Source organism: Microvirga mediterraneensis, from assembly GCF_013520865.1.
In the GTDB taxonomy this organism is placed as follows: Bacteria; Pseudomonadota; Alphaproteobacteria; order Rhizobiales; family Beijerinckiaceae; genus Microvirga; species Microvirga mediterraneensis.
Genome location: NZ_JACDXJ010000001.1, coordinates 3,270,001 through 3,327,113 on the forward strand (window position 1 = coordinate 3,270,001; position 57,113 = coordinate 3,327,113).

The 57,113-nt window shown below is 63.8% G+C and carries 49 protein-coding genes, 2 tRNA genes and 2 rRNA genes (2 of these 53 only partly in view); 26 read left to right on the top strand and 27 right to left on the bottom strand.

All coding sequences use genetic code 11. From position 1 onward, the window contains the following. The 6 genes from H0S73_RS15430 to H0S73_RS15455 all read right to left on the bottom strand — a co-directional run. Positions 1 to 919: ribosomal RNA gene (locus H0S73_RS15430) — 23S ribosomal RNA — on the bottom strand (it extends 1,893 nt beyond the left edge of the window). A gap of 290 nt (positions 920 to 1,209) precedes the next feature. Next, positions 1,210 to 1,285 (bottom strand) — tRNA-Ala (locus tag H0S73_RS15435). Between the two features lie 204 nt (positions 1,286 to 1,489). After that, positions 1,490 to 1,566: transfer RNA gene (locus tag H0S73_RS15440), tRNA-Ile, on the bottom strand. A 170-nt stretch (positions 1,567 to 1,736) separates the two neighbouring features. After that, positions 1,737 to 3,224 (bottom strand): 16S ribosomal RNA (locus H0S73_RS15445). Together the 16S and 23S rRNA genes with 2 tRNA genes alongside form the textbook arrangement of a ribosomal RNA operon. A gap of 795 nt (positions 3,225 to 4,019) precedes the next feature. Then, positions 4,020 to 4,478 (bottom strand): GNAT family N-acetyltransferase, encoded by a 459-nt coding sequence (locus H0S73_RS15450; protein ID WP_181052979.1) that lies wholly within the window; start codon positions 4,476 to 4,478, stop codon positions 4,020 to 4,022. Continuing rightward, complete coding sequence (locus tag H0S73_RS15455) at positions 4,475 to 5,116, bottom strand: glutathione S-transferase family protein (protein ID WP_181052980.1); 642 nt, start codon at positions 5,114 to 5,116, stop codon at positions 4,475 to 4,477. The genes H0S73_RS15450 and H0S73_RS15455 overlap by 4 nt, the downstream gene beginning before the upstream one ends. A gap of 105 nt (positions 5,117 to 5,221) precedes the next feature. Between H0S73_RS15455 and H0S73_RS15460 the strand changes: the two genes are divergently transcribed. Next, positions 5,222 to 5,632, top strand: a complete 411-nt coding sequence (locus H0S73_RS15460; RefSeq protein ID WP_181054358.1) for a DUF4345 domain-containing protein — start codon at positions 5,222 to 5,224, stop codon at positions 5,630 to 5,632. Between the two features lie 157 nt (positions 5,633 to 5,789). On the opposite strand, the gene H0S73_RS15465 is transcribed toward H0S73_RS15460, so the two are convergent. The 4 genes from H0S73_RS15465 to H0S73_RS15480 all read right to left on the bottom strand — a co-directional run bounded on the left by H0S73_RS15465 (position 5,790) and on the right by H0S73_RS15480 (position 10,281). After that, entirely contained in the window at positions 5,790 to 6,506 is a 717-nt protein-coding gene (locus H0S73_RS15465) for an amino acid ABC transporter ATP-binding protein (protein WP_425488226.1), read from the bottom strand. Positions 6,507 to 6,584: 78 nt separating this feature from the next. After that, positions 6,585 to 7,904, bottom strand: a complete 1,320-nt coding sequence (locus tag H0S73_RS15470) for an amino acid ABC transporter permease (RefSeq protein WP_181052982.1) — start codon at positions 7,902 to 7,904, stop codon at positions 6,585 to 6,587. Between the two features lie 8 nt (positions 7,905 to 7,912). Beyond that, a complete protein-coding gene (locus tag H0S73_RS15475; RefSeq protein WP_181052983.1) occupies positions 7,913 to 9,124 on the bottom strand; it encodes an amino acid ABC transporter permease in 1,212 nt (403 codons plus the stop codon). Positions 9,125 to 9,261: 137 nt separating this feature from the next. Next, entirely contained in the window at positions 9,262 to 10,281 is a 1,020-nt protein-coding gene (locus H0S73_RS15480; protein WP_181052984.1) for an amino acid ABC transporter substrate-binding protein, read from the bottom strand. A gap of 230 nt (positions 10,282 to 10,511) precedes the next feature. Between H0S73_RS15480 and metC the strand changes: the two genes are divergently transcribed. Beyond that, entirely contained in the window at positions 10,512 to 11,708 is a 1,197-nt protein-coding gene (gene metC, locus H0S73_RS15485) for a cystathionine beta-lyase (protein ID WP_181052985.1), read from the top strand. Between the two features lie 20 nt (positions 11,709 to 11,728). Here the strand turns inward: metC and H0S73_RS15490 are convergent, their stop codons facing one another. From H0S73_RS15490 to H0S73_RS15520, 7 genes are all read right to left on the bottom strand, one after another. After that, positions 11,729 to 12,088, bottom strand: a complete 360-nt coding sequence (locus tag H0S73_RS15490) for a lipid-A-disaccharide synthase N-terminal domain-containing protein (protein ID WP_181052986.1) — start codon at positions 12,086 to 12,088, stop codon at positions 11,729 to 11,731. After that, positions 12,088 to 12,822: a glycosyltransferase family 2 protein gene (locus tag H0S73_RS15495; protein ID WP_181052987.1), complete on the bottom strand. Its 735-nt coding sequence runs from the start codon at positions 12,820 to 12,822 to the stop codon at positions 12,088 to 12,090. Before H0S73_RS15495 ends, H0S73_RS15490 begins: the two co-directional genes overlap by 1 nt. Positions 12,823 to 12,870: 48 nt before the next feature. Beyond that, positions 12,871 to 14,580: an ArnT family glycosyltransferase gene (locus H0S73_RS15500; RefSeq protein ID WP_181052988.1), complete on the bottom strand. Its 1,710-nt coding sequence runs from the start codon at positions 14,578 to 14,580 to the stop codon at positions 12,871 to 12,873. 220 nt (positions 14,581 to 14,800) lie between these two features. After that, positions 14,801 to 16,210 carry a M10 family metallopeptidase C-terminal domain-containing protein gene (locus tag H0S73_RS15505; RefSeq protein ID WP_181052989.1) on the bottom strand — a complete coding sequence of 470 codons (1,410 nt, stop codon included), beginning with the start codon at positions 16,208 to 16,210 and terminating at the stop codon, positions 14,801 to 14,803. Positions 16,211 to 16,493: 283 nt separating this feature from the next. Further along, positions 16,494 to 16,925, bottom strand: a complete 432-nt coding sequence (locus H0S73_RS15510) for a hypothetical protein (protein ID WP_181052990.1) — start codon at positions 16,923 to 16,925, stop codon at positions 16,494 to 16,496. 125 nt (positions 16,926 to 17,050) lie between these two features. Beyond that, on the bottom strand, positions 17,051 to 17,818 hold the full coding sequence (locus H0S73_RS15515) for a sulfite exporter TauE/SafE family protein (RefSeq protein WP_181052991.1): 768 nt from the start codon (positions 17,816 to 17,818) through the stop codon (positions 17,051 to 17,053). A gap of 214 nt (positions 17,819 to 18,032) precedes the next feature. After that, on the bottom strand, positions 18,033 to 18,749 hold the full coding sequence (locus tag H0S73_RS15520; protein WP_181052992.1) for a sigma-70 family RNA polymerase sigma factor: 717 nt from the start codon (positions 18,747 to 18,749) through the stop codon (positions 18,033 to 18,035). 183 nt (positions 18,750 to 18,932) lie between these two features. On the opposite strand from H0S73_RS15520, the gene xylB reads away from it, so the two are divergent. The 8 genes from xylB to H0S73_RS15560 all read left to right on the top strand — a co-directional run bounded on the left by xylB (position 18,933) and on the right by H0S73_RS15560 (position 29,077). Then, positions 18,933 to 20,402, top strand: coding sequence for a xylulokinase (gene xylB, locus H0S73_RS15525; protein WP_181052993.1), 1,470 nt, complete (start codon positions 18,933 to 18,935; stop codon positions 20,400 to 20,402). Between the two features lie 248 nt (positions 20,403 to 20,650). After that, entirely contained in the window at positions 20,651 to 22,180 is a 1,530-nt protein-coding gene (locus tag H0S73_RS15530; RefSeq protein ID WP_181052994.1) for a sugar ABC transporter ATP-binding protein, read from the top strand. After that, complete coding sequence (locus H0S73_RS15535; RefSeq protein ID WP_181052995.1) at positions 22,177 to 23,208, top strand: ABC transporter permease subunit; 1,032 nt, start codon at positions 22,177 to 22,179, stop codon at positions 23,206 to 23,208. Before H0S73_RS15530 ends, H0S73_RS15535 begins: the two co-directional genes overlap by 4 nt. Positions 23,209 to 23,338: 130 nt before the next feature. Continuing rightward, positions 23,339 to 24,274, top strand: coding sequence for an ABC transporter substrate-binding protein (locus H0S73_RS15540; RefSeq protein ID WP_181052996.1), 936 nt, complete (start codon positions 23,339 to 23,341; stop codon positions 24,272 to 24,274). Between the two features lie 168 nt (positions 24,275 to 24,442). Next, positions 24,443 to 25,138, top strand: a complete 696-nt coding sequence (locus H0S73_RS15545) for an L-ribulose-5-phosphate 4-epimerase (RefSeq protein WP_246388951.1) — start codon at positions 24,443 to 24,445, stop codon at positions 25,136 to 25,138. Between the two features lie 48 nt (positions 25,139 to 25,186). Continuing rightward, positions 25,187 to 26,788, top strand: a complete 1,602-nt coding sequence (locus H0S73_RS15550; RefSeq protein WP_181052997.1) for a ribulokinase — start codon at positions 25,187 to 25,189, stop codon at positions 26,786 to 26,788. Between the two features lie 64 nt (positions 26,789 to 26,852). After that, positions 26,853 to 27,803 carry a carbohydrate kinase family protein gene (locus H0S73_RS15555; RefSeq protein ID WP_181052998.1) on the top strand — a complete coding sequence of 317 codons (951 nt, stop codon included), beginning with the start codon at positions 26,853 to 26,855 and terminating at the stop codon, positions 27,801 to 27,803. Between the two features lie 20 nt (positions 27,804 to 27,823). Continuing rightward, complete coding sequence (locus tag H0S73_RS15560) at positions 27,824 to 29,077, top strand: AGE family epimerase/isomerase (protein ID WP_425488227.1); 1,254 nt, start codon at positions 27,824 to 27,826, stop codon at positions 29,075 to 29,077. Here H0S73_RS15560 and H0S73_RS15565 read toward each other — a convergent pair. Further along, entirely contained in the window at positions 29,068 to 30,003 is a 936-nt protein-coding gene (locus H0S73_RS15565; RefSeq protein WP_181053000.1) for a ribokinase, read from the bottom strand. The two genes, H0S73_RS15560 and H0S73_RS15565, sit on opposite strands and share 10 nt — an antisense overlap. A gap of 415 nt (positions 30,004 to 30,418) precedes the next feature. Here H0S73_RS15565 and H0S73_RS15570 point away from each other — a divergent pair, with 415 nt between their 5' ends. Beyond that, entirely contained in the window at positions 30,419 to 31,153 is a 735-nt protein-coding gene (locus H0S73_RS15570) for a PhoH family protein (RefSeq protein ID WP_202049816.1), read from the top strand. A 234-nt stretch (positions 31,154 to 31,387) separates the two neighbouring features. On the opposite strand, the gene H0S73_RS15575 is transcribed toward H0S73_RS15570, so the two are convergent. Together H0S73_RS15575 and H0S73_RS15580 are read right to left on the bottom strand one after the other, a co-directional pair. Further along, on the bottom strand, positions 31,388 to 31,975 hold the full coding sequence (locus H0S73_RS15575) for a cold-shock protein (protein WP_181053001.1): 588 nt from the start codon (positions 31,973 to 31,975) through the stop codon (positions 31,388 to 31,390). Between the two features lie 224 nt (positions 31,976 to 32,199). After that, on the bottom strand, positions 32,200 to 33,354 hold the full coding sequence (locus tag H0S73_RS15580) for a zinc-binding metallopeptidase family protein (RefSeq protein ID WP_181053002.1): 1,155 nt from the start codon (positions 33,352 to 33,354) through the stop codon (positions 32,200 to 32,202). A 202-nt stretch (positions 33,355 to 33,556) separates the two neighbouring features. Between H0S73_RS15580 and H0S73_RS26110 the strand changes: the two genes are divergently transcribed. From H0S73_RS26110 to H0S73_RS15590, 3 genes are all read left to right on the top strand, one after another. After that, the gene (locus H0S73_RS26110) at positions 33,557 to 33,685 is read left to right on the top strand and encodes a hypothetical protein (RefSeq protein WP_281369174.1); all 129 of its coding nucleotides are present in this window, start codon (positions 33,557 to 33,559) and stop codon (positions 33,683 to 33,685) included. A 500-nt stretch (positions 33,686 to 34,185) separates the two neighbouring features. Then, positions 34,186 to 34,572 (top strand): response regulator, encoded by a 387-nt coding sequence (locus H0S73_RS15585; RefSeq protein ID WP_181053003.1) that lies wholly within the window; start codon positions 34,186 to 34,188, stop codon positions 34,570 to 34,572. Between the two features lie 184 nt (positions 34,573 to 34,756). Continuing rightward, positions 34,757 to 35,179: an SET domain-containing protein gene (locus H0S73_RS15590; RefSeq protein ID WP_181053004.1), complete on the top strand. Its 423-nt coding sequence runs from the start codon at positions 34,757 to 34,759 to the stop codon at positions 35,177 to 35,179. A gap of 184 nt (positions 35,180 to 35,363) precedes the next feature. On the opposite strand, the gene H0S73_RS15595 is transcribed toward H0S73_RS15590, so the two are convergent. The 6 genes from H0S73_RS15595 to uxaC all read right to left on the bottom strand — a co-directional run bounded on the left by H0S73_RS15595 (position 35,364) and on the right by uxaC (position 42,459). Further along, a complete protein-coding gene (locus H0S73_RS15595; protein ID WP_181053005.1) occupies positions 35,364 to 36,842 on the bottom strand; it encodes a mannitol dehydrogenase family protein in 1,479 nt (492 codons plus the stop codon). Between the two features lie 92 nt (positions 36,843 to 36,934). Further along, positions 36,935 to 37,777 (bottom strand): ABC transporter permease, encoded by an 843-nt coding sequence (locus H0S73_RS15600; RefSeq protein WP_181053006.1) that lies wholly within the window; start codon positions 37,775 to 37,777, stop codon positions 36,935 to 36,937. Between the two features lie 5 nt (positions 37,778 to 37,782). Beyond that, positions 37,783 to 38,694: an ABC transporter permease gene (locus H0S73_RS15605; protein WP_181053007.1), complete on the bottom strand. Its 912-nt coding sequence runs from the start codon at positions 38,692 to 38,694 to the stop codon at positions 37,783 to 37,785. Then, positions 38,694 to 39,779, bottom strand: a complete 1,086-nt coding sequence (locus H0S73_RS15610; protein ID WP_181053008.1) for an ABC transporter ATP-binding protein — start codon at positions 39,777 to 39,779, stop codon at positions 38,694 to 38,696. The genes H0S73_RS15605 and H0S73_RS15610 overlap by 1 nt, the downstream gene beginning before the upstream one ends. Positions 39,780 to 39,814: 35 nt before the next feature. Beyond that, positions 39,815 to 41,002: an ABC transporter substrate-binding protein gene (locus H0S73_RS15615; protein ID WP_181053009.1), complete on the bottom strand. Its 1,188-nt coding sequence runs from the start codon at positions 41,000 to 41,002 to the stop codon at positions 39,815 to 39,817. 53 nt (positions 41,003 to 41,055) lie between these two features. Next, positions 41,056 to 42,459, bottom strand: a complete 1,404-nt coding sequence (gene uxaC / locus H0S73_RS15620; RefSeq protein ID WP_181053010.1) for a glucuronate isomerase — start codon at positions 42,457 to 42,459, stop codon at positions 41,056 to 41,058. Between the two features lie 125 nt (positions 42,460 to 42,584). On the opposite strand from uxaC, the gene H0S73_RS15625 reads away from it, so the two are divergent. Then, on the top strand, positions 42,585 to 43,313 hold the full coding sequence (locus H0S73_RS15625) for a GntR family transcriptional regulator (protein WP_181053011.1): 729 nt from the start codon (positions 42,585 to 42,587) through the stop codon (positions 43,311 to 43,313). A 68-nt stretch (positions 43,314 to 43,381) separates the two neighbouring features. Next, positions 43,382 to 44,578 carry a mannonate dehydratase gene (gene uxuA / locus H0S73_RS15630; protein WP_181053012.1) on the top strand — a complete coding sequence of 399 codons (1,197 nt, stop codon included), beginning with the start codon at positions 43,382 to 43,384 and terminating at the stop codon, positions 44,576 to 44,578. A 228-nt stretch (positions 44,579 to 44,806) separates the two neighbouring features. On the opposite strand, the gene H0S73_RS15635 is transcribed toward uxuA, so the two are convergent. Then, positions 44,807 to 45,955: an amidohydrolase gene (locus H0S73_RS15635; RefSeq protein WP_181053013.1), complete on the bottom strand. Its 1,149-nt coding sequence runs from the start codon at positions 45,953 to 45,955 to the stop codon at positions 44,807 to 44,809. A gap of 390 nt (positions 45,956 to 46,345) precedes the next feature. Here H0S73_RS15635 and H0S73_RS15640 point away from each other — a divergent pair, with 390 nt between their 5' ends. The 10 genes from H0S73_RS15640 to H0S73_RS15685 all read left to right on the top strand — a co-directional run. Further along, on the top strand, positions 46,346 to 47,248 hold the full coding sequence (locus H0S73_RS15640; RefSeq protein ID WP_181053014.1) for an SDR family oxidoreductase: 903 nt from the start codon (positions 46,346 to 46,348) through the stop codon (positions 47,246 to 47,248). Between the two features lie 299 nt (positions 47,249 to 47,547). Continuing rightward, positions 47,548 to 48,315, top strand: a complete 768-nt coding sequence (locus tag H0S73_RS15645) for a FadR/GntR family transcriptional regulator (RefSeq protein WP_181054362.1) — start codon at positions 47,548 to 47,550, stop codon at positions 48,313 to 48,315. Next, complete coding sequence (locus tag H0S73_RS15650; RefSeq protein ID WP_246388954.1) at positions 48,305 to 49,366, top strand: ABC transporter ATP-binding protein; 1,062 nt, start codon at positions 48,305 to 48,307, stop codon at positions 49,364 to 49,366. Before H0S73_RS15645 ends, H0S73_RS15650 begins: the two co-directional genes overlap by 11 nt. Further along, the gene (locus tag H0S73_RS15655; RefSeq protein WP_181053015.1) at positions 49,363 to 50,463 is read left to right on the top strand and encodes an ABC transporter ATP-binding protein; all 1,101 of its coding nucleotides are present in this window, start codon (positions 49,363 to 49,365) and stop codon (positions 50,461 to 50,463) included. The genes H0S73_RS15650 and H0S73_RS15655 overlap by 4 nt, the downstream gene beginning before the upstream one ends. A 41-nt stretch (positions 50,464 to 50,504) precedes the next feature. Beyond that, positions 50,505 to 52,004 (top strand): ABC transporter substrate-binding protein, encoded by a 1,500-nt coding sequence (locus H0S73_RS15660; protein ID WP_181053016.1) that lies wholly within the window; start codon positions 50,505 to 50,507, stop codon positions 52,002 to 52,004. Positions 52,005 to 52,081: 77 nt separating this feature from the next. Further along, positions 52,082 to 53,101, top strand: coding sequence for an ABC transporter permease (locus tag H0S73_RS15665; protein ID WP_246389295.1), 1,020 nt, complete (start codon positions 52,082 to 52,084; stop codon positions 53,099 to 53,101). After that, positions 53,026 to 53,901: an ABC transporter permease gene (locus tag H0S73_RS15670; RefSeq protein WP_181053017.1), complete on the top strand. Its 876-nt coding sequence runs from the start codon at positions 53,026 to 53,028 to the stop codon at positions 53,899 to 53,901. Before H0S73_RS15665 ends, H0S73_RS15670 begins: the two co-directional genes overlap by 76 nt. A 27-nt stretch (positions 53,902 to 53,928) precedes the next feature. Continuing rightward, entirely contained in the window at positions 53,929 to 55,722 is a 1,794-nt protein-coding gene (locus H0S73_RS15675) for a gamma-glutamyltransferase family protein (RefSeq protein WP_181053018.1), read from the top strand. Between the two features lie 12 nt (positions 55,723 to 55,734). Next, the gene (locus tag H0S73_RS15680) at positions 55,735 to 56,460 is read left to right on the top strand and encodes a DUF1028 domain-containing protein (RefSeq protein WP_181053019.1); all 726 of its coding nucleotides are present in this window, start codon (positions 55,735 to 55,737) and stop codon (positions 56,458 to 56,460) included. 174 nt (positions 56,461 to 56,634) lie between these two features. Continuing rightward, on the top strand, positions 56,635 to 57,113 hold the 5' portion of the coding sequence (locus H0S73_RS15685; protein WP_181053020.1) for a sulfite exporter TauE/SafE family protein. It continues 373 nt past the right edge of the window; the window shows 479 of its 852 coding nt (coding positions 1-479); the start codon lies at positions 56,635 to 56,637; its stop codon lies off the right edge, out of view.

Here is a 57,113-nt window from a genome sequence, read left to right on the forward strand (position 1 = left end):
TCCAGTGCTCTACCCCCTGGAGGATTCACGCGAGGCGCTACCTAAATAGCTTTCGCGGAGAACCAGCTATTTCCGAGTTTGATTGGCCTTTCACCCCTAGCCACAAGTCATCCGAGACTTTTTCAACAGGCACCGGTTCGGTCCTCCAGTGCGTGTTACCGCACCTTCAACCTGCTCATGGCTAGATCACCCGGTTTCGGGTCTAAAGCAACGAACTCAAAACGCCCTGTTCAGACTCGCTTTCGCTGCGCCTCCACCTATCGGCTTAAGCTTGCTCGTTACTTTAAGTCGCTGACCCATTATACAAAAGGTACGCCGTCACCCAGGACAAACCTTGGGCTCCGACTGTTTGTAAGCATCCGGTTTCAGGAACTGTTTCACTCCCCTCGTCGGGGTGCTTTTCACCTTTCCCTCACGGTACTGGTTCACTATCGGTCGCTGAGGAGTACTTAGGCTTGGAGGGTGGTCCCCCCATGTTCAGACAGGATTTCACGTGTCCCGCCCTACTCATATCCAACCATCACCCTTATCCGTACGGGGCTATCACCCGTTGGTGCCTGCTTTTCCAAACAGTTCCGGTGAAGATCAGGTCGGCATTGGCCTGGTCCGCGTTCGCTCGCCACTACTAACGGAGTCTCGTTTGATGTCCTTTCCTCCGGGTACTTAGATGTTTCAGTTCCCCGGGTTCGCCTTAAACCCCTATGTATTCAGGATCTAATCCCTTCATCTGACCCTCCGTAGTGCCAGAACAGGATCGCTCCTGCCCTGACAATACAAAGGGTCGAAGGGGGGTTTCCCCATTCGGAGATCCTTGGATCAAAGCTCGTTCGCAGCTCCCCAAGGCTTATCGCAGCGTACCACGTCCTTCATCGCCTCTCAGCGCCAAGGCATCCACCAGATGCTCTTACGACACTTGATTACTCTCATGATCCATGTCCGCCCGGCAAAAGCCGAACACGGATCTTCAAGAAAGACCTGTCTTCAACGCGTCAAACGTTGAAGACGATTTTGCTTGCCAAGCATCTCCGACGCTCCCGGCTGCGGGCCGGGGCTGGTGCGCGGAACTAGGTCGTCCGCTGGTCGAAGATGCTGCCTCTTTACGATTTCAAACATCCGCGCCGCTCACCCCCAAGGGGAGGGCACGAATTCCTTTGACGATCCACGGCCATGAACAAGGTCATGGCCTATGGACTTCCAGAACACAAAAAATGGTGGAGCCTGTCGGGATCGAACCGACGACCTGAAGCTTGCAAAGCTACCGCTCTCCCAGCTGAGCTAAGGCCCCGTTTTGGCTTTGGCCTCAGACGCCGGCGAAAGCGTCCGCTTTCTTGGCTTCCCGCGCCATGGGGCGCGGCGGCCGGTCGGCCTTCGCAAGAGCTGGCGCCAGGACCGACGCGCGAGCGTCGCAAGCCCGACCGGGCGCCGCCGACGTTTCGGCGGACAGCCAAAGGGACGGACGTCCCTGCCGGCGCTTGAGGCTTCCCCAAAATGGTGGGCCTGGGACGACTCGAACGTCCGACCTCACCCTTATCAGGGGTGCGCTCTAACCACCTGAGCTACAGGCCCCAATCGAAGCAAGGCGCGGCATCCGCGCCAACCCCGACCGATGTGTTCCGGAATTGAGAAGAGAAGCGAAGACGGCAGCGTCCCGCAGAATGAGCTTCTGACTGAAGCTCTTTGTTCCAAGCGATCCGATAGAGCAGGCGAGAAGCCTTCTCATAAGAGATCGTCCTTAGAAAGGAGGTGATCCAGCCGCAGGTTCCCCTACGGCTACCTTGTTACGACTTCACCCCAGTCGCTGACCCTACCGTGGTCGCCTGCCTCCTTGCGGTTGGCGCAGCGCCGTCGGGTAAGACCAACTCCCATGGTGTGACGGGCGGTGTGTACAAGGCCCGGGAACGTATTCACCGTGGCGTTCTGATCCACGATTACTAGCGATTCCGCCTTCATGCACTCGAGTTGCAGAGTGCAATCCGAACTGAGACGGCTTTTGAGGATTAGCTCCCCCTCGCGGGTTCGCTGCCCTTTGTCACCGCCATTGTAGCACGTGTGTAGCCCAGCCCGTAAGGGCCATGAGGACTTGACGTCATCCCCACCTTCCTCGCGGCTTATCACCGGCAGTCCCCCTAGAGTGCCCACCTTAAATGCTGGCAACTAGGGGCGAGGGTTGCGCTCGTTGCGGGACTTAACCCAACATCTCACGACACGAGCTGACGACAGCCATGCAGCACCTGTGTTCCCGCCAGCCGAACTGAAGAGGTGTGTCTCCACTCCTCATACGGGACATGTCAAAGGCTGGTAAGGTTCTGCGCGTTGCTTCGAATTAAACCACATGCTCCACCGCTTGTGCGGGCCCCCGTCAATTCCTTTGAGTTTTAATCTTGCGACCGTACTCCCCAGGCGGAATGCTTAAAGCGTTAGCTGCGCCACTGACGAGCAAGCTCGCCAACGGCTGGCATTCATCGTTTACGGCGTGGACTACCAGGGTATCTAATCCTGTTTGCTCCCCACGCTTTCGCGCCTCAGCGTCAGATCCGGACCAGTCAGCCGCCTTCGCCACTGGTGTTCTTGCGAATATCTACGAATTTCACCTCTACACTCGCAGTTCCACTAACCTCTTCCGGTCTCAAGCCTCGCAGTATCGAAGGCAATTCTGTGGTTGAGCCACAGGCTTTCACCCCCGACTTACAAAGCCGCCTACGCGCCCTTTACGCCCAGTGATTCCGAACAACGCTAGCCCCCTTCGTATTACCGCGGCTGCTGGCACGAAGTTAGCCGGGGCTTCTTCTCACGCTACCGTCATTATCGTCGCGTGCGAAAGAGCTTTACAACCCTAAGGCCGTCATCACTCACGCGGCATGGCTGGATCAGGCTTGCGCCCATTGTCCAATATTCCCCACTGCTGCCTCCCGTAGGAGTTTGGGCCGTGTCTCAGTCCCAATGTGGCTGATCATCCTCTCAGACCAGCTACTGATCGTCGCCTTGGTGAGCCATTACCTCACCAACCAGCTAATCAGACGCGGGCCGATCCTTCAGCGATAAATCTTTCCCCCAAAGGGCGTATCCGGTATTAGCCCAAGTTTCCCTGGGTTATTCCAAACTGAAGGGCACGTTCCCACGCGTTACTCACCCGTCTGCCACTGACCCCGAAGGGCCCGTTCGACTTGCATGTGTTAAGCCTGCCGCCAGCGTTCGTTCTGAGCCAGGATCAAACTCTCAAGTTGAAGAATTTGATCTCGACTGTCGTCACTACGCAAATTGACAGAGTCCATCTCACTCCAGGTCGCCCTGAAGCGGTGTACTCACCAATCAAAGCATAGAACGGGTCGATGTCTATTCACCCGAACCAAAAGGTCCGGCGCAAGGACACCGCCGCCTACGCTTCTCTTCCCTCTCAACAATGTCAAAGAACAACAAACCTCAAAGACCCCAACCGCCCTTCACCAGAGCAATCAGGCCCCGAAGCCCGTGGCCGCCAGATCCCGAAGAACCCCGCCGCCGATGAAGAGGTTCTAGCCGAACCCTTTCCCCAGGTCAACACCTTTTTCGAAAAAACCAGCTCGAAATCGGCGCCCCGCCCCTCCCCTCAAGTATTCGGGCAAGCTTCATCGCCCGCACAAGCGTATTCGCTCGTGCGCTGCGCTCATCCGAACCGGCCGAAACCTTCCGGATGCTTCTCTCTGTCGTCAGAGGAGCCGTGAAGACTGCCAGAACCTGGCGTCCAGGGCTCGTGCCGCCGACCCGGACCTCGCAAGGCCCCGGTCGCAGACCAGCCCCGCCGCGGAACCCAAGGATCCCGGCCAGGCCGGCGCCGTCAAAATGTGAAGCTCGCCCGGCCCAAGGCCCGGCGGGGCTGCGGATATGTCCCCTCCAAAACACTTTGTCAACTCCCAGCCAATCCAAAACGGGGAGGAACACCGGAGAACCTGGAAGACGGGATGATTTCAAGAGGAGGTATGATGTTCCGGCCCGCCTGCCCTGCTGGCCTCGAATCCGCTGCGTGACGGGAGAGGCCCGGATCAAAGCTTCTTCTTAAAACCCTCATGGCTGCGCGCGAAGCCGAGCCGCTCATAGAAACGGTGCGCGTCTTTCCGGGTCTTGTTGGAGGTGAGCTCCATCGCGGAAGCTCCGTGGGTACGGGCATGATCCTCGGCGAAGGCAATCATCCGGGCGCCGATGCCGCCGGAGCGCCGGGCCGACCTCACCTTCACGCTCTCCACCTTCACGCGGGTGGCGCCACGCCCCGTGAGATTAGGGATGAAGGTAAGCTGGAACGTGCCCACGATCTCGTCGCCGTCGAGCGCGACGAAAAGCCTGTTATCGGGACTTTTCTGAATGGCCGCGAAAGCGGCCTCATAGGCCGGCCTCGTCTCGTCCGACCAGACATCGCCATGCGAACCCAACTCGTCCTCCTCGTGCAGGCGGATGATCGCTTCGAGATCGCCGGCCTGCGCCTCACGGATCGAGAGACTGCTCATGCGGCCACCTGTGATTTCATCGGCAGCAGGTCGGCCCGGGCCTTGAAAGCAGGCAATACCTCGACGCGCTTTGCCCATGCGTCCACTTGGGGATAATCGGCCATGTCGATCCCTGCCTCGCCGGCGCAGGAGACGGCACCATAGATGTCGATATCGGCGATGGTTGCGCCCTCCCCGACCAGCCACGCGCGACCTGCGAGATGGTCGTTCAGAACGCCGAGGGCATTCCTGGCCGCATTGACGCAGTCTTCGACCACCTCGGGAGGAGCCTGTCGGAAGCCCGCCTTGACCACGCGGGCCTTGTACAGCGGCGCCGAGAGCCGGTCGAAATCCCAATAGAGCCACTCGCGCACCTGCAGGCGCTCGTTGAGATCGGCCCCGCCGAACCGGCCGGTCATGTCGGCGAGATATTCCAGGATCGCCGCCGACTGGCAGAGCTGCCGTCCATTGTTGCGGTCCACCAGCAGGGGTACCTGGCCGTAGCGCTGCCTGGCGATGAAAGGCGGCTGCTTATGCTCGCCGCCCATCATGTTCACATGCGTATAATCGAAGGGCTCGCCCATGAGCGACAGGGCGAGCGCGACCTTGTAGGTCGGCCCTGAATAGGCAAATCCATGCAACTCGAACCGTGCCGGCATGATGCAGACCCTACCTGAGAAAATCCTGTGGCCGGGGACCGTAATCGATTGTCTTGCGCTCGGGAAGGACCAGAATCCGTTCCAACGGGGGATGCCATGGCCAGAATGGAAAGCGAACGGAAACTGTTGCAGCAGAGTGTGGCGGTCGTCGCCACCATCCCCGTGGCCACGGGGCTTTACGGCGTCCTGTTCGGACAAGCGCTCACGGGCGATGCGGTCAGCATCTCGGCCGAGAGCCATTTCCGGTTCCTGTCCGGCCTGCTCCTCGGCATCGGCCTCTGTTTCTGGAGCACCCTGCCCTCCATCGAAATCAGGACGGGCCGTTTCCGCCTCCTGACCTTGCTCGTCGTCATCGGGGGACTGGGCCGCCTGATCGGACTAGGGCTGACCGGCCTGCCGTCCCTCTTCATGGTCGGCGGATTGATCGTCGAACTGATCGTCGCGCCGGTACTGTGCCTATGGCAGACCCGGGTCGCCAACCTCTATGCGGAGGAATACGGCGTCGCCGAGCCCTGAGGCCGGAGGCCGATAGCGTTGATCCTGTCCGCCGCAGCGAAGCCGCCACCATGGGAAGGTCGACGATGCGAGGCAGCGCTCGCGCACCGAATACGTCTTCCCCAAAGAAAAAGGCCCCGGATGTCGCCGGGGCCTTCTTCGATCCAATCGATTCGTCTCAGTGCAGGATCTGGGACAGGAAGAGCTTGGTGCGCTCGTGCTGCGGGTTCCGGAAGAACTCGTCGGGCGTATTCATTTCCACGATCTGCCCGTAATCCATGAAGATCACCCGGTCGGCGACCTGGCGGGCGAAGCCCATTTCGTGGGTCACGCAAAGCATGGTCATGCCCTCGTCGGCGAGGCCCACCATGGTGTCGAGCACTTCCTTCACCATTTCCGGATCGAGCGCCGAGGTCGGCTCATCGAACAGCATGATCTTGGGGCTCATGCAGAGCGAACGGGCGATCGCGACGCGCTGCTGCTGGCCGCCGGAGAGCTGCCCCGGATACTTGTTCGCCTGCTCGGGGATCTTGACCCGCTTCAGGTAGTGCATGGCAACCTCTTCCGCCTCTTTCTTGGGCATCTTCTTCACCCAGATCGGAGCCAGCGTGCAGTTCTCGAGAATCGTCAGATGCGGGAAGAGGTTGAAGTGCTGGAACACCATGCCGACGTCGCGGCGTACCTCGTCGATCCGCTTGAGATCGTTGGTAAGCTCGGTGCCGTCGACGATGATACGGCCTTTCTGGTGCTCCTCCAGGCGATTGATGCAGCGGATCATCGTGGACTTGCCGGACCCGGAGGGCCCGCAGATCACGATGCGCTCGCCGCGACGCACATTGAGGTTGATGTCCCGAAGGACGTGGAACTCGCCGTACCATTTATGCACGTCGATCATCTGCACGGCGGCCTCGGCCTTGGGATCGATGTCGACGGAACGGGCGGTTGGGGATGACATTGTCGTAGCCATGAATGTTTACCGTTTCTGACCAGCCGCAAGGCGCCGCTCGACTCCGAGCGAGTATCGCGACATTCCAAAGCAGAAGATGAAGTAGAACAAGGCCGCAAAGGCATAGCCTGTGATGCCGATGGTGGGAGCCGCCCAGTTCGGATCGATCCGGGAGGCTTCGATGGTCTTCACCAGGTCGAAGATGCCGACGATGGCGACGAGCGACGTATCCTTGAACAGGCCGATGAAGGTGTTCACGATGCCCGGAATGACGATCCGGAGCGCCTGCGGCAGGATGATGAGGCTCATCATCTGCGGATAGTTCAACCCTAAGGACATAGCCCCTTCATACTGGCCTTTCGGCATGGCCTGGAGCCCGCCGCGCACCACCTCGGCCATATAGGCTGAAGCGAAGAGGGCCGTTCCGATCAGGGGCCGCAACAAGCGGTCGACCGTAATGTCGCCGGGAAGGAAGAGCGGCAGCATGGTGTTGGCCATGATCAGCACCGTGATCAGCGGCACGCCACGCACGAACTCGATGAAGATCACCGAGGCCATCCGGATGATGGGGAGCTTGGACCGTCGCCCCAGGGCCAGAACGATGCCGAACGGAAGCGACACCACGATGCCCACTGTCGCCACCAGCAACGTCACGAGGATGCCGCCCCACAGGGACGTGGGCACATGTGCGAGGCCGAAATCGATATCGACAAGGGCCAAGGTAATGCCGATCACCGCGACGATGCCACCACTCATGATGAGCGCCGGACGCATGGACGTCTTGAGCAGGGCGGCGACGAAGGCGAAAAGGGCGATCGTCAACGCTCCGAAGATCGCGAAGCCAATCCAGAAGCGAACCCCGAAATCGGCATTGCCGCCCGTCAGCAGGACGTAGGAAACGACCGGAAAGATCCAGAAGAAGTAGACGGCTCCCAAATCCCGGCGCGGTGCCTTGAGCCACAGTAGCCAAACAACCCCGATGGCCAGGAGGGCGAAGAAGACGTCGACCCGCCAGCGCTCGGAGATCGTGTAGGATCCGTAGACGAAGTAATTGATCTTGTCCCAGATGAAGGCCCAGCAGGCTCCGGCCTCGCTGCCCCCCGAATCGGCCCGGCAGGCAGCCCGATCCGAGCCGGACCAGACCGCGTCGATGAAGAGAAAGCGCACCAGCGGCGGGACGCTGACGTACAGGAGGTAGAAGACCACCAACGTCAGCACGGTGTTGAAGGGGCCGGAAAACAGGTTTTCCCGAACCCAGGCGACAGGGCCGCGGGCCAAATTCGGCGGAGGCAGCGCCTCAACCTGCTTAGCGCGGACGAAACGGGGCACGTCGACGGCGGTGCTCATGCGATCTCCTACCGTTCGACGATCGCCACGCGGCGATTGTAGATATTCATGATGAACGAGGTCACGAGGCTGATCGTCAGATAGACGCCCATGGTGATGACGACGACCTCGATGGCTTGGCCGGTCTGGTTGAGCACGGTCCCCATGAAGACCTGCACGAGATCGGGATAACCGATGGCCACGGCCAGGGAGGAGTTCTTCGTCAGGTTCAGGTATTGGCTCGTCAGCGGCGGTACGATGACGCGCATGGCCTGCGGGATCACGACCAGGCGCAGGGTCTGCCCGGGCGTGAGGCCGAGGGAGCCGGCGGCTTCGGACTGCCCCTTGGAGACGGCCAGGATGCCGGCGCGAACGACCTCGGCGATGAAGGCTGCCGTGTATGTGGTCAGCCCGAGCAGCAGCGCCACGAATTCAGGCAGGATCTGCAGGCCGCCGGCCAGGTTGAAGGTTCCCTTGCGCGGCAACTCGAAGGTGATCGGGTTGGCGCCCGTGAGGGCGAGGACGATCCAGGTCAGGAGCGGCAGGCCCAGGACCAGGGCCAGGGTGACCTTGCCGACCGGATATTGCCGGCCGGTCTGCTCCTGCTGCCTCCTGGCCCAGCGGCGATACACGAAGGTACCGACGAGACCGATCACGAGGGCTGCGACGATCACCGAAATATTGCCGCCCCAGATGGGCTTGGCCATGAAGAGGCCTCGGGAGTTCAGGTAGAACCCGGCGCCCATCTCGAGGGAATTGCGCGGCTGAGGAAGAGTGCCGAGAACGGCGATGTACCAGAACAGCAGCTGCACCAGCAGCGGGATGTTGCGCAGCACCTCGACATAGACCATCGCAACCTTCGCCACCATCCAGTTCTTGGACAGGCGCGCGATGCCGATCAGGAAACCGAGAATGGTCGTAAAGAAGATGCCGATGGCGGAGACGATCAGCGTGTTGAGGAGGCCAACGATGAAGGCGTCGCCGTAGGTGCTGCCGGCGGCGCTGAACTGGATCAGTGTCTGGCTGATGTCGAAGCCGGCCGTATTGTTGAGGAACCCGAAACCCGAGGCGATCTTGGCGCGCTGCAGGTTCTCGATGGCGTTGCTCGCGGCGACGTAGAACAGGAAAACGATCGCTGCGACGACAACAACCTGATAGAAAATTCCACGAACCTTCGGATCGTATAGGAACGATTTTTTGGGAGGCGATGTCTGACTGACAACGGTCTGCACTGAGTTCATCCTCTGACGGCTTATTATTTTATACCCTGCCGTCCTCCCCTGTTCATGCAGCCAATACTGTCATGAACGGGCGGCTTTTTATTGTTCTTTGAGAGAAGGACGCCCGGATATTCCGGGCGTCCTGGTCTTGAAGCGGCTTAGCGAACCGGGATGCCGTATTGCAGGCCGCCCTTGGTCCACTGGGCGTTCTGGCCGCGCTTGATCTTCAGACGGGAGCCTTCGCCCACGTTCTTCTCGAAGACCTCGCCGTAGTTGCCCACGTGCTTGATGATGCGCACGGCCCAGTCGTTGGTCAGGCCGGTGGCCTCGCCGAACTTGCCTTCCGTACCGAGAAGACGCTTGATCTCCGGATTGTCGGAGTTCTTCATCTGCTCGACATTCGCCTTGGTCACGCCGAGCTCTTCAGCATTCAGCATAGCATAATGGGTCCAGCGGACGATATCGCCCCACTGATTGTCGCCGTGGCGGACGGCCGGGCCGAGGGGCTCCTTGGAGATGATCTCGGGCAGGACGATGTGATCGTCCGGAGCCGAAGCGCGCAGGCGCTCTGCGTAAAGGCCGGAGGCGTCCGTGGTGAACGCGTCGCAGCGGCCGGCGTCATAGGCCTTGAACGTCTCGTCCGAGGTCGCGAACGCCACCACTTCGTACTTCATGTTGTTGGCACGGAAGTAGTCGGCAAGGTTCAGCTCGGTCGTGGTGCCCTGCTGGGTGCAGATCGAAGCGCCGTTCAGCTCCTTGGCCGAGGAGACGCCGAGCTTCTTGCGGACCATGAAACCCTGGCCGTCATAGTAATTGATGGCCGGGAAATCGAGGCCGAGCTGCGTATCGCGCGACATCGTCATGGTGGAGTTGCGGGACAGCACGTCCACCTCGCCGGACTGGAGCGCCGTGAAGCGGTCCTTGGCGGCGAGCGGGATGAAGCGAACCTTGGTCGGATCGTCGAAGATGGCTGCGGCGATGGCGCGGCAGAGATCGACGTCGAGGCCCGTCCAGTTGCCCTGGGCGTCCGGCTGGCCGAAACCGGCGAGACCCGTGTTCGAGCCGCAGGTCAGGAAGCCCTTCTGCTTCACGCTGTTGAGTGTCGCCTGTGCCGAAGCGCCCGTTGCGAACAGGCTGGCCGTCAGGCCGAAGGCAATCGATACGAGAGCCTTTTTCATGTTTGTATCTTCTCCCAATAATTCGACATGGCTCGGCCGTTTTTGGTTATTACCCCCCAGCCGCGCCCGGATAGACCGTTCCGCGCCGCCTCGGCTGAGACGGCATCGGGATCCATCACATTCCATGATTAATCACTGGTCAAGTCTTGATGGAAGGCATTTCTTGCCTGACTTGACGGCAGAGGCTGCCCGGTCTCTGATCCGGGTCTCCTCAGCAAGCCCTTGAAGCAATGTCAAAACTCCCCCCAAAGCCCCAAAACATCTCCGAACGCACCCGCCTCGTCCATGCCGGCCGGGAGCCCTTCGAGCAGCACGGTTTCGTAAATACGCCCATCTACCGCGGCTCGACCGTCCTCTATCCGACGACGGACGATCTGCTGCATCGGCGCGGGCGCTATTCCTATGGGACGAAAGGAACTCCCACCACGAACTCCCTGGAGTCCGCTTGGACGGAGCTGACGGGCGCGGCCGGCACCGTGCTGGCCCCGTCGGGCCTCGCCGCCGTCACGGTTGCCCTCATGTCATGCCTGAAGGCGGGCGATCATCTTCTGATGACGGATTCGGTCTACCTGCCGACCCGGCAGTTCTGTAACGGGATCCTCAAAAATTTTGGTGTGGAAACCACCTATTACGATCCGCAGATCGGCGCCGGGATCGAAGCTTTGATCCGCCCGAACACCACGGCGGTGTTCACGGAGGCCCCGGGCTCGCAATCTCTCGAGATGCAGGACATCCCCGCCATCGCCGCGGTGGCGCACCGGCATGGGGCGGTGGTCCTCATGGACAATACCTGGGCGACGCCCCTGCTGTTCCCGCCTCACGAGCGGGGCGTGGACCTCGCCATCGAGGCCGGCACAAAATACCTGAGCGGAGGATCGGACCTGCTGCTCGGCCTGGTTTCGGCCAACGAGCGCTGCTTCAAGCGCCTGCGGGAAACCTACGATTCCTTTGCCATGTGCCCGGGTCCGGAGGACGTCTTCCTTGGCTTGAGAGGCCTGCGCACCATGGCTCTGCGCCTCAGGGAGCACGAAAAGCAGGCGCTCACTATGGCCCGATGGTTCGAAGCGCGGCCCGAAGTGGCGCGGGTGCTGCATCCCGCCCTGGAAACCTATCCCGGCCACGAGATCTGGAAGCGCGACTTCAAGGGTTCGTCCGGCCTGTTCTCGGTCATTCTCAGACCCTGCTCCGATCAGGCGCTCGCCGCCATGCTCGACGGGCTTTCCCTCTTCGGCATGGGCTATTCCTGGGGCGGGTTCGAAAGCCTCGTGATTCCCTTCAACTGCGCGACCTACCGGACGGCGACGCAATGGGAGCCAGGCGGCCACGCACTCCGCTTCCATATCGGCCTGGAGGATCTGGAGGATCTGAAGCGGGATCTCGATGCGGGCTTCGCGCGGCTTCGGGAAACGGACGCCGAGGCAGCCTGAACCCTCTCAGGCCTCGGCGCCTATTGCGCCGGGGCCTCGACCTCGGAACCGATCCGGCCTGCGGCCTTCTTCCTCTCCTTCGAGATCAACATCAGGTTACGGATATAGATGAAGATCGAGAAGGCCTGCCCTAGGATGATGACGATATCGCTGCGGGCGAAGCCATAAACCAGGGTCATCAGGCCGCCGGATATGGACAGGACCCAGAATCCGACCGGAATCACGCTCTTCTCGGCCTTCTCGCTGGCGATCCACTGCACGAGGAAACGTGCCCCGAAGACGAATTGCGCCAGCACGCCAAAGGCGGCCCACAGGTCGAAGCGGGCGACGACCAGGTCATAGAAATAAAGTCCCAGATCGTGGGAAAGACGCATCAACATCAGACGATTTCCTGAGCAGCGGGAACGCGGCGCCGGCGCCGGATCAACCACCAGACTCCGGCTAAATCAAGGATGCCGACCCACAGGCGGTCGAACATGCCGTAGTTGGAACGGCCTGCATGCCGGGGCCGGTCGACCACGTCCACATGGGCGATCCGGAAGCCCTCGCGCTTGACCAGGGCGGGCATGAAGCGGTGAAGGGCGTCGAAATACGGCAGTCGCAGGTAAACCTCCCGCCGAAAGGCCTTGAGGCCGCAGCCCGTATCCCGCGTCCCATCCTTCAGGATCCTCCCGCGAACGCCGTTGGCGATCCTGGACTGCCACTTCTTGTAGGCGCCGTCCTTGCGCCCCACCCGCTGCCCGGCCACAAGGGCGACCTGCGGATCGGCGAGAGCCGCCACGAGCTGGGGAATGAAGGCCGGATCGTTCTGCCCGTCCCCGTCGAGGGTGACCACGATGGGGCCGCGAGCGGCGTGAACGCCGGTCCGGACGGCCGCGCTCTGGCCGCAGCTCGCCTCATGCCGGACGAGGCGCAGCCACGGCCGCGTCGCCCGGGCGCTCAGAACCTGTTCCACGGTCGCATCCGTGGAGCCGTCGTCCACATAGACCACCTCGAAGGGCGAAAGAGGCGCGCAGGCACGCTCGATCTCCTCGACCAGGGGGAGGATGTTGAGCGCCTCGTTCTTGACGGGCACCACGACGCTGATGCGGGGACCCTGAGAAAGATCAGTCATTCTTTACGGGCCATTCCTGGCCGCCTCTTCGAAACCGGGAAGGATTTTTCAAAACCCCGTCCCATAGACGGCGATATCGACCCGCCGCCCGCTGTTGATATTGAATCCATGGATCCGGGTCGAGAGCGTGGGCTGCTGTTTCAGGCGCTCGTTCTCGGTCCGGAACTCCCCTTCGTAACGTTTTTCTACAAACACGACACGGCACCCGCCCTGATTCAGGAAAGCGGAGGCCTGGGCTCCCGAATCGATCATTTCGAGATTCGTGCCTGTCAGGAAGACGAGGCTGGGCTCGCGATAACCGAGGGTTCCGACCTGCGGATCGGCGCATGGCACGTTGTGGGCCGCCTCGGCGAGCCGACCCGAGACCTTGAGGGAGCGTAGATCGAGCTGGGCGAAGCCGAAAACGCCGACGGCCAGGAAGACCGCCGACACGAAACTCGCCCATAGGGTCGGAACCATCCGGTTCTTCGCGAACAGCCACCAGGCCCACAGGGCGAGAAGCGAGGATGTCGCGAGGAATGGAAGCGCCCGATATGGGATCATCCTGTCGAACGTCCAACCGATCGCGGACAGACCGATCGTCAGCCCTACCGGAATGAACGGGATGAGCACTGTGGCGACCTTGGCTGCGGGCCGTTGCGGTCCGACGAAATGGCGCGCGATGGCCATGACCGTGATGATCGCAACAGCCGGCAGAAGCGGCAGCGTATAATGCGGGAGCTTGGTCGGAACCGCCTCGAACACGATCCAGGACGGCACGATCCAGGCGAGAGCAAAGGCCACCGGCTCTTCGCGGCGATGTATCCAGGCGAAGGGCACCGCGATGGCTGCCAGAATAGCTCCGGGCCAGAAAGTGGCGAAGAACGAGATCAGGTAGAAACCGGGCGGAGCCCAGTGGACCTTCTGAGCCGTGCCGACCTTGCCGAGCATGTCGTGCCCAATGGCTTCAGCGTAGAAGGCGCCCTTGGTGTTGATGGCGATGGCGATGAACCAGGGAAGGACGACGGCAAGCGTGAATGCCAGCCCCTGCCAAGGTTTGAGGGTCATGAGCCAGCGGCCGGAGCGCTCCTTGTAAGACAGCACGGCAGCGGCAAGGCCCGCGAACATGATGACCAGCGGCCCCTTGATCAGGATCCCAAAGGCGAAGCCGGTCCAGAAGAGCCACAACGCCCGTCTCGGCAACGTCCCCGCCCCTCGGCTCAGATAGGCCCGGGCCAGACCGCCCATGACCGCGACGGAGCAGGCCGTCAGCATGGCATCCGTCTTGGCCAGACGCGCTTCGACCATGAGAATGACGCAGGTCGCCATGAGGGCCGCCGTCAGGAACGCCCCTCGCCTCCCGAAGAAGGCCAGGGCCGCCCAATAAGTCAGCAGAACCGTGGCGAGGGCGCCGAACAGGGAAGGAATGCGGTAAAGAGCGATGGTGGTTCGGGCCTCGGGCACGCCCAGCGCCTGCCCGACGGAAACAGCGACGCTCTGCATCCAGTAGATGCCGACCGGCTTCTTGTTTCGCGCCTCGTCCTGGAAGCGGATATCGACGAAATCGCCCGTTTCCATCATCTGCTTGGAAGCCTGGGCATAGCGCGGCTCATCCCGATCCATGGGCTGGAGGGTCGTAAAGCCCGGGAGGAAGCAGGCGAGAGACAGCAGCACGAGGACGGCGCAGAGCCGGACGTGGCTCCGCTCGACCACGCTCGTCAGCTGGGCAACGGAGAGGTAGCGCAGAGACATTCGCTGCTGGGGGACAGAACCGTCCATCAATCACTCCGGGAGCGGGCAATCCTTCGTGCCGACAAGGGTTTCCCGTAGGCACAGGTTCATCAAAGCGCGTGATGTCCTCTAATCCCGGCGGGAAGTCAAATTGACGGAAGGTAGCGGCGCTCCGGAAGCATCCGCGAGAGCAGAATGAGCTGCCTGGAGCCCGGGACCCAGAAGCGGACACCGCAATATGAATTCATCCGCTACGCTGGACGGGCCCTCATATGATCCGGAAGTCGCCCGCAGTCATTTTCAACCCTTTGCTCAGTTGGGCGAACTTGATCTGGCTGCAGGCCCCGGTTCCGTCAGGATCGTAATACAGCGCGCCGGTTTCCCTGTCGTAGATGACCCGGTCGGATCGATCATGGGCCCTGGCGCCTGTCCAGAACGCCGGAGAGGGCAGCCTGCCCGCACGGCCGAGGTGCAAGAACTCTGCATTCTCGAGATGAATGGTGTCGTCAGTCACCGCGAAGTCGAGAACATGGTCCAGGTTGACGGCCTTCTTGGGTTTCGTGTCGAAGACGAAGACGTCCCTTCCCTGGCCGCCGATGAGCACGTCCTTACCGGTTCCGCCATGAAGCGTGTCGGCTCCGTCGAGGCCGCTGAGACGGTCTCCCCCTGCCCCTCCCTTGAGCCTGTTCGCGGCGGCGTTGCCGACGAGCGCGTCGCCTGCCCGACCTCCGAGGGCGTTCTCGATGAGAGACCTCGGATCACCATCGTACAAGAGCGCGTTGGCGATGGTGCCCCGCGCCGATCTGCCTCCGCCGAGATCGGCGAGTTGCGCCGTTGACGTCGTCGACCACTCGCCAGGCCGCAGGTCCACGCTCAGGCCGGTTCTGTAGTTCGAGAAATCGAAGGTATCGTTTCCTCCTCCATCCCAGAGGGTCATGAAGATCCGGTTGGCTCCCGGAGCTCCCTGCCCCACTCCGTCGATGAAGGCTTCTCCTGTGGTTGGGCTCCAGCAATAGATCGTGTCATCGTTGCGGGTGGAAAAATTCGCACCATACATCCGCTGAAGTGCGGCGATGTCGTACATCATTAGCGTCTGCCCGAAGCTCCACCCTTCGTTCTCAACATGGAGGCCGCTCGCGCCAACATAGGATCTGTAGGTCGTCAGCGAATACTCCATGGAGTCGTGCTCTGTCGTCATCGCTCCGAAGGAGCTTGTTTCATTGCCGTGCTTCAGGCCGATTCCATGGAGAACCTCATGGATGAAGACGTAATAGGCATAATTTCCGGAAACCGGCTGATCAAACCAGCCGCCGCTCGTCCGGAACCAGGTGTCCCCGCCTTCCGGTGCCGAAGCCGGGAAGTAGGTCCAGGCCGAGCCGGTCTCGTCGGATCTCGCCAGGCGCAGGTCGGCCTGTAGGGCAGGTGTTTCCTGGATTTCCGTGAACTTGAGTCCGGTCACGTCCGAGATCATCCCGAAGATCTTGCGGACGGTCGCGCTCTGAAAGGATGTCAGCGGCTGGAAATTGTTCTTCGCTTCGCCATAGCCATAGGCGGTTCCATAGTCCGTGGCTGCGATAGGAAAGCTGTAGGTCAGGTCGAGACTGTCCCACCGCAGTCCGGACAGGATCCCATCGATATCCTGATTGGTCGTTCTGACCACGGGAGCCATACCTGCCATTTGATTTCCCCCGAATGAAAGGGCAGGTATGGCTCCCGGTGCGGCTCATGGATAATCAACAAGTAGTAACTGTATTTGCATTTATGTGTTGCTACCGACTGAGTATCGTTACCCCACAGACACGCTACGACATAGCATAACGAACCATCATTGAAACAATGCTCAACTGTCCTGTTCATGCATCCACTTCGGAGACCACGTGGATGTCGGCCCTGGCGCGTTCGATCCTCTTGGGAGCCGATCCCGAGCCAGGGCTGCTCAACTCGGATACTTGGCTTCCAACCTAGCGGAACCAGCCGAAATAAAGCGCCCACAGGCTGGGAGACCGGATTCCGCGCACCCGCCGCGCCGCTTCGTCCGCCCGCATGGCCTCACCGCCATGGCACGAGCACAGGACGATATGGGCGTCGTGTTCGGAAATCTGGAAGAAATCCACCGCGTCCCCGAAGGTATCGCTGCGCAGGCCTGCATGGCGTAGGACAGGATCGGAGTAGGCGATCGTCAGAGCCGAGCCGTCGGCCCGCAGGGCAAGACGCTGGGCTTTCGGCTTCCACTCGATTTCGTCGAGAGTCCTGAGAATGCGGCCCGGCTCCCGTTCCAGGAGCTCGACCCAGCGGTCCAGACGTTCGCGCTTCAACAGAACCGGCGCTGTGACTTCTTCAGGGATTTTCAGGTCGGCGACGCTACTGAGTTCGGACAGAGGCCTGTGTTCCATGCTCCCCTCCTTGGCAGAAGAGCGGTTTCGAGCACCCACCAGCTAGAGGCTCAACCTGAAGCCTATGGAAAAGTTCGAGGAACAGCCCAAACGCGGCCGCTGATATTTTGTGCATTCCGGGATCGTCAGGAAGACTTCAGCAGATGCACCATCGCGGGCATTCCCAGCGACACGCCTGACAGGAAGAGCAATCCGAGCACGATCCACCGCATGGTGGCGGGAGAGAGCGGCGGGGGCCAGCGGCGGGCCGCGTGGGTCGCTCCCATGACGACCGGAATGGCAAAGAGCCCGGTCAGGATCGACGCCGATGGCAGATTGCCGGAAAAGACCACGAGACCATTCCGGAACACGGCGTTGAGCGCGAAGATCGTCACCAGGGTTTCCCTCACCGTCACCTGGGGCATCGGCTGCCGATAGAAGTGATAGACGAGCGGCGGCCCGGCAGTCGAGAACAATCCGCCCATCAGTCCCGCGATGCTGCCGAAGAACATGAATGAGCCGTCGCCGGAACGCCTCGGAAGCGGCTCAGGCTTTCGGGCGAGCTGCAGGCTCGAAACGATGATCACGATGCCGAGGATGAGGCGCAGAATGTCGGCCCGCGTTCCAGCCAGCCACTCGAGCAGCCAGTACCCCACGAAGAGCATGGGAATGCTGGTCAGCATGACGACGCGAAACTCCCGCCATGCCACGTCGCGCCAGCCCTTGTGGAGCATCTGAACCGCATTCACGAAGGTGAGGACGCTCACGAGCATCGCCGCATCGGGAAGCGACAGAAGACCGGTCAGCCCGACGCCACCCATGGTGATCAGGCCGAAAGCAAAGCCAGTCAGGGTCTGGATGTATGCGGCAATTCCGGTCAGCACCAGAAATCCGAACAGCTCGACAAGCGACATGCCTCAATATCCTTCGGGCAGTCGGTCGTCCTTACCGGTCTCGAACGGGTTTCAAGCCGCCGAGGGCCGCGAGCCGCTGCCGGAGAGCAGCAGGGCTCCGCAAAGGTATGCCGTGCGCCTGCTCACAAGTTGGTGAGGCGGAGGCATAGAACATCGTGCGAAGAAGTGGAATGCACTTTTCCGCACGATGCCCAGGTCTACAGGGAATGGATCGTCAAACGGTTGCCGAGTGGTCGTGATCGGCGCGGGATGTTCCCATGAGCTCGGCGAGACGGTTACGGGCACGATTGACCCGGCTTTTGATCGTCCCGACCTTCACGCCCAGGGCTTCCGCCGCATCCTCGTATGACATGCCTTCGGCGCCGATGAGGATGATCGCCTCGCGCTGCTCCTGCGGAAGCTTCTCCAGAGCCGTGGAGAGATCCTGGAGCGCGAGCTTGTCTTCCTGGTCAGGGATCGCGATCATGCTCGCGGCATGGGTGCCGTCGCCGTCCTCCACCTCGCGGCTGGTCTTGCGGTGGGTGGAGTAGAACCCGTTTCGCAGAATCGTGAAGAGCCAGGCCTGCAGGTTCGTGCCGGATTCGAAAGTGTCCTGCTTGGTCAAGGCCTTGAGCACCGTATCCTGAACCAGATCCTCCGCCTGATCGACCTTTCCGGTCAGCGACAGGGCGAAGGCGCGCAAGTTCGGCAACGCATCCATGACACCGTTGACGAACTCCTGGTCGACCGGCTCCGTATGCGCACGGATGACCTGGGCGACGCGGTCGGCCAGACGGGCGAGGTCGCGCGGCAGCTTGTCCTCCGCGGGGTCGCCATAAAGGGCACGCAACTGCTTACCGAGGTGCAGCCGCACGGCGGCGCTCAGTGCCGCCGCCGAGCTGGCGGTCTCGGGACGGGTGAACTCGGACGGGGGTTTGGAATTCTGTGGCATGACCGACTATCTGGTGCATGCCGCTGCCATTTAAATATCCGGGCGACATTTCGACCATGAGATTTTTTCATGGCGTCGCCTCTGGATTTTGTCACCTGTATGCCTAAGCGGCAGGGCTGAGCTATATGCTCTTTCGAACATGAGGCCAAACCAAGGCCAACACCTTTTCAAGGAGCATGCGGCGTGGCCCATTATCTCGGCATCGATGTCGGCACCTCAGCCGTGAAGGCGATCCTCGTCGACGAGCAGCAAACATCGGTCGCGGAAGCGGACATCCCCCTGCAGATATCCCGTCCGCACGATCTCTGGTCCGAGCAGGACCCGGACCTCTGGTGGGAGGCGGTGCAGACGGCGCTCGATCAGCTTCGCACGCGATCCGCGTCGGCGCTAGCGGATATCCGCGGCATCGGCCTCTCGGGTCAGATGCACGGAGCCGTTCTTCTCGACGCAAACGACCGGCCTCTCCGCCCCGCGATTCTTTGGAATGACGGTCGCTCCTTTCGAGAAGCGCAGGAGCTCCGCGACAGGTATCCGGAGCTGTCCCATGCCATGGGCGTCATTCCGATGCCCGGCTTCACTGCGCCGAAGCTCGTATGGCTCGCGCGGCATGAGCCGGAGATCTTTCGCGCCGTGCGCAAGGTGATGCTTCCGAAGGACTACATCCGCCTCAAGCTCACCGGCGACATCGTGACGGAGATGTCGGACGCCGCCGGCACCTGGTGGCTGGACGAGGGCAAGCGTGATTGGTCCGATGCCGCGCTGGCCGCGACAGGTCTCAGCCGGGACCAGATGCCGAGGCTCGTCGAAGGTTCGCAGGCATCAGGAATTCTGCTGGCCGACATCGCCCGACGATGGGGTCTGGGGAGCGATGTGGTCGTGGCGGGCGGCGCGGGGGATGCGGCGGCCGGCGCCGTGGGTCTCGGCGCCATCGATGATGGATCGGCCTTCATCTCGCTCGGCACGTCCGGCCAGCTTTTCGTCACGACCCGGAGCTTCAGCCCGGCTCCCGAGGCCGTGGTGCATTCCTTCTGCCATGCGGTGCCGGATCGCTGGTTCCAGATGGCCGCGATGCTGAACGCGGCAAGCTGTCTGGCCTGGGGAGCCCAGCTCCTGAAGCGGGACATCGGCCAGCTCCTGCACGAGACCGAAGCCGCCTATACGAAACCGTCATCCCTCCTCTTCCTGCCTTATCTCACGGGAGAGCGGACGCCGCACAACGATCCTTACGCACGCGGTGTGTTCTTCGGCCTCTCGCCGCAGACGCAGCAGACGGACCTCGTGCAGGCGATCCTCGAAGGCGTGGCCTTCAGTTTCGCCGACGCGAAGGAATGTCTCGCGCAGGCAGGCACGCCGCTAACCTATGCGGGGATGATCGGTGGTGGGTCGAGGAGCGCGTTCTGGGCCAGAATCTTCGCGAGCGTGCTGGACGTCCGGATGCTGCGCTATCATGGCAGCGACAAGGGGCCGGCATTCGGTGCGGCACGGCTGGCGCGATTGGCGACGACCGGCGAATCCCCGGATACGGTGTGCACGCCACCCAGGATTCTGGAAACCATCGAGCCCGAGCCGCAGCTCGTCGACCTCTATCGTCCGAGGATCGATGCCTTCCGCAGCCTGTATCGCGCCCTGAAGCCGGAATTCTCGCGTCCCTGAAGAAAGCGCAGAAACAGAACAATATATCTATTCGCTGGAAAGCCGAATGCTGCAAACCATAACTTTATCCATAAATTGTCGCGGACTCTGTTCCACGGCAATTTAGGAGGGATTGAAACCCGATTGAATTGAAACATTTAGGGCATTCACGATCTCTTCTGATCCGGTCCGAAATTTGGCATGATAGAGTCTTCAGAGTTCAAGGCTGAAAACTGCCGATACAAAAATGCGCCTTTAGGGAAACGCCCATGACAGGATCCAATCCGATCCTCGAAATGAGAGACATCTCCAAGACGTTCCCAGGCGTCAAGGCGCTGACGAACGTCTCTCTGACGGTCTATCCGGGAGAGATTCACGCATTGATGGGAGAGAACGGCGCCGGCAAGTCGACGCTGATGAAGATCCTCTCCGGCGCCTATCAGGCCGATCCGGGGGGAGAAATCCTCATCAACGGCCAGCCCATCGTCATAGACGGCCCGCTGACGGCGCGGCATCACGGCATCTCCATCATCTATCAGGAGCTCTCCCTCGCCCCGAACCTGACGGTCGCCGAGAACATGCTTCTCGGCCGCGAGCACAAGTCCGGCCCCATGGTCGACCGGCGCTCCATGGAGAAGGCCTGCCAGACGGTTCTCGAACGGCTCGGCGTCCAGTTCAAGGCAACCACGAAGGTCAGCGAGCTGTCGATGGCCGAGCGGCAGCTCGTGGAGATCGCCCGCGCGCTCATCGCGAATTCCCGCATCCTGGTCATGGACGAGCCCACGACCTCGCTCTCCTCCCGTGAGACGGAGGCTATGTTCGCGCTCGTCCGGCAGCTGCGGGCGGAAGGCCTCGCCATCATCTACATCAGCCACCGCATGGCCGAGATCTACGAGTTGGCCGAACGTGTCTCGGTCCTGCGGGACGGGTCTTATGTCGGCACCCTTGTGGGCGACGAAATCTCGGCCGAGCGCCTTGTTCAGATGATGGTCGGCCGCGATCTGTCGTCCTTCTACAAGAAGGACCACGACGCTCATCAGAGCCGGGGGCCCGTGATGTTCGCTGTGCGCAACATGGCCGACGGCGCGCGCGTGCACGATTGCTCCTTCGAACTGCATGAGGGCGAGGTCCTCGGGATCGCCGGGCTCGTCGGCGCGGGACGCACGGAGCTTGCGCGCCTCATCTATGGGGCCGATCCGCGCACCAGCGGCGAGGTCTTTCTCCAGGGCAAGCGTCTTTCGATCGACGAGCCCGAGGATGCCATCGAGGCGGGCGTGGTCTACCTGACGGAAGACCGCAAGCATCTCGGCCTCTTCCTCGACCTGACCGTGCGGGACAACGTGAACGTGAACGTGTTGGGCCGGGATGCGCGCGCGGGCGGCGTGCTCAACATCAAAGCCGCCAGGCAACGGGCCGCGGCAGCGATCCGGGCTCTCGGAATCCGCGTGGCGGGCGATGTGGTGCCGGTCGGCAGCCTTTCGGGCGGCAACCAGCAGAAGGTCCTTCTCTCCCGACTGCTCGAGACGAAACCCAAGGTCCTCATCCTCGACGAGCCGACCCGTGGCGTCGACATCGGTGCGAAGTCGGAGATCTACCGGCTGATCGACAGCCTCGCCCGCAACGGCGTCGGCGTCATCGTCATCTCCAGCGAGCTCCCGGAAGTCGTGGGCATCTGCGACCGCGTGCTGGTGATGCGGGAAGGACGGCTCGAGGGCGAGGTCGGCGGCGCCGGCCATCCGCCCATGACCCAGGAAAACATCATTGCTATCGCGACAGGCGTAAGGGAAGCGGCCGAATGACATCCCCGAATGAGACCAGCGCAGGCCTGCAATCGACCGGAGCGAAGGGCGTCGATGCGGCATCCGAAAGCCTTCAGCGGCGCCTTGCCTGGCGCTCCACCCTTCAAGCCATCGGCATGCTGCCGGTGCTCATCATCCTCGGCATCGTGTTCGAACTCATGTCGGGGCGGTTCCTGAGCTTCCAGAACCTCTCGATCGTGATGCAGCAGGCCTCGATCAACACCGTGCTCGCGGCCGGGATGACCTTCGTCATTCTCACAGGCGGCATCGACCTGTCGGTCGGCTCGATCCTGGCCGCCGCCGCCATGGTGGCTATCCTCGGATCCCTGATCCCCGAATGGGGCATGCTGGGCATTCCGGCCGCCCTGCTGACCGGGTTGGGCCTCGGCCTCGTGAACGGTGCGCTGATCGCTTTCGCGAAGCTCCCGCCCTTCATCGTGACCCTGGGCTCGCTGACCGCCGTGCGCGGCCTCGCGCGCCTGCTCGGAGACGATACCACCCAGTTCAACCCTCAGCTTCCTTTCGCCTTCATCGGCAACGGCACCCTGTTCGGCCTGCCCTGGCTGGTATGGATCGCCTTCGCGGTGGTGATCATCTCCTGGTTCATCCTGCGAAGAACGGTGCTGGGCGTCCATATCTATGCGGTCGGCGGCAATCCTGACGCGGCGCGGCTCACCGGCATCAAGGTCTGGGCGGTGCTGCTGTTCGTCTATGCCTTCTCGGGACTGGCGGCAGGCCTCGGCGGCGTCATGTCGGCGGCGCGCCTCTTCGCCGCGAACGGGTTGCAGCTCGGGCAATCCTACGAACTCGACGCCATCGCGGCCGTCATCCTCGGCGGCCCCAGCTTCGTCGGCGGCATCGGGTCGATCTGGGGCACGCTGATCGGCGCGCTCATCATCGCCATCCTGTCGAACGGCCTCATCCTGGTGGGCGTCTCCGACATCTGGCAGTTCATCATCAAGGGGCTCGTGATCATCGGGGCCGTGGCGCTCGACCGCTACCGCCTCAAGGGATCGGCACGCACCTGATCAAGAGATACCGGTGCCCGGCCTGGGCGCTCGTATGATCACCCTCCCGGAAAGCAAGCACAGGCCCCGGGAGGCGTGGAGCACAAAGAGACCTGCAAAGGACACTTACAAAGGACACTTGGAGGAACCAATGGCACTTTCCCGTCTGACCCTGAGCCTTGCCGTCGTTGCCGGCCTGGCAGCCCCGGCCTATGCCAAGGACGTCAAGAACGTCGGCATTTCGGTCGGCCTCCTGGGCAACCCGTTCTTCGTCGCGACCATCAAGGGCATCGAGGCCAAGGCGAAGGAGATCACTCCCGGGGCCAAGATCACGTCCGTGTCGGCGGATTACGATCTAAACAAGCAATTCACCCAGATGGACAACTTCACGGCGGCCGGAACGGACATCGTGATGATCAACGCGGTCGATCCGAAGGCCATCGAGCCTTCCGTCAAGCGCGCTCAGGCGGCCGGCCTCGTGGTTGCCGCCTTCGACGTGGCCGCGGCCGGCGCCGACGTGACGGTGATGACGGACAACGTCAAAGCCGGCGAGCTCGCCTGCCAGTACATCGCCGACCACCTCAAGGGTAAGGGCGACGTCCTCATCGTGAACGGCCCGCAGGTCTCGTCGATCACGGATCGCGTGAAGGGTTGCAAGAACGTCTTCTCCAAGTACCCGGACATCAAGGTCCTCTCGGACAACCAGGACGCCAAGGGTTCCCGTGAGGGCGGCTTCGCCGTCGGTCAGAGCCTGCTGACCCGTTTCCCGAAGGTGGATGCCGTCTTCGCGATCAATGACCCCACCGCCATCGGCATCAATCTGGCCGCCAAGCAGCTCAACCGCAACGAGTTCATCATCACGGCGGTTGACGGGGCCCCGGACATCGAGACCGAGCTGAAGTCGGGCAACTCCCTGATCAAGGCCTCGGCCTCGCAGGACCCGTACGTCATGGCGGCCCAGTCCTATGAGCTCGCCGTCGGCATCGTGAACGGCAAGAAGCCCGAGAAGAACGTGATCCTGCTCGAGCCGAAGCTGATCACCGCAGACAACATCAAGGACTACAAGGGCTGGCAGGCCGTCCGCTGATTTCGTTTGACATCCGGCGGTCATGGCGCGAGCTGTGGCCGCCGTTTTCCGTTCATGGGCCCCTGGCATTTTTCGGTGAAGAGGATCCGGTTCACTGTCAAAAATGCGCCAAAGCAAACAAGAGAGGCGATTCCAATTTAGTGGAAACGGCTCTAGAGGAAGCATCCGATGTTGAAGCAGCTGCGCGAGCAGGTTCTGGAAGCCAATCTGGAAGTGGTGCGCCGCGGGCTCGTTCTCTACACCTTCGGCAATGTCAGCGGCATCAGCCGCGACGACAACCTCGTCGTCATCAAGCCGAGCGGAGTGCCATACGAGCGCATGAAGGCCGACGACCTGGTCGTTACGGACCTCGAAGGCAAGGTCGTCTGGGGCGAGCTGCGCCCCTCCTCCGACCTCGATACCCACATCCATCTCTACAAGGCCTTCCCGGAGATCGGCGGCGTGGTGCACACCCACTCGGAATACGCCGTGGCCTGGGCTCAGGCGGGCCGTCCGATCCCGGCTCTCGGCACCACCCATGCCGACTATTTCTACGGTCCGGTTCCGGTCACCCGCGAGCTGACCGCCGACGAGATCAAGAACGATTATGTCCGTGCGACCGGTGTCGCCATCGCGGAGGCCTTCGGTAATCGCGACCCGATGGAAGTGCCGGCCGCTCTGGTCGCGGGACATGGCCCCTTCGCATGGGGACGGACGCCGGACGATGCCGTGCACAACGCGGTCGTACTGGAAGCCGTGGCCCGCATGGCGATGTATACGTTCTCGCTTCAACCGAACGCGCAGGGCGTTTCGCAGGCGCTGCTCGACCGGCACTATTTCCGCAAGCATGGGGCGGCGGCGACCTATGGCCAGTCCGAGAAATAACCTCCCGCCTCCTTTTCAACCGCACACGACCCGATTTGGGAGATCAAGATGGCCGTTGTAGCAGGTGTCGATTTCGGCACTCTGAGCGTAAGGGTCACCCTCGTCGACGACCGCAAGGGCCCGCTCGGCCTCGCCAAGGCGGAATACCCGCTGCACCGGAAGCGCGAGAACCCCGCCTACGCGACCCAGGCGCATGCCGATCACATGGATGCGCTGGCGCGCGCCATGCGCGGCGCCCTGGATTCGGCGGGCGTGAAGGGCGAGGATGTGGCGGCGCTCGCCATCGACACCACCGGCTCCAGCGTCGTGATGGTCGGAGAGGGCCTGGAGCCCCTCGACGAATATTACCTCTGGTGCGACCACCGGGCGAAAGCCGAGGCCGAGGAGATCACCCGGCTCGCGCATCGGGAAGGCCTCGAAGCCATCCAATGGTGCGGCGGCGTCTATTCTCATGAATGGGGCTTCTCCAAGCTGCTGCACTGGCTGCGCAATAATCCCGACAAGCGCGACCGGCTCGTGACTGCCCTCGAACATTGCGACATGGTGGCAGCCACCCTCACCGGCGTCACGAATCCCCGCCAGATCAAGCGCAGCGTTTGCGGCATGGGCCATAAATGGATGTGGAACCCCCGCTGGGGCGGCCTGCCCCCGCAGGAATTCCTCTCCAAGGTCGATCCGCTGTTCGACGGCATTCGCGAGAAGCTTGCGGGCGAATATGCCACCTCCGACGTCGTCGCAGGCCATCTCGCTCCCTATTGGGCGGATCGGCTCGGACTGAAGGCCGGCATTCCGATCCCGGTCGGCGCCCTCGACGCACACTGGGACGCTATCGGCGCCGGCTGCCGGGTCGGCGATGTCGTGAACGTGGTCGGCACGTCCACCTGCATCATCGCGATCGCCGAGGATACCAGCCTGATTCAGGGCGTCTGCGGTGTCGTGCCCGGCAGTGTCGATCCCAACCTCGTCGGGATCGAGGCCGGTCTGTCTGCGACCGGCGATATCTTCGAAGCGATCGCCCGGCGCGCCAACACCAGCGTCCAGGAACTCTCCAAGGGCCTGGAGCAGTACCGCGCCGGCCAGACCGGCCTCCTGCGCCTGACCTGGGACAACGGCGACCGCACGGTTCTCGTGAAGGCGGATCTCGGCGGCATCACGCTGGGCTGGAACCTGCTGCACACGGCTCAGGACGAACTATTCGCCGCCATAGAAGGGACTGCCTTCCACACCCGTATCATCCTCGAGCGCATGGTCGAGGGCGGCGTGCCGGTGGAGCGGGTCATCAATGCGGGCGGAATCCCACAGCACAATGCGGTTCTGAACCAGGTCTACGCCAACGTGCTCGGCCGTCCGGTCCTGGTCCCCAACGGGATCCCGACCGGCCTGGGCTCCAGCATCTTCGCGAGCCTCGCCGCCGGATCGCATCCCGATCTCGACAGCGCCCGGACGGCGATCTGCCTTCCTTTCCGGACCTTCGAACCGGACCCGAAGGCGCATGCGGTCTATGAGCAGCTCTTCGCCCATTTCAAGACGCTCTATTTCGGCTTCGGCGGTGTCTCTGGACCCGTTTCCCTGGATCATATATTGCGCGACCTCAAGCGGATCGCGGCTCTCCCCTCGGAGCCGGTTCCGCCCGATGCGATGCCCGCGTAACATCATGCGGATCGCAACGGTCGGGCTCCATGAGTGTCATTGAGGTTTTGTCCGGAGGCTTTTCATGATCCTGGTTTGCGGCGAAGCCCTAATCGATCTCTTTATCGGAGCCCCGGCTCCGACCGGTTTTCCTGCGGAAGCCGTTGCCGGTGGGTCACCCTTCAATGTGGCCATCGGAATAGGCCGCCTCGGACGGCTCGCCGCCTTCCTGTCGACCCTGTCGGACGATGTGTTCGGCACATTCCTGGCGGAGAAGCTCGCCGAATCCGGCGTGAGCGCCGCCTATCTCCAGCGCTGCCCGAACTATACCACCCTCAGCGTGGTCGCGACGAACGCCTCGGGGCAGCCGCGATATTCGTTCTATGCACCCAATTCCGCCGACCGCGCGCTCGCGCCCGAAATGCTCCCGGCCCGGCTGCCTCCTGACGTGAATGCCATTGCGGCGGGGTCCTATGCCCTGGGCGTCGAGCCCATCGCCAGTGCCATCGAGGCGCTCCTTCGCCGCGAGGCGGGGTCACGCGTGATCTCCCTCGATCCCAACGTCCGGCCGCGCGTCGTCGGCGATCTGAAGGCCTATCGCGACCGCTTCGAAGGCTTGCTTGCCTATGCGGACATCGTGAAGGCGAGCGACGAGGATATCGAGCTTCTCTATGCCACCCGCGACCTTGCCTCCGCGGCCCGTGCCTGGCTGGCGCTCGGTCCGAAGCTCGTGATCATCACTCGCGGGGAAAAGGGCCCGCTGGCGGCGTTCGGAGATCGGATCGTGGAGCGCCCCGCTCCAAGGATCGACGTGGTGGATACAGTCGGCGCAGGCGACACCTTCCATGCCGGCCTTCTGTCCTGGCTCGATGCCAACGACCTGCTCACGCCCGGCGCGATGGCCGGGTTGACGGAGGGGCAGGTCACAGAAGCCCTCGATTTCGCAGCCGCAGCGGCGGCCATCGTCTGCACCCGTCGCGGCGCCAATCCGCCCTCCTGGGCGGAGGTCGAACAATTCATGGCGTCACGCGCCTGATCACAACGGAACCTGTCATGATGATGTCCCAGCCCGTCCTCCCTCCCCTTGGCCCGAACTGGCGCTCCAACCGCTTTCATCGGCAATGGCTGCTGGAGCAGGCGAATGCTCTCTTCGATTTCTTCCAGCACGGCATCATCGATCCGGCAGGCGGCTTCTTCGATCTCGACGATACGGGTCGGCCCATCGAGACCGGCAACCCCGTCCGGCAGATCCACAACACAACCCGCATGGTGCATTGCTTCGCCATCGGCACCCTGCTCGGCCGCCCTGGTAGCGACGCTATCGTCGACCATGGCATGAACTACCTCTGGAATACCCACCGGGATGCCCAGCACGGCGGCTATGTCTGGTCGCTGGACAACGACGGACCGAAGGACGACACCAAGCAGGCCTATGGGCACGCCTTCGTCCTGCTCGCCGCCTCAAGCGCGAAGGTGGTGGGACACCCCCTCGCCGACCGCCTGATCCAGGACATCACCCAGGTTCTGGAAGAGAGGTTCTGGGAGGAGCAGCACGGAGCCGTGACGGAGGAATTCTCCCGCGACTGGCAACCCTTGAGCCAGTATCGCGGCCAGAATTCCAACATGCACCTGACGGAAGCACTGATGGCCGCCTTCGAAGCCACGGGCGACAAAGCCTATCTCGACAAGGCCGAGCGGATCGCGAGCCTGGTCATCGGCCGTCACGCTGCCTCCCTCGGCTACCGAGTGGCAGAGCACTTCCATGCGGACTGGAGCCTCGACAAGGAATATCGCGGCTACGATGTGTTCCGCCCCTACGGCACGACCCCGGGCCATTGGCTGGAATGGGCGCGGCTCGTGCTCCAGCTCTGGTCTCTCGGCGGCAAGCGTCATGCCTGGATGCCGGAGGCGGCTCGTGAACTCTTCCGCCAATCCATCGAACTCGGATGGGACAAGGAAAAGGGCGGCTTCTTCTATGCCCTCGACTGGGAGGATAAGCCGCGACTGCCGCAGAAGCTCTGGTGGCCCTGCGCGGAAGCCATCGGCGCGGCGGCTTTCCTGGGTGCCCATGACCCCAGCGATTACCACGAGCAATGGTACCGCACCCTCTGGGGCTTTGCCGACCGGCACCTGATCGACCACAAGCACGGTGGGTGGCGCCCGGAACTGACGGAGGACCTGAAGCCGGGTGCGACCCTCTTCACCGGCAAGCCGGACCTCTACCACGCCCTGCAGGCCTGCTTGATCCCACTCTTCCCGGCGACCGGGAGCCTGACCAGGGTGATCCCGGAGGTGCTCTCTCAAGCCTGACTCAAGTGATGCTCCAGGGCTTTTCTCTGGGGCATGCCTGCCTGGGCGCCTGCCGTCAGGCAGGACAGGGACGCAGCCGCGCAGGCCCGCTCCATGGCCTGCCCGATCTCCAGCCCCTCGGCGAGCCCATGGGCCAGGACACCGACGAAGGTGTCTCCTGCGCCCGTCGTATCGACCGGGACGATAGGGCGCGCGGTGGCATGGATCTGGGCGCCGTCAGGGGTAATGGCATAGGCGCCACGCGATCCCGCCGTGACGATGCAGGTCGGGCCGAAGGAACGGGATAGATCGTATCCTGCCTTGAGATAGTCGTCGCCCGACCGCTCGCCGACAATTTCGGCGATGGCAAGCGCCTCGTGCTCGTTGACGACGAGAACGTCTGTCACGGCCAGGAGTTCGGCAATGGCCGAGCGCTCCTTGACGGCCGGCACCGGGGCGAAATTCCATACGACCTTGACGCCCGACCGGCGCGCCCGCGCGGCGACCTCCAGAGAATCCGCGATCGGCACCTCCATCTGGAGCACAAGAACGGAAGCCCTGGACAGGAGGCTCTCGGGCAGGTCGTCCGAACGCAGCGCCATGTTCGCCCCGCTGGCGACCGTGATGGCGTTCTCCCCGGCCTCGTCGACGGTGATGAAGGCGCAGCCGGTAGGCTCGTCCGTCACCCGGATGGCGCCCACATCCACCCCGTTCTCTTCGAGATTCTTGAGGCAGGCCTCACCGAACGGATCGTTGCCGATCGCCCCGACCATGGCGACCCGGAGCGGCCCGCCTTGACCGATCCGCGCGGCCGCGACGGCCTGGTTGGCGCCCTTGCCGCCGAAGAAGCTGTCGGCCCGGCGGGACAAGACGGTTTCGCCCGGGCGGGCGATCCGCTGGACCCTTGCCACGAGATCCATGTTGATGGAGCCGAAGATGACGATCATGCCACGCTGCCCTTTTTCGAGGCGCCATCCTTACCATCCGTCAGCTGCGATTGGCGAGGGCCGGCCGTTCAGGCTTCCCCTGGAAACGACCTCGCCCGCCATCCACAGCTATTTCCTCCCTCCGTTTCACAGAGGGATTATGCCCGGGAACCAAGCGGGCCGCCTCAACATTTGACTCGCAGGTAGGCGTAGCAGCGGTAAACTGTCATCAGAATCAAAGATAGTTTGCCACTGGCAGATTGAAGAACAGGCTTTGATGGGCAGGCAGGTTGATCCTCACCGTCCGGATCGCGGAAATCCACCGCCCGCAACGACTCGCCCTCGCAAACAACCTTCTCTTGCAAGTTCCCCCAGACGCCTCTGCGCGGCGCCTGGATAGGTCTCTGTGCGCAGTTCCAAACCCCGGAGTTGGTCATTGAGCAAGCATCAGGAGAAGCAGAGCCGCAAGACCCGCCGCTCCCATGAAACAGCGCAGGTCTTCGACCTCACCGGATCCAAATTCCAGGCTGAGCGCAGCCTCCCGCCCATTAAGCCGCTCAATGCAACGCAGGACGATTATCTCGACGCTCTGAAGAACAGCGCCCAGGTCGTGGTTCTCGGGCCCGCTGGGACAGGCAAGACCTGGATCGCGGCGACCTATGCGGCGGACCTTTTCCGCCAGCGCCGTATCCGCAAGATCATTCTCACCCGCCCCAATGTCCCGAGCGGCCGCTCCCTTGGATTTTTTCCCGGAAGCCTGGAGGAAAAGTTCGGCCCCTGGGCTGCCCCCGTCATCGAGGCCATCAAGGAGCGGATCGGCAGCGCCGCCTACGACATCGCGGTCAAGAACGGCGATATCGAGATGGTGCCCTTCGAGGTCATGCGCGGGCGCTCCTGGCGCGACGCCTTTATCCTTCTGGACGAGGCGCAGAATGCTACTCCGGCCGAAATGAAGACCTTCCTGACCCGCATCGGCGAGGATTGCACGGTCGTGATCAACGGGGACGTGAGCCAGTGCGACCTGCGTGAGACCTCGGGCCTGCGGACGGTCATTCACCTGATCAAGTCGCAGATGCTCCCGGTCCCGATCATCGAGTTCACGCTCAACGAAATCGTCCGGTCCGGCGTCTGCGAGATGTGGGTGCGGGCCTTCGAGGAGGTCCATTGCTAGAGCATTTTTCGGTGAAGTGACTTCCGTTCACTGTCGAAGAATGCGGCAAGGCGCAGAAGAGATGATTTCGCGCAAGTGGAAACATCTCTGGAGGATCGGCCCCGACATGCCTTCATTTCGGGGCCGATCGACATCGTCCGGCCGCCAACGGCGGACGCGCGAAAGCCCGGGTCTAGGCCTTCCCGCAGGGGGAAGGCCTAGACCCGAGGGATTTCACATAAAAGGCTGGTGGCCTTAGGCGAGCTCGATGGCGCCGACTTCGGGGCCCTTGCGGCCTTCGACGATGGCGACGCGGACCGCCTGGCCCTGCTCAAGCTGGCTGAGGCCTGCGCGCTCCACGACGGAAATGTGCAGGAACAGGTCCTTGCTCTCTCCCTCGACGGACACGAAGCCATAGCCCTTCACGGAATCGAACCACTTGACGGTGGCCGGCACTTCCGGAGGACCACTGACCGGACGGGCGCTTGGGCCGCCGCTCGGACGACCAAACCCGCCACCGGATTGGCCGGGGCCGCTCGAACGCATTGGGCGCGGACCGCGGGCGGCACGCGGCGGCTCGGGTTCGGCCGTGCTGGCGTCGACGCTCACGATTTCCTGAACCTGCGGCCCCTTCTGGCCTGCGCCGACCTTGATGACCAGGGTCGTGCCGGATTCGAGCGCGGAATAGCCCGCCGCCTCGACCTGCCGGACATGCAGGAAGGCTTCGCCCGACCCGTCGGTCATTTCGACGAATCCAAAGCCCTTTTCAGGATTGAACCACTTCACCCGTGCTTCGGTCTCTGGTCCCGAGGCGGGAGAGCCATAAGATGTCTGCTGCCGCATGGGCCGTTCATAAGATGTTGGAGGAGCGAAATCGCCCCAGTGATCTTCGGGTTGACCGCCAAATTGACGTCGGCGATCACGGTGATCATTTCCCCGGCCCATCAGGACTGCCTTCTAAAGTCTCAAGTTTCGTAAACGCTATAGGCGTAACGCCCTCAACCATTGAGGGCAAGTCGATAACTACTCATACCTAGACATTTCATGCAAGGTCCCAAAAGGGCGTGTCATGCGGATTGTGGCGCTCCGGCCCGAGAATTCGGCCCTCCGATCACTGCCTTAGGAATATGACGACCGGCCTCGCCTCCCGGCCGGCGTCCGCTCCAGCTATGAATCCGCTCGTGGATGAAACCCAGCTTGGCAATGACCGCGGGGGCAAGGACGAAAGGATAAAGGTCTGGCTGCCCCATGCTGCGGTTCAGGGAATTGACGGCGAATGTCAGGGGTAGCCAGGCTGTGATCAGCCGGTTCAAATCGGCTTCCCGATGGGGGTCGAAGTCGATGTCCGCCGCAATCTCTTGTCCCCGGGCGATCCTGGGACGCACCGCCAAGCCGAAGGCATGGGCCGTCTCGAGGGTATCGACGATGTGGAGATAATGAGCCCAGGTCTCGGCGAAATCCTCCCAGGGGTGAGAGGCCGCGTAGGAACTGACGAACTCATCCTGCCAGTTTTCCCTGCTCCCCCGGGCATAATGAGCCTTCAGGGCCTCTCCATAATCCTGCCGCTCGTCTCCGAAGATCCGGCGGAAGCCCTCGAGGCTCGGATCGTCGCGGACCAGAACGTTCCAGAAATAATGGCCGACCTCATGACGTAAATGGCCCAGCAGGGTCCGATAGGGCTCTCCCATGCTGTGGCGCCGCCTTTCCCGCTCCGCATCGTCGGCTTCGGCGATGTTGATGGTGATCAGGCCGTTGTCGTGCCCGGTCAGGATCGAAGGCCCATCGGAAGAATTCTCCGCAGGATCGGCCAGAAAGTCGAAGGCGAGCCCCTGCGGATCCTCCGCCCGGGTCGCCAGGGGCAGGTCGAGCTTCAGCAAGGTATAGAAAAGCCTCCGCTTGGCGGCCTCCAGGCGGCGCCAACGGTCGAGGTTCCGCGGGCTGGAGAGATCCGGCACCGTGCGGTTATGCCGGCACGCCCGGCAATAGGGGCTTGCCTCCTCCGCCGGAACAAGCCAGTTGCAGGCCTCGTACTGCGAATTGGCACAGAAGCGGAAGCTCTTGCCGGACAAGGCTAAAGCCCTCCACCCCCCTTCTTCCCTCGGCTCCAGGGCGCTGATCTCCTGGATCGACGGAACGCAGCCGAGCCGCCGGCCGCAGTTCTCGCAGCGGCTGTTCTCGAAATAGAGCGGTTGGCCGCAGGCTTGGCATTCGAAAAGCTTCATGGATCGATCCCGAGGTGCCGCGGCCTAGCGAAGGCTGGGGTTGCCATTACGGCAACCTTCTGTGAAGCTGTTGGTTCGCAAGGCTTTGCACCGTCATTGGCCTGTCACTGCCCATAATTTAAGCTTCACGCGAAGCGCCTCTCATTTCATCATGGCGACACAACGGGCTCATGGTCCGGGCTCTCCATGAGGAGGATAACTCATGATCCATATTGCCAAGCAGGCGACGCAGGACGGCACTTTCACGGTTTATCTCGGCAATCGACCGGTCGCCTGGGGTCTGACCAGCCACGCCGCCGATGCCCTGATCCAAAGGCTCCTTCGGCCCTGATTCCCGATCCCTGACAATCTGCTAGACGGCCGCCGGTGGAGCCCTCGCCATCCGAGGCAACCGCATGGCAGATTCATGGAACGGGCTACCAATACACCTGGCAGACCATTGAGAGATCCTGCCACCCGATCCGCAACCGCAGCTCCCCGCCGCGCCCACGTCATTTCATCGTGAGGCACCGGGTCGCACGGACAGGGTCCCGGGCGCTTTTCGGCCAGCCGGTTCATCCGCTTCGCATGGGCGGACCATGCGCCCCCTGGACTTTCACCGGGACAAGGATTGCGCAGTCCTGCGCGCAGGTATTGCACATGCGAAAGCACTATAACCGAACCGCCCCGGACTCTTTACTTTGGTCACCCCACGGCATTACGATATGGAACTAAGTCATAATAACCTAAGATAGTGATGGCGCACCGAACCATCGACTATAGTTGTTGCAGCTGATTCGTTTTAACGACGCCGCAAGGCGCCAGGCAGATGCAATCCGGCTTGGAGGGGCTATGTTCGAGGGTCGCAGAAAGCGGGTCCTGATCGTCGAGGACGAAGCGATGATCTCGATGCTGATCGAGGACATGGTTCTCGATTTCGGATGCGAGATCGTAGGCCCGGCCGCACGTCTCGACCACGCGCTGACCCTTGCGCTTCAGGCCGATATCGATATCGGGATCCTCGACATCAATGTCGACGGGTCGGTGGTGTTCCCCGTAGCCGATGTCCTGCGTTTTCGCGGCGTCCCGTTCATCTTCTCGACGGGCTACGATTTCCGCTCGCTTCCCGAGCGGTTCCGCGACTCCCCGACATTGTCGAAGCCGTTCTCTTACGACAATTTTGCCGACACCCTGCGCCGCGCTCTCGCCGGAGCCGCGGATTCCTCGGAAGTCGTGTAGAGGCCGTCCGCGCCTTCTTCCAAAAGAACCTGCGCTGGATCGGGAGACGTCTCCGTCCGGATCCAAGTTCGACGCACAGGGTTTATCGCTCAAGCACCGGATCAGCAGAAAACCGGATACACTTTTCCGCACGATGCTCTAAGACCAGTGCGACTGTTCGCGTGCCTCGGAGTTTCCGCCCCAGATGAAAATGCAGCCCGCAGAAGGACCGTTTCGCATCGGGAGATCCGAAACCGGCCTCGGCCTGTTCGCGACCGACGTGATCGAGAAGGGCACCTTCATCATCGAGTATGTCGGCCCCAAGATCACGAACGAGGAAGTGCAGCGCCGGCGCAACACGCGCTACCTGTTCGAGATCAGCGACCGCTGGACCATCGACGGCTCGCCCCGCTGGAACACCGCCCGCTACATCAACCATGGGTGCCGCCCAAACGCCGTGGCGACGGTGTCGCGCGGCCGAATCCGCATCAAGGCGATCAAGCGCATCAAGCCCGGCGAAGAGATCACCTACAATTACGGCAAGAACTACTTCGAGACCTTCATCAAGCCGATGGGCTGCCGGTGCAAATCCTGCGAGCGCAAGAGGGCGAAGCTGGCGGCCGAGTGAGGTCGGCGTCGGTCGGAGCGCGGGAATGACGTCCATCACGTCATCACCGGGCTTGTCCCGGTGATCTCGATTTGAAAAGCGCTGAGCCTCACAGAAGCGGGATGGCCGGTACAAGGCCGGCCATGACGTGAGAGGTTATCAGCCGATGCATCGCGGACTGCCATGACATCGCGGACATCGCCCCCTACTCCGCGCCGAATTCCTCAACCGTCCTCCGGGCGCCCTTGTCGTAAAGCCGCGTCAGATGCGCCGTCACGGGTTGCGTGAAGCGCGGGTCGTTGGGCAGATCGTCGCCGAAGATTTCGCGGATGCCGAACAGCGCATTCGCCAGGCTCTCGGCCGAGCCCCCTGCCCGGTCGGCCAGCTCCCGCAGCCGGGCCGCCAAGGGATCGCGCACGTCGATGGCCGCGCCTTTCTCGTCGATGCCGGTCACGTAGCGCATCCACGCCGCCACCCCGAGGGTCAGGCGCGCGACGGGGGCGCCGTCGCGCAGGCGGTCGCGGACCGTGCCGAGGAGGCGCTGCGGCAGCTTCTGCGAACCGTCCATGGCGATCTGCCAGGTTCGGTGCTTCAGGGCCGGGTTCTTGAAGCGCTCGATCAGCGCCCGCTTGTAGGAGGCGAGATCCGCGCCGGGCGGCATGTGGAGCGTCGGGGTGACCTCCTCGTCCATGAGCCCTTCGACGAGCCGCACGAAGGCCGGGTCGGCCATGGTGTCGGCCACCGTCTCGTAGCCCGCGAGATAGCCGAGATAGGCGAGCGTCGAATGGCTGCCGTTGAGCAGCCTCAGCTTCATGTGCTCATAGGGCTCCACATCGGCGACGAACTCGGCTCCCGCCTTCTCCCAGGCCGGACGCCCCTGCGAGAAACGGTCCTCGATGACCCATTGGGTGAAAGGCTCGGTCACGACGGGCCAGGCATCCTCCACGTGGAGGGCCTCGCCGATGCGCTGCCGGTCCTGGTCGCTGGTCGCGGGCACGATCCGGTCGACCATGGTCGACGGACAGGACACCTCTTTTTCCACGAACCGACCGAGATCCGGATCGACCAGTTCGGCAAAGCGCGTGAGAACCCGCTTCACCGTACGGCCGTTGGAGGGAAGATTGTCGCAGGTGAGAACCGTGAAGGGCGGAATACCCGCCCGGCGGCGGCGGCGAAGCGCCTCGACGATGAAGCCCGGCGCGGAGCGCGGCGTCCTCAGATAGGCGAGGTCGTGAACGATGTCGGGATGGGCCTCGTTCAGGGTGCCGGTTGCCGGATCGTGGCAATAGCCCTTCTCGGTCACCGTCAGGGTCACGATCCTGGTGCGCGGGTCGGCCATGGCGTCGAGGAGGTCGTCGGTGGCGCGCGGGGCGACGATGACCCGGCCGATGGACCCGATGATGCGCAGCGTCTCGCCGCCTTGCGAGCGCACCGAAAGCGTATAGAGCCCGTCCTGCGGAGCCAGCGCGTCGAAGGTATCGGGGCTGCGCAGGCTTGCCGCCACGATGCCCCATCGCGGGTCGAAGGCGAGTACGTCGTCCGTGTAGACCGCCTGATGCGCCCGGTGGAAGGCCCCGATGCCGAGATGCACGATCCCGGTCGTCACCGTCCGCCGGTCATAGGCCGGATGCCGGATGCCATCCGGCAAATCGGCAAGAGAGTCTTCGTTCAAGCGATCCGACATGGTGTCCTCGAAATCCGGCCTTAAAGGGAATGCGCGTATTCCCCTCCCCACAAGGGGGAGGAGAGCCTGTCAGCGCTTTATAAGTCAAACCCTCAATGCGCCGGCTGCTGCTTCGCCCGCGTGACGATCTGCGTCGGGTTGACGAAGCGGAGCGCGATGATCAGCCAGACGAGGGTCGTGACCATGTAGATCACCGCCATGGCGTCGATGGACTGCACGGCGCGCACGCCCGCGGCGAAGACCGCATAATAGAGCGCCACCACGAGGGTCTGGCTCGTCGGGCCCGCCACCAGAAAGGTCAGCTCGAACATGGCGATGGTACGCACGAGCACCAGCAGCAGGGCCGCGAGGATGCCGGGCAGGAGCAGCGGCAGGAGCACGTGGATGAAGAGCTTGAACGTGTTGGCGCCGAACACCCGGGCCGCCGCCTCGATCTTCGGGTCGATCTGCTCGATGAACGGGATCATGACGAGGATCACGAAGGGAACGGTCGGCACGAGATTGGCCGCCACCACGCCCCAGAACGTGCCCGCCAGACCGGTCTGGTAGAGCACGGTCGCCAGCGGGATGCCGAAGGTGATCGGCGGGATCATCAGCGGCAGCAGGAAGAGCAGGACGAGCAGCCGCTTACCCGCGAAGTCCCGGCGTGCCAATGCATAGGCGGCCGTCACGCCGAGCGCGCCGGAGACGAATACCACGGCGGCGATCACCTGGAACGTGACCATCAGCACGTCCCAGAGCTGGAACTCGTTCCAGGCGGAGGAATACCAGCGCGTGGTGAAGCCCACCGGCAGCCATGTGCCGAGCCAGCGGGTGGCGAAGGAACTCGTCACCACGGTGGCGATCATGGCGAAGAGGTTGATGACGAAGAAGCCGACGAGGAACCAGATGGCCGCCGCCCAGAGCTTGGAGCCGAGTGTCGTGTCGCGGATCATCGGCTTTACCCTTTCGCGCCGGAAGCGGGGCCACGGTAGAACAGGCCGCGCGAGGCGAGCACCGCCACCACGATGGCGAGCTGCACGAAGCCCATGATCATGGCGATGGAGGAGGCCATGGAGTAGTCGTATTCCTCGAAGGCCGCCGTCGCTGCGGCGATCGAGATGACGCGGGTGATGCCCGCGGGCTCGCCCAGCAGCACCGCCGAGGGGAACACCGAGAAGGCCTGCACGAAGGACAGGCAGAAGGTGATGGCGAAGCCCGGCATGAGCAGCGGCAGATAGACATGGCGGAAGCGCTGCCATGCGCTGGCGCCGAGAGTCGCGGCGGCCTGTTCCAGCGCCGGGTCGATGCCCGTGACGTAGGACAGCGTCAGCAGGAAGGTGAACGGAAAGCCCGTGATCACCAGGGATGCGAAGACGCCCCAGTAATTGTGCACGAGCTTCAGGGGCTGCGAGATCAGCCCGAAGGTCATGAGGGTGCGGTTGAACCAGCCCTGCGGGCCGAGATAGTTCAAGAGCCCTTCGGCCACGAGAACGGTCCCGAGGGTGATCGGCAGGACGAGGATCGTGGTCAGCAGGCGCTGGCGCCGCATGAGTCGCACGCGGAAGGCGATCGGCACTGCCAGCACCAGATTGAGGAGCGTGACGGGAATCGCGAGCCGGAGCGTGTTGCCGATCGTGTCGTAGAGAAACGGATCGGAGAAGAAGCGCTTGTAGTTCGCCAGCCAATCGCCCCCCGCCTTCGGCTCGAAGGAGAGGATGAAGCCGAACGCGAAGGGATAGACGAAGAGCAGCAGGCTGAAGATCGCCGCCGGGATGACGAGCAGGGTCACCGCGTCGAATCCCCGCGCGGCGAGACGCTGGCGCAGGTTCGGGCCATGCTCGACCGGGGCCGTGGGAGCAAGCGCGTCCATCAATGCCTCCCCTGGATGGGCTCCGCGAAGACGAGAACCCGCTGGTCGTCCGCCCGCAGATGCACGCTCGATCCCGGCTCGACCGGCTGATGGGAGCGGAACACGAAATCGAGCCCGCCGGCCGAATGGGCGGTGCCGACGAATTCGCGGCCGCGATACTCGATGGTGTCGACGATGGCCGCGATGGCGTTCGGCCCCGCCTCGCCGACCATGAGGTCGTCCGGGCGGATGGCCGCGTAGGCGGCGGAGCCGGCGGCGAGGCTCTCGCGGGCGACGCCGCTGATCCGTGCCCCTTCCACGTCGAGAACGGCGCGGCCGCCATCGGTTGCGACCACCTTGCCCTTCAGCTTGTTGCGGAACCCCATGAAATCGGCCACGTCGAGATGAGACGGCGCCTCGTAAAGCTCTTTCGGCGTTCCGACCTGCCGGACAACGCCGTCGCGCAGCACCACGATGCGGTCGGCGAGCGACAGGGCCTCGTCCTGGTCGTGGGTGACGTAGATGGTCGTGGCGCCGAGTTCGTTGTGGATGCGCCGGATCTCCGCGCGCATCTCGAGGCGCAGCTTGGCATCGAGGTTCGACAGGGGCTCATCCATCAGCACCAGCGGCGGCTCGATGACGATGGCGCGGGCAATCGCCACGCGCTGCTGCTGGCCGCCGGAGAGCTGGCCCGGCAGCTTGTTCTCCTGGCCCTGCAGGCGCACAAGGCTCAGGGCCTCGTCGACCTTGCGGTCGATCTCGGCCTTGGGCCTGCCGCGCATCTTGAGGCCGAAGCCGATGTTCTGGCGCACGTTGAGATGGGGAAAAAGCGCGTAGTTCTGGAACACCATCCCGAACCCGCGCTCCTCGGGACGCAGCGTGTCGACCCGGCTCTTGTCGAGCCAGATCGCCCCGCCGGTCACAGGCAGAAGACCCGCGATGCAGTTCAACGTCGTCGATTTCCCGCAGCCCGACGGCCCGAGCAGCGCGATGAACTCGCGCCGCCGGATGGTGAGGGAAACGTCGCGCAAGGCGTTGAGCGCTCCGAAGTCGCGGCTCACACGATCGAGCCGCACTTCGTCGAACTGGGAAAGGGCAATGGTCATCGCGGGTCCTTGTTCTTCGTCTTACTTGCGCGGTCTTACTTGCGCTTGCCGCCGCCGACCTGCTCGTCCCACATGCGGAAGGCGACGACCATCTGGTCGGGCTGGAGCGGCAGTTCGATGGGGTTCTCGGCGATCCACTTCTCGTATTCGGGACGGCCGAATTCCTTGATGGCGGCCTGGCTCTCCGGCGGCGCCATGTCGAGGGTGACGCCCTTCACGGCCGGACCCGGGTAGAAGTAGCCCTCGTCGTAGGTGTAGGCCTGCTGCTCCTTGGTGAGCAGGAAGCTCATGAGGTCGAGGAGCACCGCCATCTTCTCGTTGGGCAGACCCTTGGGCACGCACATGTAATGGGCGTCAGCCACCCAGTGGAAGCCCTTGAGCGCCGCCACCTTGGCCTCCTTCGGCACGACGCCGAGAACGCGCGGGTTGATGTCCCAGCCGGTGGTCGACACGGTCATGTCGCGCGAGCCCTCGCCGAGTTCCTTCATCACGGCGCCGGTGCCGGACGGATAGTACTCGACGTTCTGGCCCAGCTCCTTCAGGTAGGCCCAGGTCTTGTCCCAGCCCTTGGCGGGATCCTGCGGGTTGCTGTCGCCGAGGATGTAGGGCAGGCCCATGATGAAGGTGCGGCCCGGGCCGGAATTCGCCGGGCGCGCATAAAGGAAGCGCCCCGGATTGGCCTTGGTGTAGGCCAGGAGCTCCTCGGCCGTGGTCGGCACGGTCTTGACCTTGTCGGGCATGTACTCGAGGAGCGGGCCCGACGGGTAATAGGTCACGACGACGCCCTGCCCCTTGGCCAGACCCTGCATCTTGGCGGCGGGCGCGAGGTAGATGTCGTCGAGCTTCGGCAGGGAGTTCGCGTGGCCGGGGATCAGGTCGACCCAGAGCTTCTGCTCGATGCCGGCGGAGAGCGCGTCGGTGCCGGTGAGCACGAGGTCGATATCGACCCGGCCGGCATCCTGTTGCGCCTTGATCTTGCCCGCGAGTTCCGGCGCCGTCGCCTTGGTGAAGGTGATGCGCGAAACGAGGTTGGGCTTCGCCTTGCGGTAGTTCTCGATGGCCTTCTGGGTCAGCGCCAGGTTGCCGGCCACGTCGATGATATTGAGGGTAACCGGGCTCGTGGGCAGGGTCGCCTGCGCGAAAGCCTTGCCGCCGAGGGTCGCAACGCCTGCGGCGCCGGCGACACCGCCGACGAAAGTCCGTCTGGTGATCAGGTTCGTCATGTCTTCCTCCCGTTCTGTGCGACATGGCTCATCAAGGCCGGCCATGCCCCGTGTCACAGCTTGTAGGCCTCCTTGGCGAGGCGATAGGCGAGATCGTAGGCCACCTCATGCGCCTCGTCCTCGTCGAGGCGATGCGTCGTGACGAGGTTGGCGAGATAGGCGCAGTCGACCCGGCGGGCGACATCGTGCCGGGCCGGAATGGACAGGTAGGCGCGCGTGTCGTCGTTGAAGCCGACCGTGTTGTAGAAACCGGCCGTCTCCGTGGTGAGCTCGCGGAAGCGGCGCATGCCCTCCGGCGCGTCGAAGAACCACCAGGCGGGACCGAGCTTGAGAGCCGGGTAATGGCCCGCGAGCGGCGCCAGCTCGCGCGAATAGCTCGTCTCGTCCAGGGTGAAGAGGATGAACGTGAAATTGGGCTCATTGCCGAACCGGTCGAGCAGCGGCTTGAGGGCGCGCACGTAATCGGTCTGCAGCGGGATGTCGGCGCCCATGTCGCGGCCGAAGCGGCGGTAGAGCGCGTCGTTGTGGTTGCGGAAGGAGCCCGGATGGAGCTGCATCACCATGCCGTCCTCCACGCTCATCGCGGCCATCTCGGTCAGCATCTGGGCGCGGAACATCTCCGCGTCCTCGGGCGTCGCGTCGCCCGTCGAGACGCGGCGGAACAGGGCCTCCGCATCGGCCTGCGAGAGATCGGCCGTGCGCGCGGTCGGGTGACCGTGATCGGTCGAGGTCGCGCCGTACCGGCGGAAGAAGGCGCGCCGCGTGCGGTGCGCATCCAGATAGCCGCTCCAGGTCGACGTGTCGTGGCCGGTGATCTCGCCGAAGCGCGCGAGGTTCTGCCGGAAGCCTTCGAATTCCGGATCGACCACCGGATCGGGACGATAGGCCGTCACCACCCTGCCCTTCCAGCCCGATTGCCGGATGGCCTCGTGATGCGCCAGCGGATCGAGCGGGCTTTCCGTCGTAGCGATGGCCTCGATGCGGAAGCGCTCGAACAGCGCGCGCGGGCGGAACTCCGGCGTGCGCAGGGCCGCGTCGATGCGGTCGTAATAGGCATCGGCGTTCGCGGCGGAGAGCCGCTCCGTGAACCCGAACAGGGTCGAGAAGGTGTGGTCGAGCCAGAGGCGCGTGGGGGTGCCGCGGAAGAGATGGTAATGCGACGCGAAGCGGCGCCAGATCGCCCGCGGATCGCGCTCGCCGGGAGAGCCGTCCTTCGCCGGAATGCCGAGCTCTTCCAACCGCACGCCCTGACTGTAGAGCATGCGGAAGATGTAATGGTCGGGGATGACGAAGAGCGTCGCCGGATCCGGGAACGGCTCGTCTTTCGCGAACCAGCGCGGATCCGTATGGCCGTGCGGCGAGATGATGGGCAGATCCCGCACCTGCTCATAAAGCCGGCGCGCCACATCGCGGGCGGCGGGCTCGACAGGAAACAGCCGGTCCGGGTGGATGAGCATGGCGTACTCCCTCGACGCATTGTCCTGGCCCATTTTCCGGCCAGGTTGCGAGCATCACATAGGGGAAACCTTAAGCCCATCGCCGATCCTTTGCAATGGTCTACTAGTATGGTAGTGTGCCACTTATGACCAATAGACCAGCCCTCGCGAAGCTCGATACCAGCCGTGAACCCATGGCCCGGCAGGTCACGCGCGCCCTTCGGCAGGCTATCGTCAGCATGAGGATCGCGCCCGGCGAAATGCTCTCCGAGCAGGATCTTGCGCAGCGATTCGGGGTCAGCCGCTCGCCGGTGCGCGAGGCCCTGATCAAGCTGAGCGAGGCCGGGCTCGTGCGGGTCCTGCCGCAGCGGGGCACGCAGGTGGTCAAGATCTCGCGCGCCGCCGTCGAGGATGCGCGCTTCATCCGCGTGGCGGTCGAATGCGCGGTCGTGCGCGAGGCGGCCCTGAAGGCCACGCCCGTGCTCTTGGCCGAGCTGAATGCCAGCCTGACCCGGCAGCGACGCGCCCAGCGCGCCACCTCGTCGGACGATTTCATGGCCCTCGACGAGGAGTTCCACCGCCTCCTGGCGGAAGCGGCCGGACGGCCCGCCGCGTGGCGCATGATCGAGGACGTGAAGCCGCAGATGGACCGGGTGCGTTATCTCGACGTGAAGCAGGCGACCCCGCGCCACCTCATCGTTGGCCAGCATGCCGAGATCGTCGAGGCCATCAAGGCATCCGATCCGGTCGCGGCCGAGAAAGCCATGCATCGGCACCTGAGCGAGATCCTGCGCTCCCTGCCCGAGCTTGCCGCAAAGCATCCGGACCTGTTCGAACCTGAGTCCGATGCCCTGCCGGAGGTGCTCAGCGCGTGACCGTCACGATTCGAGAATTCGGAACTTCCGCCGACGTACCCGTTCGGCCCATTATCTGAGAGGCAATTATGGAACAGACCTGGCGTTGGTTCGGGCCCGAGGATGTCGTCCAGCTTTCCCATATCCGCCAGACCGGAGCGAGCGGCATCGTCACCGCCCTGCATCAGATTCCCTACGGCGTCATCTGGAGCGTCGAGGAGATCGAGAAGCGCAAGGCGCTCATCGCCGCCGATCCGTCGCTCGGCCTGCGCTGGAGCGTGGTCGAGAGCCTGCCGATCCACGAGCGCATCAAGATCGGCGAAGGCGACCTGACGAGCCTGTTCGATAATTACCGGCAATCCATGCGCAACCTCGCGCAATGCGGCGTCACCACGATCTGCTACAATTTCATGCCGGTGGTCGACTGGACCCGCACGGAACTGGCCCACCCGCTGCCGGGCGGCGCGACGGCCCTGCGCTTCAACATTCATGAATTCGCGGCCTTCGACTGCTTCATGCTGGAGCGTCCGGGCGCCGAGGCGGATTACGCTCCCGACGTGCTGACGCGCGCCAGGGACTGGCATATCCGCTCGTCGGAGAGCGACCGGCGCAATCTTCTGTCCAACATCATGGCGGGCCTGCCGGGCGCCTATGACCGCTACGACGTTCCGGGCCTGCGCGTCATGCTCGACCGGTACAGGGACATCGACGCCGGCGCCTTACGCGAAAACCTCGCGCGCTTCCTGCGCGAGGTGATCCCGACCGCGGAGGAAGTCGGCATCCGGATGTGCATCCATCCCGACGATCCGCCGCGCCCGCTCATGGGCCTGCCGCGCATCGTGTCCAACGCGGACGATATCGCGTTCATCCTCGATGCCGTCGATGCACCCGCCAACGGCCTCACCCTGTGCAGCGGCTCGCTCGGGGCCAATCCGGTCAACGACGTTCCGGCGATCGCGAAGCGCTATGCGGACCGCATCTGGTTCGCCCACCTGCGCAACGTCGCCAAGGACCCGGACGGCTCCTTCATGGAGGCGGACCATCTCGGCGGCGACACGGACATGGTGGCCCTGGTCACGGTGCTGCTCGAGGAGCAGAAGCGGCGGAAGGACGCGGGCGACAAGCACTGGCGCATCCCCATGCGGCCGGACCACGGGCACGAGCTCCTCGACGACGTCGGCAAGCCCACCCACCCCGGCTATCCCGCCATCGGCCGCATGAGGGGCCTTGCCGAACTGCGCGGTGTCATGCAGGCGGTCTCGGCGCTGCGGGGACTGCCGCTTTAGAGAGGCCATGGTTTTCCGCACTGTCATGGCCGGGCTTGTCCAGGCGATGCCGATGCGGTGGAGCGCTGAGCCTTTCAGATCGAGATCACCGGCACGAGGCCGGTGATGACGTCGCGGATGTCATTCCCGGCCGAAGCGCAGCGGAGGGGAAGGGAATCCGCGGCTCGGCGCATGATCGTGGATCCCCTTCCCTCGCCTTCGGCTCACCGGGGATGACATTGGGGCGACCTACCCCAGCAAATTCCGCAAGGTCCGCATGAACACGCGGACGCCGATGCCGATCAGGTCGTCGGGAAAATCGTAGTCGGGATTGTGCAGGCTCGGATGGTTCTCTCCGGCGCCGAGGAAGAACATGGCGGCCGGAGCCTTTTGGCCGAAGCGGCCGAAATCCTCCGAGGGCCGCATGGGCAGGTTGCCCCCATTGTGCGGCACGCCCTCCTCGTTGAGGGCGCGGCGAAGGTGAGCGACGGCTTCCGGCGCATTCTCGCAATGGGCGAAGATGTCGTCGTGGGAGATCTCGACGCTCAAGCCCTTCTCCCGCGCGGCGCTGAGGACCAGATGCTCGGCGCTCACACAGAGATCCTCCATCCCGGCATCGGTCAAGGTGCGCAGGGTCGCCCAGATCTCGGCCTGTCCCGGAGCCACGCCGAAGGTCGGCTCTCCGATTCTCGCATGGGTGATGGTCACCATCGAAAAGCCGCTGTCCAAGGGACCGCCGCGGCCCAGGGCCGTCAGCGCGGGCATCAGCTCGGCCACGACAGGGACGGGAGAGACGCCCGTCTCCGGCATCGAGGCGTGAGCCGTCTTACCGCTGAGCACGATGCGCATGCCCCGGGACGCGCAGCTGACCGGCCCCTCCACGAGCGCGACCTCGCCGAACGGCAGACCCGGGAGATTGTGCAGGGCGAATGCGAAATCCGGGCTGATCTCGCGAAAGCGCGGATCGGCCACGACGGCGGCGGCTCCCGACCCGTCCTCTTCCGCCGGCTGGAACATCAGGATGGCGCGGCCGCGCTGCGGACGTTGGCGCCCGAGTGCGCGGGCGAGACCCGCCAGGATCGCCATATGTCCGTCATGCCCGCACAGATGCCCTCTCCCGGGCGTCGCCGAGCGATAGGGAAGGTCGGAAATTTCCTCGATGGGCAGCCCATCGAGCTCCGCCCGGACCATGACGGTCGGTCCGGAGCGCCTGCCTTCGTAAATGGCCGCGATTCCGTGGCCGCCGAGGCCCGTCAAGATCTGATCCGGGCGCGTGGCGGCCAGGAAGGCACGGACTTCCCGGGCCGTCTGCGCCTCCTGCCGGGAGATTTCGGGCGCGCGGTGGAGCTTGTGCCGGAACGCCACCAGATCGACCGCGTCCTCATTGGTCAAAGCCATGGATCGCCTCCACGCCGGAACCCGATGGGAGCGGAACGCTCAACCGATGACAGCCCGGCCTGTTTCGGCCCGACGTTATGGACCCAAGGAAGGGCCCCGATCAAGTCACCGAAAGGAGCACGCGAGCGGGTGCAATACACTTGCCGACATCGGAAAGACTTTGGAAGCTGACGCCACCCCGTCATGGCCGCCCCGCACTTGATCCGGGGACCAATGCCGACCATCTCGCTTCGGTGAAGCGCCGCGCCTTTAGGATCGGGATCACCGGGACAAGCCCGATGATGACTCGGGAGTGGATGATGCGACGAGGAGCGCAATCCGGCTCCCCTTTTCCGCATGATCCGCTAGGGTCCACCGCGACCTCCTGCCAAAATCGGTTATGCTTCTCTCATGAACCTGTTCGTCTTCGGCCTCGGCTATTCCGTCCGCCAGTTCATCGATCTGTACGGTGGGCGATTCACGGAAATCTGCGGCACCGTCCGCTCGCCGGAGAAGGCGCGGGCGATGCAGGCGGAAGGCCTTCAGGCCTATGTATTCGACGGCGCAAGCTACGATCCCGCCATCCTCGACCGGATTGCACGGGCGGACGCGCTGCTCGTCTCCATCCCTCCCGTGGGCGAGACCGATCCTGTGCTCGCGCACTTCTCGCACGCCATCACGTCGGCTCCTCGCCTGCGCTGGATCGGCTACCTGTCGACCGTGGGCGTCTATGGCAATGCGGACGGAAACTGGGTCGACGAGACGACGCCGCCCAATCCGGCATCGGCCCGCTCGCGCCAGCGCATCGCAGCCGAGCGGGCATGGCTCGCGCTCGGCGGGAGCGCATCCTTCTCCGTGCAGATTTTCAGGCTGGCCGGAATCTATGGCCCAGGTCGCAATGCCCTGGAGAAGGTCGCGGACGGCTCCGCCAAGCGCATCGTCAAGCCGGGCCAGGTGTTCAACCGGATCCATGCGGCCGATATCGCGCAGGTTCTCATGGCATCGATCGAGCGCCCGAGCCGGAACGCCGTCTACAACGTCGCAGATGACGAGCCCGGCCCGCCGCAGGACGTCATCGCCTTTGCGGCCGATCTGCTTGGCCGCGAGCCTCCCCCGGAGGTGCCTTTCGAGGAGGCCGATCAGACGCCGATGGCGCGCGCCTTCTACGCGGACAACAAGCGCGTACGCAACACACGCATCAAGACCGAACTCGGCGTGACGCTTCGCTACCCGACCTATCGCGAGGGGTTGCGGGCCCTTCTCGAATCCGGCGATGGAATCATGGAGAACCCTGATACCCGTTTCGAGGCCTGAACCATCGGCTCGGACCCGCCGCGGCCCGGTTCCTGAGGCCGGAGACGACAGCGGGATCGTTAGACTTTCGTTGCGTAAACTTTAGGCACATGACGTAGGTCCTGCAGAGCGTGATGGCCGCTTCTCCTCGCTGTCTGGCCAAGGAATCGGCACGGGTTGAACACGGAACCATCACCGAACCAGTTGCAAATTGGTTCGGCCTTGGGCTAGCCTTATTTCGTCGCGGACCATAGAGACGAAACAATAGATCGTCCCTCGTGGACCAGCGGCAAGATTGGTTCAATCTCAACCGGAACCCCATGGCCCAACCCGATCCATTGCCGGATAGCTCGAACTTCGCCCTCGGGCGACTGCGAGCCCTGCTGGAAGGCGGTTCCTTCGACGAGGAGCAGCGGCTCCCGTCGGAGCGGGTTCTGGCGGCGCAGATCGGCATCGGCCGGCGCGCCCTGCGGCGGGCGCTCGAAGTGCTGGAGGCCGAAGGGCGCATCTGGCGGCATCAGGGAAAAGGGACCTTCCTCGGTCCCCGTCCGACGGAACAGCCGTCCAATGTCGAGGACCTGTCCCGGCGGACCAATCCGCTCGAAGTCATGGACGTGCGCCTGGAGATCGAGCCGGCGCTGGCCCGGCTCGCGGCCCTGCGTGCCTCGAACGGCGACATCGAGCGGCTCCTGCATCTGGCGGACAAGACCGCCTCCATGTCCGATGCCGATGGCCGCGAGCTCTGGGACAGCGCCCTTCATCGGGCGATCGCGGAGGTCGCAGGCAATGCGCTTCTGCTGGCGATCTTCGACATGGTCGACCGCATCCGCCAGGACGCCACGTGGCGCCTCCTGCGCGAGCGGGCCCGTTCAGGAGAACGGCAGCAGGTCTATGTGGACCAGCACCGGCGCGTGATCGCGGCCATCGCCCAGCGCGAGGCCCATGCGGCGGAACAGGCCATGCGCGAGCACCTCGAACTGGTGCGCGACGGGCTGTTGAAAGTGATGACGAGCCCCCTGCCCGACGGCAAGGATCCAGAACAAGCAATATCCGAAAACACCGAGGACCGACGTCTCCATGGGACTTGAGGCAACGCAGCAATCGAGGACGCACATTCACGCTCCGGGCACAGTGGGGCTGGCCGCGGAGCCGCCCCTGCTCGACGTCCAGGGGCTTTCCGTCCGCTTCGACGGCGCGCCCAAGGGCGTGAACGTCGTCGACGACGTGTCCTTCTCCGTGCGCAAGGGCAAGACCCTGTGCATCGTCGGCGAATCCGGCTGCGGCAAGAGCGTGACGTCGCTCGCCCTCATGGGGCTCCTGCCGACGCCGCCGGCCCGGATCGTCTCCGGCTCGGCCCTGTTCGACGGGCAGGATCTCCTGACGCTCACCGAGCGCGAGCGGGCAGACCTGCGCGGCGACCGGATGGCGATGATCTTCCAGGAGCCCATGACCTCACTCAACCCGGCCTTCACCATCGGCGACCAGATCGCGGAAGGCATCGTCCGCCACCGCAAGGTCTCCAAGGCCGAGGCCTGGGAGCGGGCGCTCGACATGCTCAAGAAGGTGCGCATCCCCGCGCCCGAGAAGCGCCTGCGGGCCTATCCGCACGAGATGTCCGGCGGCATGCGCCAGCGCGTGATGATCGCCATGGCGCTCGCCAACGACCCACACCTCCTCATCGCAGACGAGCCGACCACCGCGCTCGACGTGACGATCCAGGCGCAGATCCTCACCCTCATCCGCCGCCTGCAGGAGGAGACCGGCACGGCCATGATCCTCATCACCCACGATCTCGGCGTGGTGGCGGAAGTCGCCGACGAGGTGGCTGTGATGTATGCGGGCCGCGTGGTTGAGAGCGGTCCCGTCGAGGCGATCTTCGACGACCCGCAGCATCCCTATACGATCGGCCTGATGGGCTCGGTCCCGTCGCTCGGAAAACGCCAGGGGCGCCTCGCCACGATCCGCGGCACGGTTCCGCCCGCCGAGCTGATGCCCAAGGGCTGCCGCTTCACCCCACGCTGCCCGTTCTCCGACAGCCATTGCGCCAACGATCCGCCGCCGCTCACCGAGATCAAGCCCGGCCACAAAGCACGCTGCTGGTACGCCCCTCTCGAAATCCACCGTGGAGCCGCCCTATGAGCGTGATGCCCGACGACGACATCGTGCTCGAAGGCATCGGCCTGAAAAAGCATTTCGGCGGCGGCGGCCTTCTGTCGAAGCCGACGATCGTGCGCGCCGTGGACGGCGTGTCCCTCGGCGTAAGGCGCGGCGAGACCTTCGCCATCGTGGGCGAATCCGGCTGCGGCAAGTCCACCCTCGGCCGCCTCCTTCTGCGCCTCATCGAGGCGACGGAAGGCGACGTGCGCTACGAGGGCCGCTCCATCGTGAAGCTCGACAAGGGCGAGCTGCGCAAGCTGCGGCGCGAGCTGCAGATCATCTTCCAGGACCCGTTCGCGTCTCTCAACCCGCGCATGAACGTGGGCGACATCATCGCCGAGCCGATCTGGCTCCACAATCTGGCAGGCGGGCGCGAGAAGCGCGAGCGCGTCGCGGACCTCATGCGCACGGTCGGCCTGCTGCCGACGCACATGGACCGCTATCCGCACGAGTTCTCGGGCGGCCAGCGCCAGCGCATCGGCATCGCCCGGGCGCTCGCGGGCGACCCGAAGCTGATCGTCGGCGACGAGCCCGTTTCGGCGCTCGACGTGTCGATCCAGGCGCAGATCATCAACCTGCTCGAGGACCTGAAGGACCGTTTCGGCCTCACCCTCGTCATCGTGGCGCATGACCTCGCCGTCATCCGGCACATGAGCGACCGGGTCGCGGTGATGTATCTCGGCGAGATCGTGGAGCTGTCGGAGACGGACGCCCTCTTCGACAATCCGCTGCATCCTTATACCCAGGCGCTGCTCGCTGCGATCCCGATCCCGAGCCCGACGAACCGCCAGCCGAAGGCGCTGCTCCAGGGCGACGTGCCGAGCCCGGCCGCCCCTCCCTCGGGCTGCCGCTTCCATACCCGCTGCCCTCATGCCCGCGCGCTCTGCAAGGAGCAGCATCCGGCTCTCGAAACGGCGCCGGACGGGCGGCAGGTGGCGTGCCACTTCTGGCGCGAGATCCAGGGAGCGGGCGCCGGTTCCATCAGCGCGCCGCCTCCGAGCGCGGCGCTCGCCAAGCGCCTGGCGCTCTACCGTACTTGGCGCGAACGGCAGGATAAGCCCGTCGCGACGAGCCCTTGAAAGCAAAAGACGAGATCCAGAGAACGATTGGAGGACATGGAATGAAGAAGAGACTTCTCCTAGCTTTGGCCGCGGGGCTCCTGGCGAGCACCGCAGCTTCCGCGCAGACCCTGCGCATCGGCCTGAACGAAGATCCCGATGTGCTCGATCCGCACCGCGCCCGCACCTTCGTCGGGCGCATCGTGTTCACGTCGCTGTGCAACAAGCTGGTCGACATCACACCCGAACTGAAGTTCACCCCCGAGCTCGCGACCGAGTGGAGCTGGGGCGACGACGGCAAGTCGCTGACGTTCAAGCTGCGTCCCGGCGTCAAGTTCCATGACGGCGAGCCCCTGAACGCCGCCGCCGTGAAGGCCAATCTCGACCGCGCCCGCACCTTGCCGGACTCCCTGCGCAAGAGCGAGCTGACCTCCGTGGACAATGTGGAGGCCGTCGACGATCTGACCGTGAAGGTCAACCTCTCCCGCGCCGACGCGACCCTGCTCTCCCAGCTCTCCGACCGCGCCGGCATGATCATGTCGCCGAAGGCTCTCGGCAATGCCGATTTCGGCCAGAAGCCGGTCTGCTCGGGTCCCTACAAGTTCGTCGAGCGGGTCCAGAACGACCGCATCGTGCTCGAAAAATTCGCCGATCACTGGGACGCGAAGAACTACAACTTCGAGCGCGTCGTATTCCAGCCCATTCCGGACACGACCGTGCGCCTCGCCAACCTGCGCTCCGGCAACCTCGACCTTCTCGAGCGTCTCGCCCCGAGCGACGTTCCGGCCGTCAAGGGCGATTCCAGCCTGGTCTTCGCGCCTGTCTCCGGCATCGGCTACCAGGGCCTGACGATCAACACCAACAACGGCGAGCGCTCCAAGACCCCGCTCGGCCAGGACAAGCGCGTCCGACAGGCGCTTGAGCTGTCCATCGACCGCAACGTCATCAACGAAGTGGTCGGCGCGGGCATCTTCCCGCCCGCGGGCCAGCCCTTCCCGGAGGCGAGCCCCTACAACAACCCGAAGTTCAAGGCCAACGCGCGCGACGTCGCCAAGGCCAAGCAGCTTCTGAAGGAAGCCGGCGTGGACCGGGTGAAGCTCGAGCTGACCTTCGGCACCAGCACCACGACCCAGCAAATCGCCGAGATCATCCAGGCCATGGCGGCCGAGACCGGCTTCGACATCTCGCTGCGCCCGACCGAGTTCGCCGCCATGCAGAAGGAGGCCCAGGCGGGCAACTTCGACGTGAACGTGATCGGCTGGTCCGGCCGCGTCGATCCCGACGGCAACATCCACCCGTTCGTCTCCTGCAAGGGCGCACTGAACGACGGGAAGTACTGCAACGAGCAGGTCGACAAGCTCCTGAACGAAGCGCGGATCATCAACGACGAGGCCAAGCGCAAGCAGCTCTACGATGCGGCTCAGGAGATCCTGAAGCAGGATCTGCCGATCATCTACACCTACTACCAGCCCTGGCCCTTCGTTCACACGAAGAAGGTCCAGAACTTCAAGCCTTATCCGGACGGCATGATCCGCCTGAAGGGCGTGAAGTTCGCCTCTTGAGCTGATTGAAAAACAGCGTGCCCGGTTCCACGACCGGGCGCGCCCCTGCCCTTCCTCGACATGGGTTCCACGAGCGGATGCTGCGCTACATCGGACGACGAATACTGATTGCCATTCCGACACTGATCATCGTGTCGCTGCTGGTCTTCGCCTTGCAGAAGCTCCTGCCCGGCGATCCGGTCCTCACCATGGCGGGCGAGGAACGCGATCCGCAGGTGCTCGCGCTCCTGCGCGAGAAGTATCGCCTGGATGATCCCATTCCGGTCCAGTACTTCGCCTGGATCGGCTCGGCCCTGACCGGCAACCTCGGGATTTCCCTGAGGACCGACATTCCGGTGCTCGACCTGATCATGAGCAAGCTGCCCGTGACCCTCGAACTCGCCATCATGGCGATGATCGTCGCGCTCGCCATCGGCATCCCGGCCGGCATCATCTCGGCCGTCAGGAAGGGAACGGCGGTCGACTACACGGCCAATGTCATCGCCCTGTCGGGCCTGTCCATTCCCAATTTCTGGCTCGGCATCATGCTCATCATGCTGATCTCCGTGCGCTGGAAGCTCCTGCCCGCCTCCGGCTACGTGCCGCCGACCGAGGACCTTTGGCTCAACATCAAGACCATGCTCATGCCGGCCTTCGTGCTCGGCACAGGCCTGGCGGCGAGCCTGATGCGTCATACCCGCAGCGCCATGCTCGGCGTCATGCGCTCGGACTACATCCGCACCGCCCGCGCCAAGGGACTTCTGTCCAGGAAAGTCATCCTGAAGCACGCCCTGCGCAACGCGCTCGTGCCGATCGTGACCCTGTCCACCCTGCTCTTCGGCGAGCTTCTCGCCGGTGCCGTGCTCACGGAGCAGATCTTCACCATTCCGGGCTTCGGCAAGCTCATCGTCGATGCGGTGTTCAACCGCGACTACGCGGTGGTGCAGGGCGTCGTCCTCTGCACGGCGGTCGGGTTCATCTTCATGAACCTGCTGGCCGATGTCCTCTATGTTCTCGTCAATCCCCGCCTGAGGCACGCCGCATGCCCGCCACAGCCGTTATCGCCGATGAGGTCGCGCTGCCCAAGAAGCGCAGCCGCGTCCTCGCCAAGTTCCTGAAGAACAAGAGCGCCGTTCTCGGCGGCGTCATCGTGCTGTTCTTCGTTCTCGTCGCCCTCATCGGCCCCTATTTCGCTCCCTTCGATCCGGTCAAGCCGAGCTTCACGAGCATTCGCAAAGCGCCGTCGGCATTGTTCTGGTTCGGCACCGACGAGCTCGGGCGAGATCTACTCTCCCGCATGCTCTGGGGCGCCCGCGCGTCCATCATGGCCGGCGTGGTCTCGGTCACCATCGCCATCGTGCTCGGCGTGCCGTTCGGCCTCGTTTCCGGTTATTTCGGCGGCTGGGTCGATGCCGCGATCTCGCGCGCCACCGATGCCATGCTGGCGATCCCCTTCCTGATCTTCGCCATCGCGCTGGCCGCGTTCCTGGGCCCGAGCCTCACCAACGCGATGATCGCCATCGGTCTTTCGGCCATGCCGATCTTCATCCGCCTCACCCGCGGGCAGGTGCTGACCGTCAAGGCGGAGGACTACGTGGAAGGCGCGCGCGCCATCGGGCTGCCCGATTTCTGGATCCTGGTGCGCTACGTGTTCCCGAACGTGTTGCCTCCGATCCTGGTCCAGGGAACGCTCACCATCGCGACCGCCATCATCGCGGAAGCGAGCCTCTCATTTCTCGGCCTCGGCCAGCAGCCTCCGAATCCCTCCTGGGGCTCCATGCTCAACACCGCCAAGAACTTCATGGATCAGGCTCCCTGGATGTCGATCTTCCCGGGCTCCGCGATCTTCCTGATCGTCCTCGGCTTCAATCTCCTCGGCGATGGCCTGCGCGACGCGCTCGACCCCCGCGAACAATAATCACGACGCAACTTCGGATTAGACATCATGTTTACGACCCGGCCAGAGATCCTCGGCACCTTCGGCATCGTCACCTCGACCCATTGGCTCGCTTCCGCCGCGGGCATGTCCATGCTCGAAAAGGGCGGCAATGCCTTCGACGCCTGCGTGGCCTCCGCGTTCGTGCTGCAGGTCGTCGAGCCGCATCTGGTGGGACCGTCGGGCGAAGTGCCGGCCGTCTTCTACTCGGCCAAGACCAAGAAGGTCGAAGTACTCTGCGGCCAGGGCACGGCGCCGCAGGGCGCCACCATCGCGCATTACAAGAACGAGGGCCTCAAGCTCATTCCCGGCAACGGCCTGCTCTCCACTGTCATACCCGGCGCCTTCGACGCATGGATGCTTCTCCTGCGCGACCACGGTCTGCTTTCGCTCAGGGAGGTTCTGGAGCCCGCGATCTACTACGCCGAACAGGGGCATCCCCTCCTGCCGCGCGTGGCGGATACCATCAAGGGCCTGAAGGAGTTCTTCGAGACGGAATGGCCCACGACGGCGGCCGTCTTCCTGCCGGGCGGCGAAGTGCCGAAGCCGCGCCAGCTCTTCCGCAATCCGCAGCTCGCGGATACCTGGAAGCGCATCGTCCGCGAAGGCGAGGCCAAGGGCAGCGACCGCGAGGCTCAGATCGAAGGCGCGCGCAACGCCTTCTACAAGGGCTTCGTGGCCGAGGCCATCGACGCCTTCGTGCGCAAGACGGAGGTCATGGACCAGAGCGGCTCACGCCATCGCGGCGTGCTGACCGCCGACGACATGGCGAACTGGTCCGCGAGCTACGACGCCCCGCAGACCTACGACTACCATAATTACCGGGTGAACAAGATCCGCCCCTGGGGCCAAGGCCCCGTCTTCCTCCAGACGCTGGCGCTCCTGAAGGGCTTCGACATCGCAAGCATGGGCCCGACCAGCGCCGAGTTCGTCCATCTTCTGACCGAGGCCAAGAAGCTCGCCTTCGCCGACCGCGAAGCCTATTACGGCGATCCCGATTTCGTCGACGTGCCGATCGAGACGCTGCTGTCGGATGCCTATAACGACGAGCGCCGCAAGCTCATCACCGACAAGGCCTCGTTCGAGCTGCGCCCCGGGCGCATCGAAGGCTACGAGACCCAGGTGGAGCGCACCCTCGCGGCCCTGCGCGACCTCTCGACGACGAACCGCGAAATCACGGGCGGCGAGCCGACGCTTGCCTCGATGCGTTCGGCCCGTCGCGGCGACACGGTGCATATCGACGTGGTGGACCGCTTCGGCAACATGATCGCCGCCATGCCGTCGGGCGGCTGGCTGCAATCCTCGCCGGTCATTCCGGAACTCGGCTTCATGCTCAATTCGCGCGCCCAGATGTTCTGGCTCGAAGAGGGGCTGCCGGCGAGCCTGGCGCCGGGCAAGCGTCCCCGCACGACACTCACACCGACCCTCGCGGAGAAGGACGGCGAGCCCTACATGGTCTTCGGCTCACCGGGCGGCGACCAGCAGGAGCAGTGGCAGCTCCTCCTCTTCCTGCGCCATGCCCATCACGGGCTGAACCTGCAGGAGGCGATCGACCTGCCGATGTCGCACACGGCGCATTTCCCCTCCTCGTTCTATCCGCGCGAGCAGAAGCCCGGCCACCTCATGGCCGAGGAAACCTACGGCGCGGAAGTGCTCGACGATCTGCGCGCGCGCGGCCACGAGATCGAGGTCGCGCCTGCCTGGACGGTCGGCCGCCTCGTGGCGGCGAGCCGCGACAAGGACGGTCTGCTCCACGGCGCCGCCACGCCGCGTCTCATGCAGGCCTATGCGATCGGACGCTGAGGAAGGCGCATCATGACCTGGTCGATCATCGCCAAGGACCCTGACACCGGCGCCTTCGGCGTCGCCGTCACCACCAAGTTCTTCGCCGTGGGGGCGCTTTGCCCCTATGGCGCGGCACGGATGGGTGCGCTGGCCACGCAGGCTCTGGTCAATCCCCTTTATGGCACGGACGGCATCCGCCTCCTGGCAGAGGGACGAAGTGCCGAGGAGATCGTCTCGATCCTCACGGCGCAGGATCCCGGCCGTGGATCGCGCCAGCTCCATGTGATCGACCGGGACGGCCGCACGGCCGCCCATACCGGTTCGGACTGCATCGACTGGTGCGGGCATCTGACCGACGAAGGCGTCTCGGTCGCGGGCAACATGCTGGCCGGCCCAACCGTCATCGAGGCGACGCTCGAAACCTACAAGCGTCGCATGGATCTGCCCTTCGCGGATCGCCTCATGACGGCGCTCGACGCCGGTCAGGCCGAAGGCGGCGACAAGCGCGGCAAGCAATCCGCCGCGATCAAGGTCTGGCACGACGAGCCTTATCCCATGCTCGATCTACGCGTGGACGATCATCCGGAGCCGTTGGACGAGCTGCGCCGGCTCTACGGCGTCGCTCACGAGCGCTTTCTGGCCTTCATGGACGCCATGGCGACGCGCGCCAATCCCGGCGGCGTCACGGACCGGCCATGGATCGACCAGAGGGCGCGCGATTACCAGGAAAAGTATTCGGGACGCACCTCAAGCTAGAGCATGTTTCGGTGACGTGGACCCGGTTCACCGTCAAAAAATCCGGTCACGCAAAGAAGAGAGAGGTGATTCCGCGTCAGTGGAGTCACCACTAGATGCCCCTGCCATAGTGCAACTTGCCGGTGGATCGAAAAGATCCTACGGCGAGCTTCCTCCCTCCGATGGACCTTCCCGATGTTTGGCATTCCTCTGTTCGATCTCGCCTGGCTCGTGGTGGCGCTCCTGGCGGCCGGCGCGATCACCGGCCTGCTGGCCGGCGTCTTCGGCGTCGGCGGCGGCGCGGTCGCCGTGCCGATCCTCTACGAGCTCTTCCGAATCCTGGAGGTGCCCGAGGAGGTCCGCATGCCGCTCTGCGTCGGCACCTCGCTCGCCATCATCATCCCGACCTCCCTGCGCTCCTTCTCGGCGCACAAGGCCAAGGGCGCGGTCGACATGAGCATCCTGCGGGTCTGGGCCGTGCCGGTGGTCCTCGGCGTCGGCTTGGGCAGCGTCATCGCCCGTTACGCCCCGGCCGACCTGTTCAAGACCGTGTTCGTAGTGGTGGCGGGCATCTCGGCCATCCGCCTCCTCTTCGGCAAGGACACCTGGCGCTTCGGCCTCGACATGCCGGCGAAGCCCATCATGGTGGCCTATGGCGGGCTGATCGGCATCCT

Coding starts and splice junctions, on each gene's coding strand:
- H0S73_RS15450 (WP_181052979.1), bottom strand. CDS start 4,478: ATGAGCAGTCTCTCGATCCGTGAGGCGCAGGCCGGCGATCTCGAAGCG.
- H0S73_RS15455 (WP_181052980.1), bottom strand. CDS start 5,116: ATGCCGGCACGGTTCGAGTTGCATGGATTTGCCTATTCAGGGCCGACC.
- H0S73_RS15460 (WP_181054358.1), top strand. CDS start 5,222: ATGGAAAGCGAACGGAAACTGTTGCAGCAGAGTGTGGCGGTCGTCGCC.
- H0S73_RS15465 (WP_425488226.1), bottom strand. CDS start 6,506: ATGATCGACGTGCATAAATGGTACGGCGAGTTCCACGTCCTTCGGGAC.
- H0S73_RS15470 (WP_181052982.1), bottom strand. CDS start 7,904: ATGAGCACCGCCGTCGACGTGCCCCGTTTCGTCCGCGCTAAGCAGGTT.
- H0S73_RS15475 (WP_181052983.1), bottom strand. CDS start 9,124: ATGAACTCAGTGCAGACCGTTGTCAGTCAGACATCGCCTCCCAAAAAA.
- H0S73_RS15480 (WP_181052984.1), bottom strand. CDS start 10,281: ATGAAAAAGGCTCTCGTATCGATTGCCTTCGGCCTGACGGCCAGCCTG.
- metC (WP_181052985.1), top strand. CDS start 10,512: ATGTCAAAACTCCCCCCAAAGCCCCAAAACATCTCCGAACGCACCCGC.
- H0S73_RS15490 (WP_181052986.1), bottom strand. CDS start 12,088: ATGTTGATGCGTCTTTCCCACGATCTGGGACTTTATTTCTATGACCTG.
- H0S73_RS15495 (WP_181052987.1), bottom strand. CDS start 12,822: ATGACTGATCTTTCTCAGGGTCCCCGCATCAGCGTCGTGGTGCCCGTC.
- H0S73_RS15500 (WP_181052988.1), bottom strand. CDS start 14,580: ATGGACGGTTCTGTCCCCCAGCAGCGAATGTCTCTGCGCTACCTCTCC.
- H0S73_RS15505 (WP_181052989.1), bottom strand. CDS start 16,210: ATGGCAGGTATGGCTCCCGTGGTCAGAACGACCAATCAGGATATCGAT.
- H0S73_RS15510 (WP_181052990.1), bottom strand. CDS start 16,925: ATGGAACACAGGCCTCTGTCCGAACTCAGTAGCGTCGCCGACCTGAAA.
- H0S73_RS15515 (WP_181052991.1), bottom strand. CDS start 17,818: ATGTCGCTTGTCGAGCTGTTCGGATTTCTGGTGCTGACCGGAATTGCC.
- H0S73_RS15520 (WP_181052992.1), bottom strand. CDS start 18,749: ATGCCACAGAATTCCAAACCCCCGTCCGAGTTCACCCGTCCCGAGACC.
- H0S73_RS15530 (WP_181052994.1), top strand. CDS start 20,651: ATGACAGGATCCAATCCGATCCTCGAAATGAGAGACATCTCCAAGACG.
- H0S73_RS15535 (WP_181052995.1), top strand. CDS start 22,177: ATGACATCCCCGAATGAGACCAGCGCAGGCCTGCAATCGACCGGAGCG.
- H0S73_RS15540 (WP_181052996.1), top strand. CDS start 23,339: ATGGCACTTTCCCGTCTGACCCTGAGCCTTGCCGTCGTTGCCGGCCTG.
- H0S73_RS15545 (WP_246388951.1), top strand. CDS start 24,443: ATGTTGAAGCAGCTGCGCGAGCAGGTTCTGGAAGCCAATCTGGAAGTG.
- H0S73_RS15550 (WP_181052997.1), top strand. CDS start 25,187: ATGGCCGTTGTAGCAGGTGTCGATTTCGGCACTCTGAGCGTAAGGGTC.
- H0S73_RS15555 (WP_181052998.1), top strand. CDS start 26,853: ATGATCCTGGTTTGCGGCGAAGCCCTAATCGATCTCTTTATCGGAGCC.
- H0S73_RS15560 (WP_425488227.1), top strand. CDS start 27,824: ATGATGTCCCAGCCCGTCCTCCCTCCCCTTGGCCCGAACTGGCGCTCC.
- H0S73_RS15565 (WP_181053000.1), bottom strand. CDS start 30,003: ATGATCGTCATCTTCGGCTCCATCAACATGGATCTCGTGGCAAGGGTC.
- H0S73_RS15575 (WP_181053001.1), bottom strand. CDS start 31,975: ATGCGGCAGCAGACATCTTATGGCTCTCCCGCCTCGGGACCAGAGACC.
- H0S73_RS15580 (WP_181053002.1), bottom strand. CDS start 33,354: ATGAAGCTTTTCGAATGCCAAGCCTGCGGCCAACCGCTCTATTTCGAG.
- H0S73_RS26110 (WP_281369174.1), top strand. CDS start 33,557: ATGATCCATATTGCCAAGCAGGCGACGCAGGACGGCACTTTCACGGTT.
- H0S73_RS15585 (WP_181053003.1), top strand. CDS start 34,186: ATGTTCGAGGGTCGCAGAAAGCGGGTCCTGATCGTCGAGGACGAAGCG.
- H0S73_RS15590 (WP_181053004.1), top strand. CDS start 34,757: ATGAAAATGCAGCCCGCAGAAGGACCGTTTCGCATCGGGAGATCCGAA.
- H0S73_RS15595 (WP_181053005.1), bottom strand. CDS start 36,842: ATGTCGGATCGCTTGAACGAAGACTCTCTTGCCGATTTGCCGGATGGC.
- H0S73_RS15600 (WP_181053006.1), bottom strand. CDS start 37,777: ATGATCCGCGACACGACACTCGGCTCCAAGCTCTGGGCGGCGGCCATC.
- H0S73_RS15605 (WP_181053007.1), bottom strand. CDS start 38,694: ATGGACGCGCTTGCTCCCACGGCCCCGGTCGAGCATGGCCCGAACCTG.
- H0S73_RS15610 (WP_181053008.1), bottom strand. CDS start 39,779: ATGACCATTGCCCTTTCCCAGTTCGACGAAGTGCGGCTCGATCGTGTG.
- H0S73_RS15615 (WP_181053009.1), bottom strand. CDS start 41,002: ATGACGAACCTGATCACCAGACGGACTTTCGTCGGCGGTGTCGCCGGC.
- uxaC (WP_181053010.1), bottom strand. CDS start 42,459: ATGCTCATCCACCCGGACCGGCTGTTTCCTGTCGAGCCCGCCGCCCGC.
- H0S73_RS15625 (WP_181053011.1), top strand. CDS start 42,585: ATGACCAATAGACCAGCCCTCGCGAAGCTCGATACCAGCCGTGAACCC.
- uxuA (WP_181053012.1), top strand. CDS start 43,382: ATGGAACAGACCTGGCGTTGGTTCGGGCCCGAGGATGTCGTCCAGCTT.
- H0S73_RS15635 (WP_181053013.1), bottom strand. CDS start 45,955: ATGGCTTTGACCAATGAGGACGCGGTCGATCTGGTGGCGTTCCGGCAC.
- H0S73_RS15640 (WP_181053014.1), top strand. CDS start 46,346: ATGAACCTGTTCGTCTTCGGCCTCGGCTATTCCGTCCGCCAGTTCATC.
- H0S73_RS15645 (WP_181054362.1), top strand. CDS start 47,548: ATGGCCCAACCCGATCCATTGCCGGATAGCTCGAACTTCGCCCTCGGG.
- H0S73_RS15650 (WP_246388954.1), top strand. CDS start 48,305: ATGGGACTTGAGGCAACGCAGCAATCGAGGACGCACATTCACGCTCCG.
- H0S73_RS15655 (WP_181053015.1), top strand. CDS start 49,363: ATGAGCGTGATGCCCGACGACGACATCGTGCTCGAAGGCATCGGCCTG.
- H0S73_RS15660 (WP_181053016.1), top strand. CDS start 50,505: ATGAAGAAGAGACTTCTCCTAGCTTTGGCCGCGGGGCTCCTGGCGAGC.
- H0S73_RS15665 (WP_246389295.1), top strand. CDS start 52,082: ATGCTGCGCTACATCGGACGACGAATACTGATTGCCATTCCGACACTG.
- H0S73_RS15670 (WP_181053017.1), top strand. CDS start 53,026: ATGCCCGCCACAGCCGTTATCGCCGATGAGGTCGCGCTGCCCAAGAAG.
- H0S73_RS15675 (WP_181053018.1), top strand. CDS start 53,929: ATGTTTACGACCCGGCCAGAGATCCTCGGCACCTTCGGCATCGTCACC.
- H0S73_RS15680 (WP_181053019.1), top strand. CDS start 55,735: ATGACCTGGTCGATCATCGCCAAGGACCCTGACACCGGCGCCTTCGGC.